General features: G+C 70.4%; 55 protein-coding genes and 1 pseudogene. 33 read left to right on the top strand and 23 right to left on the bottom strand.

Going from position 1 to position 57020, the window contains the following annotated elements; genetic code table 11:
- The first annotated feature begins 258 nt into the window (after positions 1-258).
- Positions 259-1728: a sugar transferase gene (locus FLX07_RS00830; protein WP_189104850.1), complete on the top strand. Its 1470-nt coding sequence runs from the start codon at positions 259-261 to the stop codon at positions 1726-1728.
- A 1-nt stretch (position 1729) separates the two neighbouring features.
- Positions 1730-2794, top strand: a complete 1065-nt coding sequence (locus tag FLX07_RS00825) for a glucose-1-phosphate thymidylyltransferase (RefSeq protein ID WP_142567485.1) — start codon at positions 1730-1732, stop codon at positions 2792-2794.
- Positions 2795-2890: 96 nt separating this feature from the next.
- On the opposite strand, the pseudogene FLX07_RS00820 reads toward FLX07_RS00825, so the two are convergent.
- Positions 2891-4078: pseudogene (locus FLX07_RS00820) on the bottom strand (RNA-guided endonuclease InsQ/TnpB family protein); the annotation flags it as partial.
- Between the two features lie 154 nt (positions 4079-4232).
- On the opposite strand from FLX07_RS00820, the gene rfbB reads away from it, so the two are divergent.
- The 4 genes from rfbB to FLX07_RS00800 all read left to right on the top strand — a co-directional run bounded on the left by rfbB (position 4233) and on the right by FLX07_RS00800 (position 8162).
- Entirely contained in the window at positions 4233-5204 is a 972-nt protein-coding gene (gene rfbB, locus FLX07_RS00815) for a dTDP-glucose 4,6-dehydratase (RefSeq protein ID WP_142567483.1), read from the top strand.
- Between the two features lie 10 nt (positions 5205-5214).
- A complete protein-coding gene (gene rfbD / locus FLX07_RS00810; RefSeq protein ID WP_142567482.1) occupies positions 5215-6072 on the top strand; it encodes a dTDP-4-dehydrorhamnose reductase in 858 nt (285 codons plus the stop codon).
- A gap of 127 nt (positions 6073-6199) precedes the next feature.
- Positions 6200-6988, top strand: coding sequence for a WecB/TagA/CpsF family glycosyltransferase (locus FLX07_RS00805; RefSeq protein ID WP_142567481.1), 789 nt, complete (start codon positions 6200-6202; stop codon positions 6986-6988).
- 4 nt (positions 6989-6992) lie between these two features.
- Positions 6993-8162 (top strand): hypothetical protein, encoded by a 1170-nt coding sequence (locus FLX07_RS00800; RefSeq protein WP_142567480.1) that lies wholly within the window; start codon positions 6993-6995, stop codon positions 8160-8162.
- On the opposite strand, the gene FLX07_RS00795 is transcribed toward FLX07_RS00800, so the two are convergent.
- Positions 8157-9002, bottom strand: a complete 846-nt coding sequence (locus FLX07_RS00795; protein WP_142567479.1) for a glycosyltransferase family 2 protein — start codon at positions 9000-9002, stop codon at positions 8157-8159. The genes FLX07_RS00800 and FLX07_RS00795 overlap by 6 nt on opposite strands.
- 25 nt (positions 9003-9027) lie before the next feature.
- Positions 9028-9594: a dTDP-4-dehydrorhamnose 3,5-epimerase gene (gene rfbC / locus FLX07_RS00790; protein WP_142567478.1), complete on the bottom strand. Its 567-nt coding sequence runs from the start codon at positions 9592-9594 to the stop codon at positions 9028-9030.
- Between the two features lie 177 nt (positions 9595-9771).
- Between rfbC and FLX07_RS00785 the strand changes: the two genes are divergently transcribed.
- The 9 genes from FLX07_RS00785 (at position 9772) to FLX07_RS00745 (ending at position 19088) form a co-directional block, all read left to right on the top strand.
- A complete protein-coding gene (locus FLX07_RS00785) occupies positions 9772-10986 on the top strand; it encodes a class I SAM-dependent methyltransferase (RefSeq protein ID WP_142567477.1) in 1215 nt (404 codons plus the stop codon).
- The gene (locus FLX07_RS00780; RefSeq protein ID WP_142567476.1) at positions 10983-11762 is read left to right on the top strand and encodes a glycosyltransferase family protein; all 780 of its coding nucleotides are present in this window, start codon (positions 10983-10985) and stop codon (positions 11760-11762) included. Before FLX07_RS00785 ends, FLX07_RS00780 begins: the two co-directional genes overlap by 4 nt.
- On the top strand, positions 11759-12406 hold the full coding sequence (locus FLX07_RS00775; RefSeq protein ID WP_142567475.1) for a PIG-L deacetylase family protein: 648 nt from the start codon (positions 11759-11761) through the stop codon (positions 12404-12406). The genes FLX07_RS00780 and FLX07_RS00775 overlap by 4 nt, the downstream gene beginning before the upstream one ends.
- Entirely contained in the window at positions 12406-13425 is a 1020-nt protein-coding gene (locus tag FLX07_RS00770; RefSeq protein ID WP_142567474.1) for an NAD-dependent epimerase/dehydratase family protein, read from the top strand. The genes FLX07_RS00775 and FLX07_RS00770 overlap by 1 nt, the downstream gene beginning before the upstream one ends.
- The gene (locus FLX07_RS00765; protein WP_208762019.1) at positions 13422-14678 is read left to right on the top strand and encodes a DUF4910 domain-containing protein; all 1257 of its coding nucleotides are present in this window, start codon (positions 13422-13424) and stop codon (positions 14676-14678) included. The genes FLX07_RS00770 and FLX07_RS00765 overlap by 4 nt, the downstream gene beginning before the upstream one ends.
- 4 nt (positions 14679-14682) lie before the next feature.
- Complete coding sequence (locus FLX07_RS00760) at positions 14683-15690, top strand: hypothetical protein (RefSeq protein WP_142567473.1); 1008 nt, start codon at positions 14683-14685, stop codon at positions 15688-15690.
- Positions 15691-15706: 16 nt separating this feature from the next.
- Positions 15707-17269, top strand: coding sequence for an oligosaccharide flippase family protein (locus FLX07_RS00755; RefSeq protein WP_142567472.1), 1563 nt, complete (start codon positions 15707-15709; stop codon positions 17267-17269).
- A 1-nt stretch (position 17270) separates the two neighbouring features.
- A complete protein-coding gene (locus FLX07_RS00750; RefSeq protein WP_208762018.1) occupies positions 17271-18176 on the top strand; it encodes a glycosyltransferase family 2 protein in 906 nt (301 codons plus the stop codon).
- A 93-nt stretch (positions 18177-18269) separates the two neighbouring features.
- Positions 18270-19088: a hypothetical protein gene (locus FLX07_RS00745; RefSeq protein ID WP_142567471.1), complete on the top strand. Its 819-nt coding sequence runs from the start codon at positions 18270-18272 to the stop codon at positions 19086-19088.
- A 26-nt stretch (positions 19089-19114) separates the two neighbouring features.
- On the opposite strand, the gene FLX07_RS00740 is transcribed toward FLX07_RS00745, so the two are convergent.
- Positions 19115-20299, bottom strand: coding sequence for an acyltransferase family protein (locus tag FLX07_RS00740; RefSeq protein ID WP_142567470.1), 1185 nt, complete (start codon positions 20297-20299; stop codon positions 19115-19117).
- Between the two features lie 186 nt (positions 20300-20485).
- Between FLX07_RS00740 and FLX07_RS36835 the strand changes: the two genes are divergently transcribed.
- Genes FLX07_RS36835 through FLX07_RS00725 form a run of 3 tightly spaced genes read left to right on the top strand, consistent with a single transcriptional unit; the run spans position 20486 to position 23562 of the window.
- Positions 20486-21403 (top strand): hypothetical protein, encoded by a 918-nt coding sequence (locus FLX07_RS36835; protein ID WP_189104849.1) that lies wholly within the window; start codon positions 20486-20488, stop codon positions 21401-21403.
- A gap of 3 nt (positions 21404-21406) precedes the next feature.
- The gene (locus tag FLX07_RS00730; RefSeq protein WP_142567469.1) at positions 21407-22147 is read left to right on the top strand and encodes a GumC domain-containing protein; all 741 of its coding nucleotides are present in this window, start codon (positions 21407-21409) and stop codon (positions 22145-22147) included.
- A 23-nt stretch (positions 22148-22170) separates the two neighbouring features.
- Positions 22171-23562, top strand: a complete 1392-nt coding sequence (locus tag FLX07_RS00725) for an O-antigen ligase family protein (protein WP_142567468.1) — start codon at positions 22171-22173, stop codon at positions 23560-23562.
- Here FLX07_RS00725 and FLX07_RS00720 read toward each other — a convergent pair.
- Positions 23518-24057, bottom strand: a complete 540-nt coding sequence (locus FLX07_RS00720) for a dTDP-4-dehydrorhamnose 3,5-epimerase family protein (RefSeq protein ID WP_229689436.1) — start codon at positions 24055-24057, stop codon at positions 23518-23520. The two genes, FLX07_RS00725 and FLX07_RS00720, sit on opposite strands and share 45 nt — an antisense overlap.
- A 69-nt stretch (positions 24058-24126) precedes the next feature.
- On the bottom strand, positions 24127-25050 hold the full coding sequence (locus FLX07_RS00715) for a glycosyltransferase family 2 protein (protein ID WP_142567466.1): 924 nt from the start codon (positions 25048-25050) through the stop codon (positions 24127-24129).
- Positions 25051-25340: 290 nt separating this feature from the next.
- Here FLX07_RS00715 and FLX07_RS00710 point away from each other — a divergent pair, with 290 nt between their 5' ends.
- Complete coding sequence (locus FLX07_RS00710; protein ID WP_142567465.1) at positions 25341-26150, top strand: 2OG-Fe(II) oxygenase; 810 nt, start codon at positions 25341-25343, stop codon at positions 26148-26150.
- 146 nt (positions 26151-26296) lie between these two features.
- On the opposite strand, the gene FLX07_RS00705 is transcribed toward FLX07_RS00710, so the two are convergent.
- Positions 26297-26608, bottom strand: a complete 312-nt coding sequence (locus tag FLX07_RS00705) for a hypothetical protein (protein WP_142567464.1) — start codon at positions 26606-26608, stop codon at positions 26297-26299.
- Positions 26609-26621: 13 nt separating this feature from the next.
- Between FLX07_RS00705 and FLX07_RS00700 the strand changes: the two genes are divergently transcribed.
- The 3 genes from FLX07_RS00700 to FLX07_RS00690 all read left to right on the top strand — a co-directional run bounded on the left by FLX07_RS00700 (position 26622) and on the right by FLX07_RS00690 (position 29030).
- Positions 26622-27278 carry a right-handed parallel beta-helix repeat-containing protein gene (locus tag FLX07_RS00700; RefSeq protein ID WP_142567463.1) on the top strand — a complete coding sequence of 219 codons (657 nt, stop codon included), beginning with the start codon at positions 26622-26624 and terminating at the stop codon, positions 27276-27278.
- A 473-nt stretch (positions 27279-27751) separates the two neighbouring features.
- On the top strand, positions 27752-28060 hold the full coding sequence (locus FLX07_RS00695) for a hypothetical protein (RefSeq protein WP_142567462.1): 309 nt from the start codon (positions 27752-27754) through the stop codon (positions 28058-28060).
- Positions 28061-28265: 205 nt separating this feature from the next.
- Positions 28266-29030 carry a right-handed parallel beta-helix repeat-containing protein gene (locus FLX07_RS00690; protein WP_142567461.1) on the top strand — a complete coding sequence of 255 codons (765 nt, stop codon included), beginning with the start codon at positions 28266-28268 and terminating at the stop codon, positions 29028-29030.
- Between the two features lie 48 nt (positions 29031-29078).
- Here FLX07_RS00690 and FLX07_RS00685 read toward each other — a convergent pair whose 3' ends face one another.
- The 5 genes from FLX07_RS00685 to FLX07_RS00665 all read right to left on the bottom strand — a co-directional run bounded on the left by FLX07_RS00685 (position 29079) and on the right by FLX07_RS00665 (position 34727).
- Positions 29079-29738: a class I SAM-dependent methyltransferase gene (locus tag FLX07_RS00685; RefSeq protein ID WP_142567460.1), complete on the bottom strand. Its 660-nt coding sequence runs from the start codon at positions 29736-29738 to the stop codon at positions 29079-29081.
- 67 nt (positions 29739-29805) lie between these two features.
- Positions 29806-30687 carry a phytanoyl-CoA dioxygenase family protein gene (locus tag FLX07_RS00680; protein ID WP_208762017.1) on the bottom strand — a complete coding sequence of 294 codons (882 nt, stop codon included), beginning with the start codon at positions 30685-30687 and terminating at the stop codon, positions 29806-29808.
- 31 nt (positions 30688-30718) lie between these two features.
- Complete coding sequence (locus FLX07_RS00675; RefSeq protein WP_167748060.1) at positions 30719-31612, bottom strand: NAD-dependent epimerase/dehydratase family protein; 894 nt, start codon at positions 31610-31612, stop codon at positions 30719-30721.
- A gap of 219 nt (positions 31613-31831) precedes the next feature.
- The gene (locus tag FLX07_RS00670) at positions 31832-32890 is read right to left on the bottom strand and encodes a 2-oxoacid:ferredoxin oxidoreductase subunit beta (protein WP_142567457.1); all 1059 of its coding nucleotides are present in this window, start codon (positions 32888-32890) and stop codon (positions 31832-31834) included.
- A complete protein-coding gene (locus FLX07_RS00665) occupies positions 32883-34727 on the bottom strand; it encodes a 2-oxoacid:acceptor oxidoreductase subunit alpha (protein ID WP_142567456.1) in 1845 nt (614 codons plus the stop codon). Before FLX07_RS00665 ends, FLX07_RS00670 begins: the two co-directional genes overlap by 8 nt.
- A 366-nt stretch (positions 34728-35093) precedes the next feature.
- Here FLX07_RS00665 and FLX07_RS00660 point away from each other — a divergent pair, with 366 nt between their 5' ends.
- Genes FLX07_RS00660 through nuoH form a run of 4 tightly spaced genes read left to right on the top strand, consistent with a single transcriptional unit; the run spans position 35094 to position 37524 of the window.
- Complete coding sequence (locus FLX07_RS00660; RefSeq protein WP_142567455.1) at positions 35094-35465, top strand: NADH-quinone oxidoreductase subunit A; 372 nt, start codon at positions 35094-35096, stop codon at positions 35463-35465.
- 46 nt (positions 35466-35511) lie between these two features.
- Complete coding sequence (locus FLX07_RS00655; protein WP_142567454.1) at positions 35512-36030, top strand: NADH-quinone oxidoreductase subunit B; 519 nt, start codon at positions 35512-35514, stop codon at positions 36028-36030.
- Positions 36027-36560, top strand: a complete 534-nt coding sequence (locus tag FLX07_RS00650; RefSeq protein WP_142567453.1) for an NADH-quinone oxidoreductase subunit C — start codon at positions 36027-36029, stop codon at positions 36558-36560. Before FLX07_RS00655 ends, FLX07_RS00650 begins: the two co-directional genes overlap by 4 nt.
- Positions 36561-36570: 10 nt before the next feature.
- Positions 36571-37524 (top strand): NADH-quinone oxidoreductase subunit NuoH, encoded by a 954-nt coding sequence (nuoH, locus tag FLX07_RS00645; RefSeq protein ID WP_142567452.1) that lies wholly within the window; start codon positions 36571-36573, stop codon positions 37522-37524.
- 6 nt (positions 37525-37530) lie between these two features.
- Here the strand turns inward: nuoH and FLX07_RS00640 are convergent, their stop codons facing one another.
- From FLX07_RS00640 to FLX07_RS00625, 4 genes are all read right to left on the bottom strand, one after another.
- Positions 37531-37710 carry a hypothetical protein gene (locus FLX07_RS00640; protein ID WP_142567451.1) on the bottom strand — a complete coding sequence of 60 codons (180 nt, stop codon included), beginning with the start codon at positions 37708-37710 and terminating at the stop codon, positions 37531-37533.
- A 158-nt stretch (positions 37711-37868) separates the two neighbouring features.
- A complete protein-coding gene (locus FLX07_RS00635; protein ID WP_142567450.1) occupies positions 37869-39872 on the bottom strand; it encodes a hypothetical protein in 2004 nt (667 codons plus the stop codon).
- A gap of 23 nt (positions 39873-39895) precedes the next feature.
- Positions 39896-40156, bottom strand: coding sequence for a hypothetical protein (locus tag FLX07_RS00630; RefSeq protein ID WP_142567449.1), 261 nt, complete (start codon positions 40154-40156; stop codon positions 39896-39898).
- Between the two features lie 100 nt (positions 40157-40256).
- The gene (locus FLX07_RS00625; RefSeq protein WP_208762016.1) at positions 40257-40910 is read right to left on the bottom strand and encodes a ComEA family DNA-binding protein; all 654 of its coding nucleotides are present in this window, start codon (positions 40908-40910) and stop codon (positions 40257-40259) included.
- Between the two features lie 531 nt (positions 40911-41441).
- On the opposite strand from FLX07_RS00625, the gene FLX07_RS37340 reads away from it, so the two are divergent.
- The 7 genes from FLX07_RS37340 to FLX07_RS00585 all read left to right on the top strand — a co-directional run bounded on the left by FLX07_RS37340 (position 41442) and on the right by FLX07_RS00585 (position 49580).
- Positions 41442-42311, top strand: a complete 870-nt coding sequence (locus FLX07_RS37340; RefSeq protein WP_223852881.1) for a NuoI/complex I 23 kDa subunit family protein — start codon at positions 41442-41444, stop codon at positions 42309-42311.
- Entirely contained in the window at positions 42308-42847 is a 540-nt protein-coding gene (locus FLX07_RS00610) for an NADH-quinone oxidoreductase subunit J family protein (RefSeq protein ID WP_142567448.1), read from the top strand. The genes FLX07_RS37340 and FLX07_RS00610 overlap by 4 nt, the downstream gene beginning before the upstream one ends.
- Positions 42848-42917: 70 nt before the next feature.
- The gene (nuoK, locus tag FLX07_RS00605; protein WP_142568057.1) at positions 42918-43271 is read left to right on the top strand and encodes an NADH-quinone oxidoreductase subunit NuoK; all 354 of its coding nucleotides are present in this window, start codon (positions 42918-42920) and stop codon (positions 43269-43271) included.
- The gene (locus tag FLX07_RS00600) at positions 43268-45229 is read left to right on the top strand and encodes an NADH-quinone oxidoreductase subunit 5 family protein (RefSeq protein WP_142567447.1); all 1962 of its coding nucleotides are present in this window, start codon (positions 43268-43270) and stop codon (positions 45227-45229) included. Before nuoK ends, FLX07_RS00600 begins: the two co-directional genes overlap by 4 nt.
- Before the next feature lie 49 nt (positions 45230-45278).
- The gene (locus FLX07_RS00595) at positions 45279-46964 is read left to right on the top strand and encodes a complex I subunit 4 family protein (RefSeq protein WP_142567446.1); all 1686 of its coding nucleotides are present in this window, start codon (positions 45279-45281) and stop codon (positions 46962-46964) included.
- Positions 46961-48580, top strand: a complete 1620-nt coding sequence (locus tag FLX07_RS00590; protein WP_229689435.1) for an NADH-quinone oxidoreductase subunit N — start codon at positions 46961-46963, stop codon at positions 48578-48580. Before FLX07_RS00595 ends, FLX07_RS00590 begins: the two co-directional genes overlap by 4 nt.
- A 151-nt stretch (positions 48581-48731) precedes the next feature.
- Positions 48732-49580: a M48 family metalloprotease gene (locus FLX07_RS00585; RefSeq protein WP_142567445.1), complete on the top strand. Its 849-nt coding sequence runs from the start codon at positions 48732-48734 to the stop codon at positions 49578-49580.
- A 145-nt stretch (positions 49581-49725) separates the two neighbouring features.
- Here FLX07_RS00585 and FLX07_RS00580 read toward each other — a convergent pair whose 3' ends face one another.
- The 7 genes from FLX07_RS00580 to FLX07_RS00550 all read right to left on the bottom strand — a co-directional run bounded on the left by FLX07_RS00580 (position 49726) and on the right by FLX07_RS00550 (position 56899).
- Positions 49726-50466, bottom strand: coding sequence for an amino acid ABC transporter ATP-binding protein (locus FLX07_RS00580; RefSeq protein ID WP_142567444.1), 741 nt, complete (start codon positions 50464-50466; stop codon positions 49726-49728).
- Positions 50463-51302 (bottom strand): amino acid ABC transporter permease, encoded by an 840-nt coding sequence (locus FLX07_RS00575; protein ID WP_142567443.1) that lies wholly within the window; start codon positions 51300-51302, stop codon positions 50463-50465. The genes FLX07_RS00580 and FLX07_RS00575 overlap by 4 nt, the downstream gene beginning before the upstream one ends.
- On the bottom strand, positions 51299-52192 hold the full coding sequence (locus tag FLX07_RS00570; protein ID WP_142567442.1) for an ABC transporter substrate-binding protein: 894 nt from the start codon (positions 52190-52192) through the stop codon (positions 51299-51301). Before FLX07_RS00570 ends, FLX07_RS00575 begins: the two co-directional genes overlap by 4 nt.
- A gap of 109 nt (positions 52193-52301) precedes the next feature.
- On the bottom strand, positions 52302-52784 hold the full coding sequence (locus FLX07_RS00565; RefSeq protein WP_142567441.1) for a MarR family winged helix-turn-helix transcriptional regulator: 483 nt from the start codon (positions 52782-52784) through the stop codon (positions 52302-52304).
- A gap of 35 nt (positions 52785-52819) precedes the next feature.
- Positions 52820-53641, bottom strand: coding sequence for a YceI family protein (locus FLX07_RS00560; RefSeq protein WP_142567440.1), 822 nt, complete (start codon positions 53639-53641; stop codon positions 52820-52822).
- Positions 53638-56244, bottom strand: a complete 2607-nt coding sequence (locus tag FLX07_RS00555; RefSeq protein WP_223852880.1) for an MFS transporter — start codon at positions 56242-56244, stop codon at positions 53638-53640. Before FLX07_RS00555 ends, FLX07_RS00560 begins: the two co-directional genes overlap by 4 nt.
- Before the next feature lie 163 nt (positions 56245-56407).
- The gene (locus tag FLX07_RS00550; protein WP_142567439.1) at positions 56408-56899 is read right to left on the bottom strand and encodes a YajQ family cyclic di-GMP-binding protein; all 492 of its coding nucleotides are present in this window, start codon (positions 56897-56899) and stop codon (positions 56408-56410) included.
- Between the last annotated feature and the right edge of the window lie 121 nt (positions 56900-57020).

Here is a 57020-nt window from a genome sequence, read left to right as displayed (position 1 = left end):
GCACGGTACGCATCGTCTGTAGTGGCGGTATATGCCGTGCTGGGGGCCGGTGGTGCCATATTGGACCGTTCCCGTCAAGCCCTCCAGGCGGGGTCATTGCGACCAATTGTGGACAGGCGGCTTACGTTCCCTACCGGGCGGTCGCTGTCTAGCATCATCCTCGTGCGGGCACGCCTCAAATGGGTGAGTCGTGGGTCAACCTTTGAGACGCCAGAGGCGTCAATCACCTGGACGGTCCGACTACCTAGGCGCGGTGAGATGGAATCGCAAACGGAGTTGGCGGAATCGGAGGGGTTTCCCCGCAAAGTCCATGTGCGGCTGCCGGTGAGCGCGTTGTCGGGTTCCTATTCGAAGATCCTTATGGCGGGAGACCTGCTCTGCGCTGTCGCCGCCCTCGCCGCCGTCGAGTTCACGCGCCTGTGGTTCGGCGCCTTCATCCCGGTGTACGACCTCGCGTTCGGCGCGACCCTGACGATCTTCTGGCCGCTGGTCGTGGGTGTCGCCGGCGGCTACCGCGGACGCGCCCACGGCGAGGGGACCGAGGAGTTCCGCGCGGTCGCGCAGGCGGGCCTGGGCCTTATCGCGGCCGTCGCGATCGGGGCGTACCTCACGCAGACGAACGTCGCCCGCAGCTACGTCATGGCGATGTTGCCGCTCGCCACGGTGCTGACACTGCTGATCCGGCACCGCATGCGCAAGCGGCTGCACCGGCTGCGCATGAAGGGCCGGTACATGCGGCCGGTCGTGGCGGTGGGGCACCGGCAGTCCGTCCACGAGCTGGTGTTGCAGCTCAGGCGGCAGCCGTACCACGGCATGCAGGTGGTGGCCGCCTGCCTGCCGAACGGGCAGTACCGCAGGCAGCGCTCCGACGTCGACGGCGTACCCGTGCTCGGAGACTTCCGGGACGTGCCCGCCGTGGTCGACAAGGTCGAAGCCGACGCGGTGGCGGTCCTCTCGTGTCCCGAACTCCACGGCGCCGCGCTGCGCCGCCTCGCCTGGGGGATCGAGTCGCGGGGGACCGACCTGTTCGTCGCCCCCGCGCTGATGGATGTCGCGGGGCCGCGCATCAGCGTCCGCCCGGTCGCGGGGATGCCGCTGCTGCACGTCGAGCACCCCGACCTCCAGGGCTCCCGGCGGCTCGTCAAGAACGGCTTCGACCGGATCGTGGCGGCCGCGTTCCTCCTCGTCCTGCTCTTCCCGATGCTGGTCATCGCGGCGGTCGTGCGCGCCACCAGCCCGGGCTCCGCCCTGTTCCGGCAGACCCGGATCGGCCGGTACGGCCGTGAGTTCCACATGCTGAAGTTCCGGACCATGGTCGTGGACGCCGAACGGCTCAAGCCGGTGCTGGCCACATCCAACGAATCGGACGGCGTGTTGTTCAAAATTCGGAACGATCCACGCATCACCCGCGTGGGCCTGCTGCTGCGCCGCTACTCGCTGGACGAGTTGCCCCAGCTCCTCAACGTGCTGCGCGGTGAGATGTCGCTCGTCGGGCCGCGCCCGCCGCTGCCCGCGGAGGTCGATCGGTACGGCACGGACGTGCACCGGCGCCTCGTCGTACGGCCGGGCATGACCGGGCTGTGGCAGGTGAGCGGCAGGTCGGATCTGTCCTGGGAGGAGTCGGTCCGGCTGGACCTGCGGTACGTGGAGAACTGGTCGCTCCTGCTCGACCTGCAGATCCTGTGGAAGACGTGGTCCGCGGTCACCGGCGGCAGGGGGGCCTACTGACATGAAGGCCCTCGTGCTCGCGGGCGGGTCCGGCACCCGGCTGCGGCCCATCACCCACACCCGCGCGAAGCAACTGGTCCCGGTGGCCAACAAGCCCGTCCTGTTCTACGGTCTCGAGTCGATCGCGGCGGCCGGCGTCAGCGAGGTCGGCATCGTCGTGGGCGACACCCAGGACGAGATCGAGGCGGCGGTGGGCGACGGGTCCCGGTTCGGCCTGCAGGCGAGCTACCTCAGGCAGGAGGCGCCGCTCGGGCTGGCGCATGCCGTCCTGATCGCCCGCGACTACCTCGGCGACGACGACTTCGTCATGTATCTGGGCGACAACTTCATCGTGGGCGGCATCGAGAGCCTGGTCGGCCGCTTCCGGGAACGGCGGCCGAGCGCGCAGATCATGCTGACCCGGGTGTCCGATCCCCGTCAGTTCGGCGTCGCGGAACTGGCCGGCGACGGCCGGGTCGTCGGCCTTGAGGAGAAGCCGCGCGAGCCGAAGAGCGACCTCGCCCTGGTCGGCGTCTACCTGTTCACCCCCGCGATCCACGAGGCCGTGGCGGAGCTCAAGCCGTCCTGGCGGGGAGAGCTGGAGATCACCGACGCCATCCAGTGGCTCATCGACGCCGGCCACGAGGTCGAGCCCGCGGTCATCTCGGGATACTGGAAGGACACAGGGAACGTCGCCGACATGCTCGAGGTGAACCGGCTGGTGCTGGAATCCCTGGAGGGCCGTGTCGACGGCGACGTCGAGGACTCCGAGCTCATCGGCCGGGTCGTGGTGGAGGCCGGCGCCTCGGTGCGCCGCTCCCGCATCGTCGGCCCGGTGGTCGTCGGTGCGGGGGCCGTCGTCGACCGTTCGTACGTCGGCCCGTTCACGTCGATCGGCGCCGACTGCGTGGTCAGCGGCAGCGAGATCGAGTACTCGATCGTGCTCGCCCGCTCGTCCATCGAGGGGGTCCGGCGGATCGAGGCCTCGCTGATCGGCCACGACGTCGAGATCACACCGGCGCCGGACACGCCGAAGGCGCACCGGCTGGTGCTGGGGGACCACAGCAGAGTCCAGATCAGTTCCTGAGCCCTGCCGCCCGTCCGGCACAATCCGTTCCAGTCCCGAGCTCGAAGACAGGTGTAGACCTTCTTTGACTTCCTCCCGGCCCTGAAGGACCGGGATTCCCGCCCTCACGGGCCGGGCTTCCTGCTTCACCGCCGACCGCCGAAGGGAGGACCCTTGCGGACTCACGTCAGCTCCTCAGGCAGACACCGCTCGACCAGCGGCCAGGATGTTCTTCGCGGCGTTGAGGTCCCGGTCGTGCCGGGTGCCGCAGTCCGGGCACGTCCAGTGCCGGGTGGAAAGGCTGAGGGTGGCGAGCAGGTGCCCGCACACCGAGCAGATCTTGGACGAGGGGTACCAGCGATCGATCACGATCAGGCGCCGCCCGCACCGCTGGGTTTTGTACTCCAGTTGGCGGCGGAACTCCCCCCACCCGCAATCGGAGATCGCCCGCGCCAGGGACCGGTTGCGGATCATGCCTTTGACGTTGAGGTCTTCGATCACGATGAGGTCGTGGTCGCGGACCAGCCTGGCGGAGGTGCGGTGCAGGAAGTCGGCGCGGGCTTCCCGCACTTTGGTGTGGGCGCGGGCGACCTTCGCCCTGGCCTTGGCCCGGTTGTTACTGCCGCGCTGTTTGCGGGCCATCCTGCGCTGGTAGCGGGCCAGCTTTTTGGCTTTGCGCTCCAGATGGCGGGGATTGGGGATCTTCTCGCCGGTGGACAGGACGGCGAAGTGGGTCACCCCGAGGTCGATCCCGGTGTGGCTGCTGGTGGCGGGCGCCGGCTCGGGTTCGGTCGCGGTCTCCACCGCGAGGGAGGCGTACCAGCGGCCGTCGCTGTCGCGGGAGACGGTCACCGTGGTCGGGTCGATCGTGGTGGGGTCGACCTCCGGCCAGGACCACACGAACGCGATCGGGCCGTCCATCTTCGCCAGCCACAGTTGCCCATTCCGCCAGCGAAACGCCGAGCGGGTGTAGGTCGCCGATTGCCTGCCACGCCGGGACTTGAACCGCGGATACTTGGCGCGTCCGGCGAAGAAGTTCACGAACGCCGTGTGCTGGTGCCGCAACGCCTGCTGCAACGGGACGCTGGACACCTCGTACAGGAAGTCGTGACCGCCGTCGCGTTTCAGCTCGGTCAGGTACCGGTCGGTCTGCGCATAGGGCATTGTCACGCCCTCGGCGCGGTAGCGGGCCTGCCGCCACGCCAGGACCGTGTTCCAGACCAGGCGTACGCAGCCGAACGTGCGGTTCAGCACCGCTACTTGTTCGGCGATGGGGTAGACCCGCACCTTGTAGGCCGTACGCATGTTCGCATTTTACAAGTACTTTGCCTGACCGTCAGTGGAAGGAGCAAATCATGAGCGCTTCGCGCTCTGGGCTGCCCCGGCTTCGCCGGGCCACCCCTCACGGGGTCCGGATTCCTCCCGGCCCTGAAGCACTGGGCCTCCTCCGGAGAATCCGGTGAAGTTACTGGTCACCGGCGGCGCCGGGTTCATCGGCTCCCACTACGTCCGTACGCTTCTCACGGGCGGATACCCGGCCTTCGCCGGGGCGTCCGTCACGGTGCTCGACCGGCTCACGTACGCGGGCAGCCTCGCCAACCTCGCCCCGGTGGAGGGGCGGTACGACTTCGTCCACGGTGACGTGTGCGACGCGGGCCTGCTCGACGAGGTGGTGCCGGGCCACGACGTGGTGATCCACTTCGCGGCGGAGTCCCACGTCGACCGGTCGATCGACGGCGCGGCGGACTTCGTGAGGACCAACGTGCTGGGCACGCAGACGCTCATGGACGCGTGCCTGGCCGCCGGGGTGAGGCGCATCGTCCATGTCTCCACCGACGAGGTGTACGGATCGATCGAGACGGGGTCGTGGGACGAGGACGCGCCGCTCGCGCCGCGCTCGCCCTACGCCGCCTCGAAGGCGGGCGGCGACCTGATCGCCCGCGCGTACGCGGTCACCCACGAGTTGCCGGTCTGCGTCACGCGGTGCGGGAACAACTACGGGCCGTACCAGTACCCCGAGAAGGTCGTCCCGCTGTTCATCACCAACCTGATCGAGGGCAGGCCCGTCCCCCTGTACGGCGACGGCGGCAACGTCCGCGACTGGATCCACGTGTCCGACCACTGCCGGGCCATTCAACTCGTCGCCGAGGTGGGCGAGCCGGGGGAGATCTACCATGTGGCCGGCACGGCCGAGCTGACCAACCTGGAGCTCACGCGGCGCCTGCTCGACCTGCTCGGCGCCTCGCCCGACCTCGTCAGACGGGTGGAGGACCGCAAGGGGCACGACCGCCGCTACTCCCTCGACGACCGGAAACTGCGTGCCCTCGGCTACGCGCCCCAGGTGTCCTTCGACGACGGCCTGGAGGCGACCGTGCGGTGGTACGCCGACAACCCGTCGTGGTGGAAGCCGCTGCGGGCCGAGGTCCGGTGACGGCGACGTCATGAGATGGATGGTCACCGGCGCCGCGGGCATGCTCGGCGCCGATCTCACCGCACTGCTGGCCGGCGAGGGAGAGGACGTCGCCGCGCTGTCCCGGCGCGACCTCGACCTGTGCGACCCGTCGGCCGTCCGGGAGGCGGTCCGTACGGCGAAACCGGACGTCGTGGTGAACTGCGCGGCCTGGACGGCCGTGGACGAGGCGGAGACACGCGAGCGGGAGGCGCTGGCGGTCAACGGTGACGCCGTGCGCCCGCTCGCCGCCGCGTGCGCCGGCCACGGCGTGACGCTCGTCCACCTGTCGACCGACTACGTGTTCGACGGCACGGCGCGGACGCCGTACGCCGAGGACGAGCCGGTCAACCCGGTCAACGCGTACGGGCGGACCAAGGCGGCGGGGGAACGGGCCGTCCTGCGGCACGGCGGCTACGTCGTCCGCACGGCCTGGTTGTACGGCGCGCACGGCCCGAACTTCGCCAGGACGATGATCAGGCTCGCCGCCGGGGGCGACCCGGTGCACGTGGTGGACGACCAGCACGGCCAGCCCACCTGGACGGCCGACCTGGCGGCCCAGATCGTGCGGCTGGTGCGTGCGAGCCCGGCCCCCGGCGTCTACCACGGGACGAACGCCGGTCAGACGACGTGGTACGGCTACGCCCGGGAGATCTTCCGCCTGCTCGGCGCCGACCCGGACCGCGTCAGGCCCACGAGCAGCCGGGACTTCCCCCGCCCGGCCCGGCGCCCCGCGTACGGCGTTCTCGGGCACCAGGCATGGGGAAGGGCGGGGCTGACCCCGATGCGGGACTGGCGCGAGGCACTGCGCGACGCCTGGCCCCGGATCGCCGGCTCCGGCGAGTTGTGACGTTCGCGGGCGTGCGTGCGATAACCCATGGACGGCAACCCATGGACGGCATGCCGCGGCGGCGTAAATGGACGGTGGGATTCGTGGACGGATCGGTGGCGCACGCTGTGGAAAGGACTGTCCCCCGATGACGGCGCCGGGACGGGCACACAGGCGGTCGGTGCTGGGCATGACGCTGGACGCGCTGACCATGCGGCAGGTCGTCGCCGCCTGTGTGGAGGCGGTGGACGGCGGCGGACGGCTCGACATCGGCGTGGTGAACGCGGCGAAGATCGTCACCATGCGCCGGGACCCCGAGCTGCGGCGGTCGGTGCTCGACTGCGATCTCGTTCTCGCCGACGGGCAGGCCGTCGTGTGGGCCGCGCGCCTTCTGGGCCACCGGCTGCCGGAACGCGTGGCCGGGATCGACCTGTTCACCGAGCTGCTGGCCGAGGGGGAGCGGCGCGGATACCGGCCGTACTTCCTGGGGGCCACGCCGGAGGTGCTCGCCCTGCTGGTCGAGCGGGTGCGGCGCGACTTCCCCGGCCTGCGGATCGCCGGGTACCGCGACGGCTACTTCCCGGTCGAGGAGTCCGCGCGGGTCGCGGAGGAGATCGCGCTGTCGGGAGCCGACCTGCTGTTCCTCGGCATGACCTCGCCGAAGAAAGAGATCTTCGTCCGAGACTGGGGCGAGGCCACCGGGGCGAAGGTCGTGCACGGGGTGGGCGGCGCCTTCGACGTGCTGTCCGGGCACACCCGCCGGGCGCCGCGTGCCTGGCAGCGCCTCGGGTTCGAGTGGCTGTACCGCCTGCTGCAGGAGCCGGTGCGCCTCGGACCCCGGTATCTGAAGACCAACGGGATGTTCCTCCTCCTCGTGGCCGCGGGACTGATCCGTGGCCGCGGCCGTCTTGCGAGTTCCGCCGATTCTCTGGAGTGACAACGTGACGCAGCACCGCAGAATCGCCCTGCTGGGCCCGGGCGCGCCGGCCGGCCTGCTGCCGGCCATGGTGGACCTGGCGGTGCGCGGACTGCCGCCCGGCTACGTGGACGGGGAGTTCGTGTTCACCCGCAGGGGCGTGCGGCGGCCGGACGGCACGTGGGACGCCGTCGCGGAGGGCCGCAGCCTGCGTTATTCGGCGATCGTCGCGCTCGGCGTGGCCACGCTCCCGGAGGAGCGGCAGCGCGCCGCGCTCGCCGGAGACACCGCCGCCGACCTGGCCGGGCGCCTCGTCGAGCGGCTGCCCGGCGTGCGCGGTCTCGGCGACGCGGCCCTGATCTGCTGGGCGGCGGCGGAAACCGGACATCCGGGGCTGGACGAGGCGCTGCGGCACCTGGCCGGGATCGACCGGCTCGCCTCCTCGGGTCAGGTGTACACGGTCGAGGCCGCCTGGGAGCTCGCCGCGCTCGTCGCCGCCAGGACGACGCTGGGGGCGAGTTCCGGGCTGGACGGCAGGCTGGAACGCGCCCGAGCCCGGCTGCTCGGCGGGCTGGCGTCCGACCGCCTCTACCGGCACGTGCTCGGTCCGTCGTCCGGGCCGCTCGTGCCCTGGTACCGGGCGCACGTCGGCTGCTTCGCCGACCAGGTGTACCCGCTGCAGGCGCTGGCGCGGCTGCACGCCGCGGTCGGAGACGCCGACGCGCTCGCTGCCGCGGAACAGATTGCCGCGGGGATCTGCGCGGCCCAGGGCGCCGAGGGCCAGTGGTGGTGGCACTACGACGCCCGCACCGGCGCCGTGGTCGAGGGGTATCCCGTCTACAGCGTCCATCAGCTCGCGATGGCCCCGATGGCTCTGCTCGACCTCGCCGACGCCGGGGGGACGGCCTACCTGGACGAGATCGGCGAGGGCGTGCGCTGGATGAGCGAGCGGCCCGAGTCCGACGAGTCCCTCATCGACGAGCGGCTGAGCCTCACCTGGCGGAAGGCGGCCAGGGCGGACCCGAAGAAGCTGGTGCGCGGCCTGCGCGCGGTGGCCACCCGCACCCGTCCGGCGGCCCGGCTCGCCACCCTCGACCGGTTCTACCCGCCGGTCGCCGTCGACCGCGAATGCCGGCCCTACGAGCTGGGCTGGCTCCTGTACGCCTGGCTGTTCGAGCTGCCGCGCCGGTCATGATCCCGGCGCCCGGCTGCTCTCGTCGCGCAGCCAGGTCGTGTAGTCGCCCGCCCGTACGGCGCGGCGCGCCCTGCGCCGCGCCAGCACCGTGACGCAGGTGAAGACGGCCGCCGCCGGGAGCAGCCACGGCTCCCGTGCGGCCATAAGGACCAGGTCGCCCAGGCTCGTGCGCGCGGACGGCCCGCCCGGACCGGTCTCGCGTTCCAGCTCGCTCACGCTGGTCGCCGCGCGGACACGCCGGCGCAGCAGGTCGGCGAACGTGCGGGGGGTCTGGATCCCGGCCCGCGCCTCCGCCACGACCACCCGCTCGTCCTCGCCGAACGCCAGGGAGGCGGCCAGGTCGTCGGCCATGACCGGCGGGAGCGCGCGAATCCGGTCGTTGCCCGCCTCGGTGACCGCGATAACTCCGCGGCCGAACAGCCCCGTGCGCACGTGCGGCAGGCGGGTCCAGATCGCGTAGTACGCGCGGACGGTCCACGGCCGGCCGGCGAGCGCCAGATCGCGTTCGGGCGCCGCCGCGAGCAGCGGGCCCGGGTCGCCGAGACGGGCCACGAGCGCGCGTACGCTCGCGGTGCTCACGGTGAGGTCGGCGTCCACGTAGAGCCGGGGAAAGCCGCGGGCCGCCCGGTCGCCGAGACGCAGCGCCTCGCGTTTGGACGCCACCGGCGTGCTCAGCACGCGCACGCCGTGCGCCCGCGCGACAGACTCGGTCTCGTCGGTGCACCCGTTCGCGACGACCACGACGTCGAACTCGCCCGGCCGGGCGTCGCCCAGCAGCCCGGAGAGCAGGCGGCCGAGGACCGGAGCCTCGTTGTGCGCGGGGATCACGACGCTCGTCACACGAGCAGTATGGGCTTCCGCCGGGTCAGGAGGGCCGGTATCTCGGGAGGATTCCGGAATCCAGCGCCTCGCTCAGCGTGGGCGCCGCGGCGTCCTTGTCCGACAGGACCGGCTCACCGTCGAGCCGCCAGTCGACGCCGATCTCCGGATCGAGCGGGTGCACGCCGTGCTCGCGCCCCGGCGTGTACGGCTGGGAGCACAGGTAGAGCACCGTGGCCTGCTCGCTGAGGACGGCGAACGCGTGGCCGAGGCCGTCCGGCACGTACACCGCGCGCCGGGACACGTCATCGAGGACGAGCCCCTCCCACTTGCCGAAGGTCGGTGAGCCCACCCGCAGGTCCACCACGACGTCGAGCACCGCCCCGGAGACGCAGGTCACGTATTTGGCCTGGCCGGGCGGTACTTCCGCGAAATGGACGCCGCGCAGCACGCCGCGCCGGGACACCGAGCAGTTGACCTGGGCCAGCTCCATGCCGTGCCCGATCGCCTCGCGTAACTCCCCCACCCTGAAACATTCGAGGAAGTCGCCCCGGATGTCGCTGTGGATTCGTGGGGTGAAGCTCCACGCTCCCTCGATACTCATCCGCTCCATGGCCGGAATCATGACACAGGCGTCTTGTAACGCTCGCGGTCCATCGCCCGACTTATGACTGTCGGACTCCGGTGCTGGGAGGGAAATGCCAGCTCAGTTTCTGTCGGTTACGCCTGCCCGGAATTCATCCGGAAAACGGCCGGCGCGACGTTGTCCGCGCGGTCGGAGGAGGTTCTGATGACGACGTGCCGGCTGTGCGGGTCCGCGAGCCTCGTCGGCGTGGTCGACCTCGGCGCGACGCCGCCGTGCGAGCGGTTCCTCGGCGCGGAGCAGCTCGACGAGCCGGAGACGACCTATCCGCTGCATCTGCGGGTGTGCACCGACTGCTGGCTCGCCCAGATCCCCGCGCTCATCACGCCGCAGGACACCTTCACCGAGTACGCCTACTACTCGTCGTACTCCACCTCGTGGGTGGAGCACGCGCGGCAGTTCGTGACGGACGCGGCCGAGCGGCTGCGCCCCCGGTTCGTGGTGGAGGTGGCGAGCAATGACGGCTACCTTCTGCGGCACGTTGTGGAACGCGACATTCGGTGCCTCGGCATCGAACCGTCGGTGAACGTCGGCCAGGCGGCCAGGGACAACGGGGTCCCGACGGTCACGGCGTTCCTCGGGCCGGAGACGGGCGCCGCCGTACGGGCCGAGCACGGGCCCGCCGACCTCGTCGTGGCCAACAACGTGTACGCGCACATCCCCGACGTCATCGGCTTCACCCGGGGGCTGCGCGCGCTCCTGGACGACCGGGGCTGGGTCTCCATCGAGGTGCAGCACCTGCTGACCCTCATGGAGCTCAATCAGTACGACACCATCTACCACGAGCACTTCCAGTACTACACGGTCGCCTCGGCCGAGCGGGCGCTCGCGAGCGGCGGGCTCGCCCTGGTCGACGTCGAGCTGCTGCCGACCCACGGCGGATCGATCCGGCTGTGGGCCCGCCCGGCGGAGCTCGGCGCGGAGCCGAGCCCGCGCGTGGCCGAGGTGCTGGCGGCGGAGAAGGCCGCCGGGCTGCACGAGCTGTCCGGCTACGCGCAGTTCGCCGAGCGGGTGGCGCGGGTCCGGCGGGAGCTGCTGACCTTCCTCCTCGACGCCGCCGCGCAGGGCAGAACGGTCGTGGGCTACGGCGCCCCCGGCAAGGGCAACACCCTGCTCAACCACTGCGGAATCCGCCCGGACCTGCTGCGTTACACGGTGGACCGGAATCCCTACAAGCACGGACGGTTCACCCCCGGCGCGCGGATCCCCGTCCTCCCGCCGGAGCAGATCGCCGTCGACCGCCCCGACTACGTGCTGGTGCTTCCGTGGAACCTGAGGGAGGAGTTGACCGCCCAGCTCTCGTACGTACGCGAGTGGGGAGGCCGGCTGGTCTTCCCGATCCCCAGACTGGAGATCGTGTGAAAGTCGTCCTCTTCTGCGGAGGCCGGGGCACCAGGATGCGCAGCGATCTTCCTGGTGGGGACATTCCCAAGCCGATGCAGCTCGTGGGCCCCCGTCCGTTGCTCTGGCATGTGATGCGGTATTACGCGCATTTCGGACATCGGGATTTCATCCTCTGTCTCGGATATGGCGCGCAACACATCAAGAGTTTTTTCCTGAACTACCAGGAAACGGCGTCCAATGATTTCGTCCTGCGCAACGGCCGGGTGGACCTGTTGTCCACCGACATCTCCGACTGGTCGGTCTCTCTCGTGGACACCGGGGTGGACGCGCCCATCGGGGAACGGCTTCGCCGGGTACGCCCCTATCTTGAGGGCGATGAGATCTTTCTGGCGAACTACGCGGATGTGCTCACCGACGCGCCGCTGTCCGACATCGTCGAGCGGTTCCGCGCCGCGGACGCCGGGGCGTCGATGATGGTGGTCCCGCCGTCCAACACCTTCCACTGCGTCGACGTGGGCGAGGACGGCAGGGTCGGCTCGATCACGCCGGTCAGCGACATGCCGTTGTGGGTCAACGGCGGTTTCTTCGTGCTCCGCCAGGAGGTCTTCGACCACATCCCCGTGAACGGCGACCTCGTGGCCGACGGCTGCGCGGAGCTGGCCAAGCGCGGGCGCCTGCTCGCCTATCCCCACCGCGGCTACTGGCGGCCGAGCGACACCGTCAACCAGCGGCTGGAGCTGGACCAGGCGTGGGAGCGCGACGACCGGCCGTGGGCGCTGTGGGAGCAGGTGTGATCGGGCTGCGGCCCGGCCGCGTGCGCAGGATCGCGGCACTCGCGGCGCACTGCGACGACATCGCGATCGGGGCGGGCGGCACGCTGCTGACCCTCTGCGCCGCGCACCCCGGCGTCCGCGTGGACGCCCTGGTGCTGTCCGGCGGCGGCACCGCGCGGGAGGACGAGGAACGGGCCGCGCTCGCCGCCTTCTGCCCCGGCGCCGACCTGCGGCTGACCGTGCTGAAGCTGCCCGACGGGCGGCTGCCCGCCCACTGGGACGAGGCCAAGAACGCCGTCGAGGAACTGCGCGCGGAGGGCGACCCCGACCTGGTCGTCGCCCCCCACCGGGGCGACCTGCACCAGGATCACCGGGGTCTCGCCGAACTGGTGCCGACCGGGTTCCGCGACCACCTGGTTCTGGGCTACGAGATCGTCAAGTGGGACGGCGACCTCGGCCGGCCGTCGGTCTACCAGCCGCTCACCCCCGGCGTGGCGGAGGAGAAGGTCGCCCTGCTGCAGAGCCACTACCCCTCACAACGGCACCGCCCCTGGTACGACCCGGAGGCATTCCTCGGCCTCGCCCGCATCCGCGGGATCGAGTGCCACGCGCGGTACGCCGAGGCCTTCCACGTGGACAAGCTCACCCTCGACCTGGAGAACTGATGCGGCTACTGCTGACCGGACACCAGGGCTATCTCGGCACGGTCATGGCCCCGGTGCTCGCCCAGGCCGGCCACGAGGTGGTCGGCCTCGACTCGGGGCTGTTCGCCGACTGCGTGCTCGGCCCTCCGCCCGCCGACCCCGAGACGTACGCGGTGGATCTGCGGGACGTCCGGCCCGACCACCTGGCGGGGTTCGACGCCGTCGTCCACCTCGCCGCGCTGTCCAACGACCCACTCGGCTCGCTGGCCCCCGAGCTGACCTACGACATCAACCACCACGCCTCCACGCGGCTGGCCCGGCTCGCCAGGGACGCCGGAGTGCGGCGGTTCCTGTACGCGTCCACGTGCTCGGTGTACGGCGCGTCGGGCGGCGACGACCTGCTGGGCGAGGAGGCGCCGCTCCGGCCGGTGACCCCCTACGCGGAGTCGAAGGTCCGGGTCGAGGACGACCTGGCCGCTCTGGCGGACGACGATTTCACCCCCGTCTTCATGCGCAACGCGACGGCCTTCGGCTTCTCGCCGAGGTTGCGGGCCGACATCGTGCTCAACAACCTGGTCGGCCACGCGTGCCTGTCGGGAGAGGTGCGCGTGCTGTCGGACGGCACGCCCTGGCGCCCGCTGGTCCACGCCCGCGACATCGCGGAGGCGTTCTCCACCGCGCTGACCGCGCCCAGGGAGGCGGTGCACGCCAAGGCGTTCAACGTGGGCACCGAGCGCAACAACCTGACCGTGGCGGAGATCGCGGCCGAGGTCGTCGAGGCCGTGCCCGGCGCCACGCTCGTGATCACCGGTGAGGCGGGCGCCGACCCGCGCTCCTACCGGGTGGACTTCTCCCGAATCAGGGCCGCCCTCCCCGGGTACGAGGCCCGCTGGGCGGTCAAGGACGGCGCGGTGGAACTGGCCGACGCCTACCGCGAGTACGGACTGACCAGGGAGGACTTCGAGCGCCGCTTCACCCGGCTCGCCCGCCTGTCCGACCGGCGGGAGACCGGCGCCGTCGACTCCTCGCTGCGCCCATGAGCGAGATGCACGCGCTGGTCAGGCGGCTCTACCCGCTGTGCCGCAGCATCACCGGATCCGGCCTGCGGCGCACCCTGGAGATCATCGGCGAGTCGATCCCGCTGGAGATCAGCGAGGTGCCCACGGGCACCCAGGTCCTCGACTGGACCATTCCCAAGGAATGGAACATCCGCGACGCCTACATCAAGGACTCCTCCGGGACCCGGATCGTCGACTTCGCGGCCTCCAACCTGCACGTGGTCGGCTACAGCGTGCCGGTGTCGGCGACCATGACCCTGGAGGAGCTCCGCCCCCACCTGCACACGCTTCCCGGACAGCCCGGCCTGGTGCCGTACCGCACCAGTTACTACGCCGAGACGTGGGGGTTCTGCCTCAGCGAGAACACGCTGGCGGGGATGGGACCGGGTCCGTACGAGGTGCGGATCGACTCGACGCTCGCGGACGGGCACCTGACGTACGGCGAGCACGTGATCCCGGGCCGCAGCGCGGAGGAGGTCCTGATCTCGTGCCATGTCTGCCACCCATCGCTGGCCAACGACAACCTGGCGGGCGTCGCGGTGGCGACCCGGCTGGCACGGCTGCTGGCGCAGGAGGAGCGGCGCTACACCTACCGCTTCCTGTTCGCGCCGGGCACCGTCGGCTCCATCGCCTGGCTGGCGCGCAACCGGGACCGGGCCGGCCGGATCAGGCACGGGATCGTGCTCGCCTGCGCGGGAGACCGCGGACCGATCACCTACAAGCGCAGCCGGCGGGGGGAGGCCGAGATCGACCGGGTCTTCGCCCACGTCCTGCGGGACCGCCCGCACACGCTGGTGGACTTCTCCCCTTACGGCTACGACGAGCGGCAGTATTGCTCGCCCGGGTTCGACCTGCCGGTCGGCTGCCTGACCAGGACCCCGTACGCCGGCTATCCGGAGTACCACACCTCGGCGGACGATCCGGACTTCGTCACCGAGGAGGCGATGCGGGACACGCTGGACGCCTGCGTGCGGGCCTTCGGGATGCTGGAGCGCAACCGCGCCTACGTGAATCTCAGCCCGTACGGTGAGCCCCAGCTGGGCAGGCGCGGCCTGTACGAGTCCCTCGGCGGGCGCAGCGACACGAAACAGGCGCAGATGGCGATGTTGTGGGTGCTGAACCAGTCCGACGGCGCGCACAGCCTGCTCGACATCTCGGAACGATCTGGATTGCCGTTCGACGTGGTGGCGGACGCGGCCCAGGCTCTGCTGGTCGCGGGACTCGTGAAGGAGTAGCCGGATGACGCAGTTCGAGGCCTCCGCACGACCGGAGGCCCTCGGCCTCACGGTCGGCGAGGAGGTGGAGGTCCGCAGCGTCGAGGAGATCATGTCCACACTCGACGAGAAGGGCGAGCTCGACGGCCTGCCCTTCATGCCGGAGATGCTGTCGTTCTGCGGGCGGCGGATGACGGTGCACAAGGTGGCCCACAAGCTGTGCGACACGGTGACGGGCACGGGCATGCGGCGGATGCGGGACGCCGTGCACCTGACCGGGGCGCGTTGCGACGGCTCGGCCCACGGCGGCTGCCAGACCTCGTGCTCGCTGTACTGGAAGGAGGCCTGGCTCAAACGGGCGGACCCGGGCGCGCCCGCGCCCGATGCCGCACCCGAGCCCGTACGCAGCCTTCCCCTGCTTGAGATCAACGCCCGCAGGGAACCGGCAGTGGACGGCGAGGTGCGGTACCGCTGCCAGGCGACCGAGTTGCTGCGCGCCGCACCCGAGCGCCTGCCCTTCAAGGACCTCGGCCAGTACGCCACGGACGTGCGAGTGGGCAACGCCGGCGTCCTGGCCACCCTCCGCACGGTCTTCTTCGGGCTGTTCAACCGATTACAGGCGGCGAGCCGCAGGCTGCCCCGCCGGCTGCGGTTCAGGGACGGCATGGCGTGGGGCTTCGTGGCGCCAGGCCCGAACACCACGACCCCGACCGAGCTGAGCGACCTGCAACCGGGCGAGCTCGTGCGGGTCAGATCGCGGGAGGCGATCGTCGCCACGCTCGACACGAAGCGGCTCAACCGCGGCATGGGTTTCGAAGAGGAGATGGCCCGATATTGCGGACGCGTGGCCCGGGTCGCCGCGCGCGTGGAACGATGCATCGACGAGAGGACCGGGCGCATGCTGCAGATGAAGAATCCCTGCATCGTCCTCGACGGCGTCGTCTGCGCGGGGGTGTACAAGGCCAACTGCCCACGGGCGTTCGTGCCGTTCTGGCGGGAGATCTGGCTGGAGCGGGTCACCGAGGAGAACTAGGAGCCGGGGAGTGCCGATGAGAGACAGCCAGGACGCGGACTCAGCGGAGCCGCCGGAGCCGGGCGAGCCGGCCGGCGGCGAGGCCGCCCACCTCCGTGACATCGGCCGCAAGGCCGGACGCGGGCTCGGCTGGAGCCTGCTGGGCACCCTGGCGACCCGGGCGGGATCGTTCCTCATGGGCCTCGTCCTGGCCCGTCTGCTGTCCCCGGGGGACTTCGGCATCTACGCGGTCGCGCTGGCCGCGACCCAGTTCGTCATGGTCGTCAAGGACATCGGTGTCATGGCGGCGGTCGTGCAGTGGCGGGGCAAACTGGAGGACGTCGCGCCGACCGCCACCACCCTGTCGATGATCTCCGCCGTCACCCTGTACGGCGTGTTCTACGTAGGCGCGCCGTACTTCTCCAGCCTCGCGGGCAGCGAGGAGGCCACCCCGGTCGTCCGGATCCTCACCGCGGTCATCCTCATCGAGGCCGTGACCGCGGTACGCAGCGCGACACTGCTGCGCAGGTTCCACGTGGGCAAGAGCGCCAAGGCGATCCTGGCGGGGTTCCTGGTGAACGCCCCGGTGGCGATCGCGCTCGCCGCCGGCGGCGCCGGGCCGTACAGCTTCGCCTGGGGACAGGTGGCCGGTGCGGTGGTCACCGGCGTGTTCATGCTCGCCTACGCCCGGCTGCCCTGGCGTCTGGGATTCGACAGGGGCGTCGCCAGGAGGCTGCTGTGGTTCGGCATCCCCTCCGCCGCCGGCATCGCTCTGGAAGTCGTGCTGCTCAACGTCGGCTACATCATCGTCGGCGCCATCATGGGGCCCGACTGGCTCGGCTTCTTCCTGCTGGCCTTCAACGTGTCGAGCTGGGTGCCCGGACTGATCGGCACCGCGATCCGTTCGGTGTCCATCGCCGGCTTCTCGCGTCTCGCCGAGCATGACGAGCAGTCGCTGTCGCTCGGCGTGCAGAAGTCGGTGCCGATGCTGATCACCGCGATCCTGCCACTGGCCGTGGCCATGGCGGTGCTCGCTCACCCGCTCATCTACTTCCTGTACGGCGAGAAGTGGGGACAGGCGGCCGGCGTCCTGCGGTTCCTCGCGGTGCTGATGGTGGTGCGCATGCTGACCTCCTTCGCCCTGGACATCCTCAACGGGCAGGGCGCCACGCGCTCGACCGTCTGGATGAACCTGGGGTACGGCGTGGCCCTGATCCCCGCGGTGATCGTGGGCACGCACCTCGACGGCATCCGGGGCGCGGCCGTCGGCCAGGCGGCGGCCGCGCTGCTGGTGGCCCTTCCGCTCGCGATGCTCGCCGTGCAGCGCACCGGCGTGCGGCTGCGGCCGATCCTGCCCCAGCTGGTACGGCCGTTCGCCGGAGCCGCGGTGTCGTTCGCGGTCACCATGGGCCTTGCCGCGCTGACCGGAGGCAGCCAGTTCCTCCAGCTCGTCGTCGGAGGTGCCGGAGGTCTGCTGGTCTACGTGCTGATCGTGGTGCCGCTGCACCAGATGAGAACGGTGGGCGGCCACATGATGGAGCGGCTGCCCGCCGGTCACCGGCAGCCAGTGCCGGTCGAGGCGACGGCGAAGGAGCACTGAGGTGGCGGATTCACGGAAGTCGGCGGACTCACGGAGACTCGTCTCCATCGGCATACCGGTCCGCAACGGAGCCGACCGGCTGGAGGAGGCCGTGCGGTCCGTCCTCGCCCAGGACCACGAACGGCTTGAGGTCGTCATCTCGGACAACGCGTCCACGGACGGCACGGAGGAGCTGTGCCGGCGGCTCGCCCGGGAGGATCCCCGGGTCGTCTACCACCGCCAGCCCCGCAACATCGGCATCGTCGGCAACTTCACCGAGGCGCTGCGGCTGGCGCGGGGCGAGTTCTTCCGGTGGATGGGCGACGACGACCGTCTCGAGCCCCACTGCGTGTCCCGGTCGCTCGAACCGTTGCTGACAGACGAGCGGCTCATCCTGGTGACCTCTGACACGGCGTACACAAGCCCGGACGGATCAGTCCACCGGCCGGCCTACCAGGGCACGGGGATGCTCTCCGACGACCCCGTCGACCGGCTGGAGGAGCTGTGGGACGCGGTCACCACCGAGCACATGCGCCTCGACCCGTTGTACGGCGTGATGCGGCGCGCGGCGGTGGTGGGCATCCGCAGACCCGTGATGATCCGTGAGGACGAGGTGTACGCCACCGTGCTGGCCCTGACCGGGCCGTGGGGTCACGTCCCCGAGGTGCTGGCCCACCGCAGCCTGCGCTGGAAGCGGCTGCCGCACATCGCCCGGGCCCTCGGCGTGCCGGTGTGGACCGCGCACTTCGCCAACACGCTTCAGTTCCGCGCGATGTACGGGGCGCTGCGCGCCATGGACCTCACCCCGGAGCAGCGCCGCCGGGGCCGGGCCGTGCTGGCCCGCATATACGGGCGCCGCCAGCGCCAGGTGCTGGCCCACCGCGGCCGCAAGCTCACCGGTCTCGCCGTCCGCCTCCTGGGAGGTTGACCCACGGGCACGGCGGCCGCAATCCAACCACGCGATCAGAAGAAAGGCCGACCCACTATGACGTCCTCGCCGCGAAGCGGGTTCGACCGGAACGTGATACGCCTCGTCCGGGTGCTGATGCAGCCCGGACGGTCGGTTCTCGCCGTCATGCGCCGCCTGCCCTTCGGCTCGTACGAGCTGCGCTGCGCTCTCGACCTGTTCCCCCGGCCGCACTACGCCTACGGCGTCCAGCAGGCGGCCGAACTGGCCAGGCGGCTCGGCGTCGACCGCATCAGCGTGGTCGAGTTCGGCGTCGCGGGCGGCGCGGGGCTGGTCGAGATGTGCCGCCAGGCACGGCTGGCCACCGCCGCCACCGGTGTGCGGATCGACGTGTACGGCTTCGACACGGGAGAGGGCCTGCCGAAGCCGACCGACTACCGCGACCTGCCCTACATCTGGCGCGAGGGCGACTTCAGCATGGACGTCGACGCCCTGCACGCGCGCCTGCCCGAGGCACACCTGGTCCTCGGGAACATCACCGACACCGTGGCGGAGTTCCTGGACGACAGGCGGCCCGCGCCGATCGGCTTCGTCTCCGTCGACGTGGACTTCTACTCCTCGACGGCCGCCGCGCTGAGGATCTTCACGGGCGACCACAAGTATTTCCTGCCCCGCGTCTTCTGCTACCTGGACGACACCGTCGGCGATGACGACCAGATCCTGCACAACGACTACGTCGGCGAGTTGCGGGCCATCGGGGAGTTCAACCAGGCGAACGAGACCCTGAAGATCGCCCCGATCAACGGTCTGCGCCACAAGCGGGCCGTGCCCGCGCCGTGGAATGACAACATCGTCGCGCTGCACCGCTTCGACCACCCCGACTACGGCCGGTACGTCGGCCGCCCCGACAGCCAGACGGAGCTGCCGCTCTAGACCGGTCCGGAGGGATCCTGCGGCGGCTACCGCCGCAGGACCGCCGCCCGCAGCGCCCCCCAGCCGCGGTGGCGCTGGAACGGCAGCTCGAAGACCGACGCGAACAGCCACGCCGCGAGCAGCGCGAGCGGCACGGTCAGCACGAGCGTGGCCAGGAACATCGTCACGCCCGGGGCGAGACGGGGGGCCAGGACCATGCGGTTCACCACCACCACGATCGGCGCGTGGATGAGGTAGAGGCTGTAGGAGAACGAGCCGAGCCGGCGCAGCGCCCCCGTGTCGAGCAGGCGCACGAGGGGCCGGGGCCGACCGGCCGCCACGGAGGCGAGCAGCAGCCCGACCGCCGGGCCGACGGCCAGGTCGACCCAGAAGTAGTGGTCGACCGTCCACCCGGGACCACGCACGACGATCAGCAGGACGACGGGTGTCGCGGCGGCCAGGGCCAGCCAGGGCAGACGCGACGGCCACGGCGACGCGTCCTCGTGGGCCTCCTCGTGCGCCGTGATGCCCCGCGCCATGGCCGCCGCCACTCCCGCGGCGACCGCGCCGATCGCGAAGAGTACCGCGAACTGCGGGGTCAGCCGCATGAACAGGTCCACCGCGGGGACGCTCGGCGCGAGCAGCCCGATGAGGGCCACGACGACGGTCAGGACGGTGAGCAGGACGGCCGCGCCGGCCCGTCGCAGCACGAGGAGCATCAGCGGGAACACGATGTAGAGCTGCGCCTCCACCGCGATGGACCAGAAGGCGCCGTTGGGGCTCGGCGAGCCGAACAGGTCCTGGACCAGCAGGCCGTAGACGACGACGGACTTCACGGTCGGGTCGCTCTGCCCGGGCTGCGGGATCAGCGTCCACGCGACCACGAGGCTGAACAGCAGGGCTGCCCAGTAGGGCGGGAGGATGCGCCAGGCCCGCCGGTAGGCGAACCGGCGGAGGCTGTTCAGCCGCCAGCCCGAGTTGGCCGGCGAGACCGCCAGCGAGAACCCCGACAGGACGATGAACATCACCACCGCGAGGTGCCCGTAGACGAGCCAGCCGGCCCACGCGGGGCCCGTGTCGGCGGGAAAGCCCGGGAAGGACAGCAGCCAGCAGTGGTGCAGGACCACGAACAGGGCCGCGATCCCGCGGATCCCGTCGAGGCCCGGCAGGCGTGTGGGCGCGCGTGCCGCCCGGGTGGACGGGGACGTCGCCTGACCCGCAGTGGACTCCATCCGCCGCACTCCCGTCGTCGCCCGGACCGGTCGCCGCACCGTATATCGGTGGGATGCCGCCGAATGTAACCACCCGGCGCAGGACGTCGGAACGTTGTAACGTGACAGCCGCGCGTCACGATGTATCCAAGCAGGGTCCGGACGCCTGCTGGCAGGCCGACGGCACTGGACAGGCCGGGGGGATACGTGGAGTTCTGGACGACGACCGCCGGTCTCTTACGAAAATGGTCGATCGGGCTCCCCCTGCTGGCGATCTCCATCCTGGCCGGCACGGTCACCTTCGTCCTCGCCCCGACGCGTTACGAGGCGGACACCTCGCTGGTGCTGGCCACGCCCGTCAACGGCGGCGTCTATTCCCGGGACCCGAACCGCCCCCTGCCCCGGGGCAACCCGCTCCTGCAGTTCAACGATGCGCTGAAGACGGCCGCGAGCATCGTCATCCAGTCCATGAACACGCAGGACGTGTGGACGCAGCTCGGCGCGCCCAAGGACGGGCCCACCACGATCACGATCGACGACGGGCGAAGCAACCCCCGGGTTCTGGACATCAGCGGGCCGTACATCTACATCCGCGTCGTGGCGCCGTCCCCGGCGGTCGCCTCCAGCGTTCTGACGAAGGCGCAGCGGCGCGTCCGCGACGAGCTGACCGGGTGGCAGCAGACGCTCGGCGCCCCGCCCTCGACCTATCTCACGGTCGCCAACATCGTGCCGGCCTCCAAGCCGGAGGCCATGACGTCCACGCGGTGGCAGCTGGCGGCCGGCGTCGGCCTTCTGGTCGCCTGCGCGGGTCTCGGCCTGGCCTACGCTCTGACGCGCAGAGGCCGGGTCCCGCTGCTCCGCAACGCCCCGCCACCCCCGCGCGAGCCCGCGCCGCCGCCGGCCGCCGCCGCGCGCCCGGCGGTCCCCATGGCTCCCGTCGCTCCCGTGGCTCCCGTCGTCTCGGCGTACGAGGACGATGACGTGGTCCTGTGGGACACCCAGGAGATCGTCGTCGTGACGGAGCCGGTGAAGGGGCAGGACGCGGCCGAGGCGCTGCGCGCCGACGACGACCGTCGCTTCGCGAGTGTGACCAGAGACGCGCGCACGGACGACGACAAGGACTGACGCATGGACTTCTGGGCGACGGTCCTCGTCCTGTTCCGGCGGTGGTACGTCACCTTCCCCGTCTTCGTACTCGTGCTCGCGGGGGCGGCCGGCGTCTACGTCATGTTCCCGAAGACCTTCGTGTGCTCCTCGAGCCTCGTGCTGACCGTCCCCCGCGGCGGGGGAAGCCTGCCCGCGGATCCCAAGTTCCCCAACCCGGTGACGAACCCGCTGGTCAACGTCGACAGCGGGCTGGGCCTTTCCGCCTCGATCCTCATCCAGGGCCTCAGCACGGGCGAGGTCGCGCAGCGGGTGGGGGTGACGCCCGGTGGACGCACCACCTACAAGATCAGCAACGGCACGACCAATCCGGAGCTGATGATCACGCTGCCGTTCGTCGTCATCTCCGCGGAGGCCCCGACGGCGCGGGAGGCCCATGACGTGGTGGCGCGGCTCGGCCGGATCGCCCAGGACAAGCTGGTCGAGCAGCAGCGGGCGCTGGGCGCGCCACGGGCCACCTATCTCAGGGCGTTCGAGGTCGTGCCGCCGACCACACCCGAGGAGAAGACGGGGAGCAGGCTGCGGGCGGCGTGCGTCGCGCTGGCGATGGGCCTGTTCCTGAGCATGGCCGCCGCCTTCGCCGTCGAAAGCGGGGCGCGGTCGCGCCGCGCCCGCTCCGGCGCCGCGAAGCCCCAGCCGTCCCTCAACGGATCCGCCTATCCAGCCGGCGCGCGGACGGAGTCGGCGCCGTTGCTCCGGCGCTGACAGCCGTGACCATCGGGAGTCCCGTGAGGATCGACAGCTCGCTGCCCGGATCGCGTCGGCACGCCGACGGCGCGACGCTCGTCTGCCTGTTCGCGCTCGCCCTGCTGCTCATCCCGGCCCGGCTCGTCCTGCGCGGGCTGCCGATGTCGCTGACGCTCGCCGACGTCGTCGCCCTCCTGCTCCTCCTCGTCTGGCTCCTGGCGCAGTTCACCACCACCCTCGGCGCCGCCAAGGGTGCCAACCCCGTTCGCACCGCGATCTTCGCGTACGGCATGGCGTTCCTGACCTGCTACGGCTTCGCCAGCCTCGGATACCTGCCCTCGGACGAGCTCAACCTGGCGGACCACTCCCTGGTGCTGTTCGCCGGGTACGTCGGGCTCGTGCTCATGATGTGCGACGGCGTCAGGGGACGGGACCGGCTCGACTTCGTGCTCAAGACGGTCGTGGTGGCCGGCGCGATCGTGTCGGTCGTCGCCGTCTGCCAGTACCTGCTGGAGTTCGACCCCACGACCTACATGTCCCTGCCCGGGTTCCGGCACACCTCCGTCGAGGGCACCGAGACCGTGATGTCGCGTGCGGACCTGCGCCGGGTGGCCGCGACGCTGGGCCACCCGATCGAGTTCGGAGTGTTCTGCTCGATGGTCCTGCCGTTCGCGGCGCACTTCGCCCTGCAGGCGCGGGATCGGGGCGAGCCATGGCGGCGCTGGTGGCTGTGCGCGGCCCTGATCGCGGCCGGGCTGATGTTCTCGGTCTCCAGGTCGGCCGTGCTCGGGACGGTCGTGGTCGGCGCGGTGCTGTTCACCGGCTGGCCGCTCAGGCGCTGCTTGGTGAGCCTGGGGGCGCTCGCCGTGTTCCTCGGAGCGATGAAGGTGGCGGCCCCCGGGCTGCTCGGCACCTTCTACAACCTGTTCGCGAACGCCGGGTCCGACGACAGCATCCTCTACCGCACGCACGACTACCCGTTCGCGCTGACGGAGGTCACCAAGCATCCGCTCTTCGGCCGGGGCATCGGCACCTGGTACCCCTACAAGCACCAGGTGTTCGACAACCAGTACCTGCTGTCGCTGGTGGAGACCGGTGTAGTCGGCGTGGTGGCCTTCGTCGGCGTCATCGTCTGCGGCGTGATCGTGGCGCTGCGCGCACGGCGGCTCAGCCGCGATCCCAACGTCCGCAACCTGGCCCTGACCATCGCCGCCTGCCTGCTGGTTCCGCTCGTCGGCGCGGCCACCTTCGACCTGCTGTCCTATCCCGGGGTCACCAGCCTGATGTTCCTGCTGATCGGTGCCGCCGGCTCGCTGCTGCGCGCGCTGAAGGCCGAGAACGCGGCCGCGGCCCCCGCCCCGACCGCGGCGGTGGCGGCACGTGCCGGGCTACGCCCCGAGGCGGTCGCGCAGCTCGGCCCAGGACCCGGCTGACAGGTCCCGGCCGCTGATCGGGCCGACCGGCAGCGGCCACGGAAGCGCGAGATCCGGGTCGTCGTACCGCACGGCGAGATCCTCCGACGGGTCGTGCTCCCGGTCGATGCGGTAGCACACGTCGGCCTCGGTCAGCGCCTGGTAACCGTGCAAGAGGCCCGGAGGCACGTACAGATGGGCGAACGTCTCGTCGTCGAGCAGCACCGACAGGTGCCGGCCGAAGGTCGGCGAGCCGGGCCTGGCATCCACCAGCACATCGAGGACGGCGCCGCGGGCGCATCGGACGAGCTTGGCCTCGCCACGCCCCGAACGGCCGTGCATGCCGCGGACGGTGCCCTTGCGGGAGCGTGACTGGCTGTCCTGGATGAAGGCGGCGGGGTCGAGCCCGTGCTCGGCGGCGACGGCGGTGTCGAAGGTCCGGGTGAAGAAGCCGCGCTCGTCGTGGTGGGGCGTGGGGACGAACAGCAGCACGCCCTCCAGGGCGAGTCGCGTCACTTTCACATGTCTGTAGTCGCGGCGGACGGGCCCGCCGTTACGCCGCCTCCGCCGAGCCGCCCCGCCCGCTCATCGCGGCAGCACCCGCATGCGCCGGGAGGGCCGCAGCAGGGCCACCAGCGAGGCCCTCGCCGTACGCCGTCCGGCGAGCGCGCGCAGCGCCTCGCCGAGAACCACGGCCAGATAGAAGGCGACGGAGGAGACCGGCCCGCGCCGCCGCCGGAACAGCCGCACCCGGTTCGTCGTGAGCAGCGCGGCCAGCACGGGGTTGACGTTCGCCTCGCCGCCGATGTGCTCGACCACGGCCTCGGGTTCGTACCAGAGCGTCCAGCCCCGGTCGGCCGCCCGCAGCGCGAACTCGGTCTCCTCGCTGTAGAGCAGGAAGGACTCGTCCCACGGCCCGAGGTCGCGTACGGCCGCCACGGAGACGAGCAGGGCGGCCCCGGTGGCCCACGTGGCGGTGCCCGGCGTCCGGTACCGGCGGGGATCGGTGATCACCTCGCCGAGCCGCCCGACACGGTCCGCGAGCCGTCCGCCGATCACCGCCTCGGCCAGCGCGCCGCGTACGGTGGGGGCACGGCGCAGGGAGGGATGCGTATGGCCGTCCGGGCTGATCAGCCGGGGTACGGCGATGCCGCGGCCGGGGGCGTGCAGTGCGGCGGCGAGACGGGTGAGCGCCCCTTCCCGGGTGCGGCAGTCGGGGTTGAGGATGGCGACCGCGTCGACGCGGTCGAGGTGTCCCTCGCGGTCGAGGGCGGCGACGCCCGCGTTGATGGCCGCCGCGTACCCCGCGTTGCGGCCCAGCGGCACCACCGTCGCCCCGGCTCGCTCGGCGAGCGGTACGGACTCGTCCCGTGACGCGTTGTCGGCGACGATCACCTGCACGAGGTCGGCGCCCCGCGCGCCCGCGGCGAGCGACTGCAGGCAGTCTGCCAGCACGCGCGCGCTGTTGTAGGTGACGACGACGACCGCGATTCGCGGGGTCTCGGACATGCGGCCCTCCGGGGGTCGGGAACTGCCCGCCAGGCGCATGCTAAATGCGGTGCATCCGGCAGGCAATGCATTCCGCGATCTTCGCCCTGGTGTTGCGCGTCCAACGCGGCAAGGTGAGAGCTCCGGCCCGGGCGCGGCGCTGTAACGCGGGCGGATTCGCCGCACGATATTCAAGTCGGAGCCTCGCCGTTCCGAGCCGCCCGGGAAGCGTCCGGCGGATCGTGCGGTGGCGAGCACGGGGGCGACGGATCGAGACAGACACCTTTCAGCCGGCGGCGAGGGAGAATTCGATGCAGGAGACCCAAAGGTTCACCTTCCGTCGGGAGGACCTGTTCCCGCTGGCCGACCGCAGGCGCGAGGACTTCCTCGGCGCCGCGCCGTTCCGGCACGTGGTGATCGACGACTTCCTGCCGCCCGGTGCGCTGGAGCCGATCCTGGAGGAGTTCCCGGAGCCGCGGGACGCGAGCTGGCAGCAGTTCGACAGCTCGCGCGAGATCAAGCTCGCGCTGTCGGACACCGAGCGGATGGGCCCCGCCACCCGCCACCTGCTCGCCGAGTTCAACGGCCAGGTGTTCGTCGAGTTCCTCGAACGGCTGACGGGGATCACGCAGCTCGTCTCCGATCCGCACCTGGAGGGCGGCGGCCTGCACCAGATCAAGCCCGGAGGCTTCCTGAAGGTGCACGCCGACTTCAACCGGCACCGCAGGCTCAACCTCGACCGCCGGCTCAACGGGCTGCTCTACCTCAACAAGGACTGGAAAGAGGACTACGGCGGTCACCTGCAGCTCTGGGACAAGGACATGACCGGCTGCGAGCACAAGATCCTGCCGGTCTTCAACCGCTTCGTCGTCTTCGCCACGACCGACGACGCGAACCACGGGCATCCCGACCCGCTCACGTGCCCGGACGACCGTGCCCGCCGTTCGATGGCGCTGTACTACTACACGAACGGCCGGCCGGGGGAGGAGACGGGCGCCGACCACACGACCCTCTTCAAACAGCGGCCCGGAGAGGAGTGGAAGAGCAGCTTCCGCCAGACGGTGAAGCGCTGGACGCCTCCGGCGCTGGTGGACCTGCTCAGCCGCGGCGACAAGGCGTAGCCGGACCAGGCGCGCAGGCTCGCCGCCGGTATTCCCGGCGTGACGCGGACCCGCCCGGTACGGTGATGGCGGCCGGAGATCCGCTCAAATGCCGGCGCCGACATGCCCGCACGACGGGCGCAGGGGGGAGAACGCGGTGAGCCGCATCACGTCATGCCGGTGCGTTCGCATCGCCCGCGGAATCGGCCCGGCGTGCGCCGGGCGGTGACGAGGCGTACGGCGGTCCTGCTCGCGGGAGCCGTACTGGTGACCTCGCAGACCGCGTGCCAGGCGACCACGGACGGCGGCCCGGGACGCCCCACCCCGCCGACGACGCCGACGGCGCGCACCACGCCGAGCCCCGCGCCCTCACCGTCGCGGCCGGCGGCCTGGCCGGGACCGGACAACACCGGAGTGCCCAAGGGGCTGAAGCTGCGCCCGTCCGAATCGATCACCGTGACCAGGGACGGCACGGTCATCGACGGTCTGGAGGTGAACGGCGCCATCACGGTCGAGGCCGACGACGTCACCATCCGCAACACCAGGGTTCGCGGCACGCCGGGCTGGTGGGGGATCCTCCAGCGGCAGGGGCACTCCGGGCTGACGGTCGAGGACGTCGAGATCTTCGGCAACGGCAGGGAACGCACGCAGTTCGGCGTTCTCAACCAGGGTGTGATGATCACCGTGCGGCGGACGAATATTCACACGATCTCCAACGGCATCAGCACCGAGCAGGGCCTCATCGAGGACAACTACGTCCATGATCCGAAACTCTACAAAGACGATCACGTCGATATGATCATGTCGTCCGGACCGCCCGCCAAGGGAACCGAATTGATCATTCGCCACAATGTGGCGGTCAATACGCTCGACCAGACCAGCGCCATCGCGCTGTTCCAGGATTTCGGCGTGGTCCGGGATGTGACGGTCGAGGGCAACCTGCTGGCGGGCGGCGGCTGGGCGTTGTACGCGGGGGCGGGCGCCAAGGGCACCTCGTCGAACATCAAGGTCATCGGCAACGTCTTCAGCCGCAAGGTGTGGCCCAAGGGAGGATCCGCGGGTCCGGTGGCGTACTGGGACGCCCATGGCCGCGGGAACGTCTGGCGGGACAACGCCTGGGAGGGCGGCGGGAAGGTAACGCCCGAATAACGCCCTTTGTCGCCTGAATGCGGTTTATACGCAGATTGGGACGCATGTAGATTACGCTGAAAATGGTTCCTTTTGCGAAAACGGCCCACATTGTGTGTCGGGTGTGGCTACCCTCCCGGTGAGCCTCCCCTATAGAGGCGGACAGTCGGCATAACCGTTATCCGGAAGGAGTCGACTGTGCGGATATATAAGGACACCCGGAAAAGCGGGCTGCTGGTCGTGGCGGGTCTGTCCGCCCTGGTCGTCCTCACCGGCGGAGGATGTGGCGCCGTCGGCCAGGACGCGTCCGACGGGACGGTCGAGCTCGCGGGCGCCGGGACGCGAGACGGAGAGAAGCAGGACGCACGGGCGAAACCGCAGGCGGCCGGCGCCGAGGCGGTCAGGGCCTCGCCCTCCTCGCGCCGCGGCCGCAAAGGGGCGACGCCGGCGCCCACGGGCCGGCGGAGCCGGAAGCCGTATCCGGCGGTCACCTGGTGGACCACCCTGCCGCCGCGGCGAGGACACCGGCCCACCGCGCGGCCCGCTCCGAAAGCGTCCTGGACGGCGAGACCGTCGGCCTCCCCACGTCCGGGCATCCCGGCCGGCCCCCCGCCGGACGCGTCGCCGACCCTTCGTCCGACCCTCCGCCCGACGACTCGCCCGACCTTCTGGCCGACCCTCCGGCCGACCCTCCGGCCAACAGCGCGTCCCACGCGCAGTCCCTCTCCCGGCGCCGTCCCTTCGCACAGTGCGACTCCTTCGCGCAGCGGGAGTCCCTCGCCCGGCATGACGCCCTCGCGTAGCGCGGGCCACAGCCCGTCGCCCAGTCCGGCACACAGTCCGTCGCGCACCCCGTCGCGCACACCGTCCCCCGACCGGCCCTCGCCGACGCCGTCGAGGTCCGCGTCCGCCCGTCCTTCCCCGACACCCTCGGACCCGACACCCTCGGACCCGACACCCTCGGACCCGACACCCTCGAACGCGACGACGCCGCCGCGTACGGGCGACATGCCGGGCCCGGGCAACACGGGCGTCCCCGCGGGTGTCACGCTCAAGAGATCCGACTCGCTCGTCATCACGAAGGACGGCACCGTCATCGACGGTCTGGATGTCTACGGCGACATAACGGTGGACGCGGACAACGTGACCATCCGCAACACGCGGGTCCGCGGGCAGCGGGACTACTGGGGGATCCTCCAGCGTGAGGGCCACTCGGGGCTGACGGTCGAGGACGTCGAGGTCTTCGGCAACGGCAAGGCGCGCACCCAGTTCGGCATCCTCAACCAGGGCAGGATGATCACAATCCGGCGCGTGGACATCCACACGATCTCGAACGGCATCTGCACCGAGCAGGGGGTGGTGGAGGACTCCTACCTCCACGACCCCAAGTACTACTCGGGCGACCACACGGACATGATCATGAGCACAAGTGCGCCGGCCAAGGGCACACAGCTGATCATCCGCCACAACACGGTCATCAACACGCTCGACCAGACCGGCGCCATCGCGTTGTTCCAGGACTTCGGGGTGATCCGCGACGTGACGGTGGAGGGCAACCTGCTGGCGGGCGGCGGATGGGCGTTGTACGCAGGGGCGGGCACCAAGGGCACCTCGTCGAACGTCAAGGTCATCGACAACGTCTTCAGCCGCCAGGTCTGGCCCAAGGGAGGGTACGCCGGCCCGGTGGCCTACTGGGACCACGAGGGCTCCGGCAACGTCTGGCGGGGCAACACCTGGGAGGACGGCGGGGCCGTGGACCCCGGCAAGTCGTGACGACGACGAGCGGCCGGGCCCTCGCGGGGGCCGGCCGCTCGTCCGGCGTCAGGCGCGCTTGTAGGCGATCACCGACTTCACCAGGCCGGCCAGCCGTTCGAACCGGATCCGCGAGCCGGGGAAGTAATGCCGCATCTCCGTCACGCTGAGCAGTTCGACGTCCATCACGATGCGCCGCGCGGCCTCCCGGTCGGAGGTCGGCGTGTGGATGAGCGGCCAGCGGCGGAGGATCTCCGTACGGGCCGTCAACGGGAGGAACTGGAAGCCGGGGAACAGGAAATGCGGCTCGACCGGGAAGTAGCGGTAGGGCGTCTGCACCCAGTGCCGGTCGGCCAGGGAGTTCACGGTGTCGGCGAAGATCTGCCGGCGCTGGTGACCGCCCACATGCTCGATCACCGCGTTGGAGAAGACCAGGTCGTAGGTGCTGCTCCGGATCGCGGCCGGCAGGTCGCAGGCGTCCGCGACGTCGGCGCGCACCCAGGACGGCAGGTCCGGCGGCGGCTTCTCCAGGTTGACGATGTGCACGTGGGCGGGTCTGACCGGGGCCCGGAGCCAGGCCCCGGCCGTCCCCCCGAGGTCGATCACGTTCATCCGGTCGAGGTCCGGAAAGCACTCGGCGAACCAGCTCCACCGCCGCGCCCGGGCCTTCGCGCCCAGTGAGTCGGGAGCGTCGACGAAGCGGTTGCGCAGGGCGTTCAGACGGCTCATGGGCGGGGCCTCTCTGATGCGGGGGCTCCTCGGGGCGTGCGGAAACGGTCCGATGCCGGAACGGTCATCAGCCCTTGCCCTCGTACGCCAGCGCGACGTCCTCCGGCATCCGCTCCTGATCGGAGACGCGCAGGAAGTCGCGGAGTGTGGTGCCGGTGCACGCGCAGTCGACGTTGGGCGCCTCGCGTCGCGCGATGACGTCGTCCACGTTGACCGTACGGAAGTCGATGCTGAAGCGGGTCTTGCCCGAGGTGTTCGGCACCGACGAGTGGAGCTGGTTGCCGGAGAAGATCATCACACCGCCCGGCTCGGGCACGACGGTCACCCGGGGGTCCAGCTCGACCGGCTCCTCGGGCTTGGGCTGCTCCCGGGTGTCGGTGCCGATGTGCTGTGCGGCGTTGAAGCGGCTGGTCCGGTTCCACTCGTAGTAGTCGTAGCCGGCGGAGCCGTTCTTGACCGGAGCGCTCCAATACCGCGGATGGAACGTCATCACGTTCTCCGGCACGACCTCATAGATCGGGATCCACCAGTTGATCTGGCTCAGAGGCGCCGAATACCAGGTGTCCCGGTGGGGGTGGAACGCGTAGGCGATGCCTGTGGTGAGGTAGTAGTCGGACGTGGACGATCGCATCCTCGGGACATCGAAATACGTCCGGTCGGCGTCGCAGCCGAAGGAGAGCAGCAGCGCCCGCAGCAGTTCCTTCGAGCGCGGGTGATGGATGAACTTCGGCTTGAGCTCGGCGAGGATCGCGGCGAACTTCTCCACGGGCAGCTCGTACTGCGCTGTCTCCGGGTCCAGGCCGCGGAATGCGGCACCGATCAGCTCCCGCGCGAACTCGATCAGTGCCAGGGATTCGGGACGGGCCGGATACAGGAAGACCTGCCCCCCGTAAAGGCGTGTACGGCGCTCTTCGTCCGTCAGAAGGGGACCTGAGAAGATAACGGTCACGGTACGGCTATCGCCTTTCTGGAGTCTTCTGTTACCTGCGCTCGGCATACCAGGCCAGCGTCCGTCGCAGCCCTTCTTCCAGGCCGACGACGGCCCGCCAGCCGAGGACTTCGGCAGCGGGTCCGACGTCGGCGGTCTGGGCCATGTCCAGGGGGCGGTCGGCGACCACGCCGAACCGCGGCCGGAGTGAGGTGCCGGAGATGCGGAAGAGCAACTCCACGGTCTCCCTGACGGAGGTGAGAACCCCCGTGCCGACGTCCAGCACCTGCCCGGCGGCCCTGTCGGTCCCCCCGGCCAGGACGAGCGCGTCGACCACGTCGTCCACGTAGACCCAGTCGGCCCGCTTGCTCCCACTGGTGAGACGCGGCTCCTCGCCGCGCAGCAGAGACAGCGCCAGGTACGGCACCAGCTTCCGGGCGTCCCGCTGGCCCGGACCGTAGACCATGGTCGGCCGCAGCACGGTGACGGGGACGCCCCACAATCGGCTGAACATCTGCGCGTAGCCGGTGGCCGCCCACTTGGCCATGGCGTACGGCGACGGAGGCGGCGACTGCTCGTTCGCAGGCCGAGGTTCCTCGCTGGAGCCACAGAGGATCACCCGGACCCCGGGGAGGGCCGCGGCGTGGTTCAGCAGGTTCACCGTGCTCAGGAGATTGCTCTCCAGCGTGGGCAGTACGAGGCCGGCCTCCCTCGCTCCGTCGACCTCGCCGGCCAGATGGAAGACGACGTCCGGGTTGATCTTCTGGAGCAACGCCTCGGCCGTCTCCCGGTCGCGAAGGTCGGCCGCGTGCCAGATCGCCCGTTCGGACAGGCCTGATGCCTGCCGGTGAACAGGGTTTCTGCTGACGGCGTGCACCTCGGCGCCCATGCCGTCCAGCCGAAGGGAGAGACGGCTCCCGATGAATCCCGACGCTCCTGTGACCACGACCTTCCTTCCCACCCACGGTGGTTGTTCCGGCCGTGCCGGTGACGGCGGTCCGGAGGAAGGGGGCTGGGCCATGGGCTCTCCTCACGTGCTGGATCATGCTGCGTTCCGGCAAGGGAGACGGGCCGGCCGCGACCATGGTTGACGGTGAGAACAATGTTCGGGGCCGCTAATACGAAAGGGACCCGTCCGAAGACGGGTCCCTTTCAGGTGGTGTGCTCAGCCGATGGACCAGGTGTCCCCGCCGTGGAGCAGGTCGGCGAGGCTGCCCATGCCCGTGCCGGCCGTGGCCGCCTGAACCTGCTCGTTGAGGAGCTGGTCGTAGGAGGGCCGGTCGATCGAGCGGAAGACGCCGATCGGCACGTGCTCGAACGCCGGCTCGTCCAGCCGCGACAGCGCGAACGCCAGCGACGGGTCGGGGTTGTGGGCGTCGTGCACGAGGATCTCCGCGTCGGAGACCTCGGCACGGCGCACGACCTCGACGCCGCCCGTGGGCGACAGCCGTACGGCGCGCTCGTTGTCGCCGGTGCCGAAGACGATCGGCCGCCCGTGTTCGAGCCGCATGGTGATCTCGTCGCGGACGCCCGGGTCCTTCAGCGTGTCGAAGGCGCCGTCGTTGAAGATGTTGCAGTTCTGGTAGATCTCCACCAGCGAGGTGCCCCGGTGCTCCGCGGCCTGGCGCAGCACGCCCTGCAGGTGCTTGCGGTCGCTGTCGATGGTCCGGGCGACGAACCCGGCCTCCGCGCCGAGCGCCAGCGAGATCGGGTTGAACGGCTTGTCCAGCGAGCCCATCGGCGTCGACTTGGTGATCTTGCCGATCTCGCTCGTGGGGGAGTACTGCCCCTTGGTCAGGCCGTAGATCCTGTTGTTGAACAGCAGGATGTTCAGGTTGACGTTGCGGCGCAGCGCGTGGATCAGGTGGTTGCCGCCGATCGACAGGGCGTCGCCGTCGCCGGTGATGACCCACACCGACAGGTCCGGCCGGGAGGCGGCCAGGCCCGTCGCGATGGCCGGCGCCCGCCCGTGGATCGAGTGGAAGCCGTAGGTGTTGAGGTAGTACGGGAACCGCGAGGAGCAGCCGATGCCGGAGACGAACACGATGTTCTCGCGCTTGAGCCCCAGCTCCGGCAGGAAGCTCTGCACCGCCGCCAGGATCGCGTAGTCACCGCAGCCCGGGCACCAGCGCACCTCCTGGTCGGACTTGAAGTCCTTCAGCGTCTGCTTGGCGTCCGTGCGGGGGATCAGGGCCAAGCCCTTGCCATTGAGGGTGTCAGTCACTTTCGATCACATCCTGAATGACGGCGGCGAGTTCGGCGGCCTTGAACGGGAGCCCGCGCACCCGGTTGTAGCTGATCACGTCGACGAGGAAGCGGGCCCGCAGCAGCATGGCGAGCTGGCCGAGGTTGATCTCGGGCAGCAGCACCTTGTCGTAGGAACGCAGCACCTCGCCGGTGTTGGCGGGCAGCGGGTTGAGGTGCCGCAGGTGCGCCTGGGCCACCTTGTGCCCGGCCGCGCGCACGCGGCGGGCCGCCGCCGCGATCGGCCCGAACGTCGAGCCCCAGCCGAGCACGAGCACCCGGGCGTCGCCGTCCGGGTCCTCGACCGTCAGATCGGGCACGTCGATGCCGTCGATCTTGGCCTGGCGCAGCCGCACCATCTTGTCGTGGTTGTCGGGGTCGTAGGAGATGTTGCCGGTGCCGTCGGCCTTCTCGATGCCGCCGATCCGGTGCTCCAGGCCCGCCGTGCCCGGCACCGCCCACGGGCGGGCCAGCGTCTCCGGGTCACGGAGATAAGGCAGGTACGTGCCGTCGTCGCCGTTGGGCTCGGTGGTGTACAGCACCGAGATGTCCGGCAGCTCGTCGATCTCCGGGATGCGCCACGGCTCCGAGCCGTTGGCCAGGTAGCCGTCCGACAGCAGCATGACCGGCGTGCGGTACTTGAGCGCGATCCGTGCCGCCTCGATCGCCATGGTGAAGCAGTCCGACGGCGTGGCCGCCGCCAGCACCGGCACCGGCGACTCGCCGTTGCGGCCGTACATGGCCATCAGCAGGTCGGTCTGCTCGGTCTTGGTCGGCATGCCGGTCGAGGGCCCGGCCCGCTGCACGTCCACGACGATCAGCGGAAGCTCCGTGGTCACCGCGAGGCCCACGGTCTCGGCCTTGAGCGCGACGCCCGGGCCGGAGGTCGTGGTCACGCCGAGCGACCCGCCGAAGGCGGCGCCCAGCGCGGCGCCGACGCCGGCGATCTCGTCCTCGGCCTGGAACGTCCGGATCCCGAACCGCTTGTGCTTGGACAGCTCGTGCAGGATGTCGGAGGCCGGGGTGATCGGGTAGGACCCGAGGAACAGCGGCAGCTTCGACTGCACCGACGCCGCGATCAGCCCGTACGCCAGGGCCTGGTTGCCGGAGATGTTCCGGTAGGTGCCCGGACGGAGCGTGGCCGGCTTGATCTCGTAGGAGACCGAGAAGGACTCGGTCGTCTCGCCGTAGTTCCAGCCCGCCTGGAAGGCCGCGATGTTCGCCTTGGCGATCTCCGGCTTCTTGGCGAACTTGGCCTCCAGGAACTGGACCGTCCCCTCGGTCGGCCGGTGGTACAGCCAGGACAGCAGCCCGAGCGCGAACATGTTCTTCGCCCGCTCGGCGTCCTTCTTGGAGATGTCGTAGCCCTCGAGCGCCTTGACCGTCAGCGAGGTCAGCGGCACCGCGTGCAGACGCCACTCGGCCAGCGAGTCGTCCTCCAGCGGGTTGCCGTCGTAGCCCACCTTGGAGAGGTTGCGCTTCGTGAACTCGTCGATGTTCGCGATGATGTCGGCGCCCCTGGGAAGGTCCCCGAGGTTCGCCTTCAACGCGGCGGGATTCATGGCGACGAGCACGTTGGGCGCGTCGCCGGGGGTCAGGATGTCGTGGTCGGCGAAGTGCAACTGGAAGCTCGACACCCCGGGGAGGGTGCCGGCCGGAGCGCGGATCTCCGCCGGGAAGTTGGGGAGCGTCGACAGGTCGTTGCCGAACTGGGCCGTCTCCGCAGTGAACCGATCACCGGTGAGCTGCATTCCGTCGCCGGAGTCACCCGCGAACCGGATGATCACGCGGTCGAGTTGCTGAACCTGCTTGGTCACAGCTCCTCAGTCCTCCTTGACGCACCCAGGCCTGCCTGCTGGTGGCACGTTGTCATGTCCATGCTAGATCCATCGGGGTCCGCTGGTTTTTCGCAGATGCGCACTTGGGGTGCGCTCTGCCGGGACTTTCCGCGCCTCTGGCGCGTTCCCGCTGGTGCCTCGGCCGCGCGAGCGGCGCACCGTCAGCTTCGAGAACCGTCCGGGCGACACAGGCCTGACGCGAGCCGGCACAGGTCCAGGTGCAAGCGGGCGACGAGCTTGATTCGGGTCACGATCCTCAACTATATGCGGGGGACTCGGATGTGACCGTCAGGTGTTCAGCCCTTGAGATCGCGCCGGGTTTATTCTCGAGATCTGGGAGGCGGTATGAGTGGATACTTCGGCTCATATGCCGTGGTCGTCGTCCTTTTCCTCGTCGGCGTAGCGATCTTCGCGGGCGGATTGTTCGTGAACCGCATGTTACGTCCCAGCCGGCCGACGCCCGAGAAGCTCACGACGTACGAGTGCGGGGTCGACCCCGTCGGCGAGGGCTGGGCGCAGTCGCAGATCCGCTACTACGTCTTCACGTACCTCTACGTGGTCTTCGCCGTCGACGCCGTGTTCCTCTTCCCCTGGGCCACCGTCTTCGCCACCCCCGGGTACGGCATGACGACGCTGGTGGAGATGTTCGTCTTCCTCGCGTTCATCGCGCTCGGCATCCTGTACGCCTGGCGCAAGAGGGTGCTGGGCTGGACGTGACCCGACCGGCTCGGGGGAGGACAATGGACGGCATGGCGGTGACCGCATGCCCGTGAACGATCTCCCGATGCCCACGGTGGGGCCGGTGTCCCGGCTGGCGCCCAAGCCGATGAAGTTCGTGTTGAACTGGGGCCGGCGCTACTCGCTGTGGGTCTTCAACTTCGGCCTGGCCTGCTGCGCCATCGAGTTCATCGCCACGTCGATGAGCAGGCACGACTTCATCCGCTTCGGGGTGATCCCGTTCGCCAACGGCCCCCGGCAGGCCGACCTGATGATCGTGTCGGGCACGGTGACCGACAAGATGGCTCCCGCCGTACGGCGGCTGTACGAGCAGATGCCCGACCCCAAGTACGTCATCTCGTTCGGCGCCTGCTCCAACTCGGGCGGGCCCTACTGGGACTCGTACTGCGTCACCAAGGGCGTGGACCAGATCATCCCGGTGGACGTGTACGTCCCCGGATGCCCGCCCCGCCCCGAGGCGCTGCTCCACGGGATCATGAAGCTCCAGGAGAAGATCGCGGGCGAGACGCTGGAGGACCGCTACCGGCCGGAGGCGCACGCATGAGCGCCGTCGAGGCCCTGCGCGAGCGGTACGGCTCCCGCGTCACCGGCTCCTTCGGCCAGGACGTGCTCGACGTGGACCCCGGCGAATGGACCGACGCGCTGGCGTTCGCACGCTCGGCCGGATTCGCGTTCTTCGACTGGCTGACCGCCGTGGACGAGCCGCCCGACGCGTTCGCCGTCGTGGCCCACGTGTTCGACCCGGTCGCGTTCGCGCACCTGCTCGTGCGCACCCGGGTGCCGCGCGCCGACCCCCGCCTGCCGACCGTCACCGGCGTCTTCCGCGGGGCGAACTGGCACGAGCGGGAGACGTACGAGATGTTCGGCGTGGTCTTCGACGGCCATCCGGACCTGCGCCCGCTGCTGCTGCCGGACGGCTTCGAGGGCCACCCGCTGCGCAAGGACTTCGTGCTGGCCGGCCGGGTCGCCAAGGCCTGGCCCGGGGCCAAGGAACCGGGAGAGTCCGGCCACGGCTCGCCGAGCCGCCGCAGGATGCTGCCTCCGGGCGTGCCACCCGACTGGGCCTCCGGGTGAGAGGGACTCCATGGCCGAGGTGCTCGACATAGCGGTCCGGCTGGTCGTCGTGGTGGCGGCGTTCCTGCTGCTGCCACTGATCGTCGGGCAGATGGAGCACAAGGTCATGGCCCACATGCAGTCCCGCCTCGGGCCGATGTACGCCGGCGGTTTCCACGGATGGGCGCAACTCCTCGCGGACGGCGTCAAGTTCGTCCAGAAGGAGGACGTCATCCCGGCCGCGGCCGACCGGCGGATCTTCGCGATCGCCCCGGCGGTGGCGCTCGTGCCGTACCTCGTGGTGATGGTCGTGATCCCGATCGGCCCCGGACTGGCGGCCGTGGACCTCGACGCCGGGCTGTTCTTCGTGCTGGCGGTGATGGGCGTCGGCGTGCTCGGCGCGATCATGGCGGGGTGGGCGTCGGCCAACAAGTACAGCGTGCTCGGCGGCATCCGGGCCGCCGCCCAGCTCATGTCGTACGAGCTGCCGCTGGTGCTCGCCGCCTCCAGCGTGGCGATGGCCGCGGGCACGCTGTCCCTGCAGGGCATCGCCGAGCAGTGGCGCTGGTGGTGGCTGCCCTGGCAGGCGATCGCGGCCTTCGTGTTCTTCGTCGCCGGCCTGGCCGAGCTGCGCCGGCCGCCGTTCGACATGCCGACCGCGGAATCCGAGCTCATCATGGGCCCGATGACCGAGTACGCCGGGTTCCGCTTCGCCCTGTTCATGCTGGCCGAGTACGCCGGGATCGTGGTGCTGTCCGCCCTCACGACCGTGCTGTTCCTCGGCGGCTGGCAGGGGCCGCTCCTGCCCGGCCCGGTGTGGACGCTTCTCAAGGTCTTCGCCCTGGCCTTCGTCGTCATCTGGGTGCGCGTCAGCTATCCCCGGCTGCGCGAGGACCAGTTGCAGAAGCTCGCCTGGACGGTCCTGGTGCCCCTCGCCCTCCTCCAGCTCGCCCTCACCGGAGTCGTCAGGGTCCTCATGGCCTGAACGCGATCACAACGGGCACCTCCACCCCGGCCACCCCGCCGTCGCCTCGTCCTCCCACACCTGCAGCGTCTTCCCGCTGAAGTTGGTCTCCGCGTGGCTGCTCGCCCAGTCCACGAGAGCCGCAGTCTGCTGCACCTTGCCGTTCTTGAACCATGAATGGCTCTCCGCCTCGCTCCGCGCCAGCACATTGTGGTCAACGAAGCATTGGACGACGGCGACGAGAGCCTGGCCGCGCCGTTCTGCTTGACCTGCCTCAGGCGAAGTGGGCGGTTCTGTCCGCGTACAACTTGCCAGCATCTGAGTGCAGACGGCGACGGCCAGGAGGCTGGCCAGATGACGCCTGATCATTGTTGTGACCTCATGGCGTCCTGCGCCTCTTTAACCCAATCCGTGAAAGTTTTTCCCGAGTACCTTGTGTCGGCGTGCTGGCTCACCCAGTCGGCCATAGCCGCGTTGGGAGTGACAACGCCGTTCCTCGCCCAGCTTGCATCGTCAGGCGGGTTGATCGCGCCGGCCAGTATCAATCCCTGTAGTACTGGTGGCTCGACATGCAGGACTTGAGCACGAAAGTCGTCCGCGTTGCTCTTGTACGCCTGAAGGGCGAAGTCGGTGTCGAACTTGGTGCTGAGCGTCGGGGCGGCCAGGGCGACGAGGATCTGCGTGATCGTTCCCGGGCCGAGTGGGTTGCTGAAGCTCAATGCGCCGAAGCCTCCGCTGATTATCGAGATCGCCGTCTGCGAGCGGGTGGCTTGCTCGTCCTTCAGTTGTTCCTCGGCGAAGTGGTGATCGCCCTGAATCCTCTGGATCATTCCGTAGAGGCCGCCCATTTCCCGTAGGTAATTCTGATCTGAGGGGTCCTTGATTGTGGCGGCGACGGCAACGCTTATACGGCCGTCCATCTTTCCCTTGTAAGCGCCGAACTCTTTTGGTTCCAGCAGTGCCTGCCCAAACAGAGCCTCCAGTTCAGCCGGCCGTACGACAGGAGCCCAGGGATTTGCGACATCCTCGCCTCTCTGCATCGCCATGGATGCGGTGAACTCATGACTTGCCGAGGCGGCGAAATCGGGGAGGTAGCGGTCGGCGGTGTAGATAAGCGCCTGCCGAATCTCTCTGGGAAGCACCGTCTGCGGGTGGAGCTTGGAGAAGTCGGCGGTGGCTTGGACGATGTGGACGACGGACCAGGCCGACTCCTTGGCGTCCGCTGAGGTGCCCCGCTCCGCCGAGACGGCGGCCTTGAGGAAGGCGGCTGTGGAGGAAGAAGTGTCGATCTTCCCCGGTGGTTCCAGGTAGCCCGGGGCGGCATCTCTGCTGATCGGGTCGAGATAGGCGCTGGCGTACAGGCTTGCGTCGTAGCCGGGGGTGTGCCAGGAGTCGCTGACGAGCATGCGGGCGTACTTGAGGCCGGTGTCCGGGTCGCCCAGCACGTGCCGGGCGGCCATCCCGTTCTCGGCGGCCCGCTGGAGGACGGCTCCGACGGCGTCGTACTCCGCCATGAGCCGCTGGTGGCGTGAGGCGTCGGCGTCGGTCTCCAGCTTGCCGCGGGCGGGCGGCCAGATCGTCTTGCCGGCGGCGCGGGCGTCGAGCATGGCGCGGGTCAGGTCGGCGAGCATGCGGGAGTCCCACGACCTGCCGTCGGGGCCGTACTTCACGAGCATTCCGACCGACCAGGGGTCGGAGTTTCCGGTGAGGCCGGCGCGGATAGCGGCGGGCAGCAGCGGGCGGCGGTCCTTGCCCGTGCCGACGCGCATCTGACTGGCGGCGGCCAGGGACGCCCCGAGCGCCCGCAGTACGCTCACGCTCTCCGCGCTGAACAGGGCGCCACCCGCTCGTTCGTAGAGCGCGCGGGCGGCCCGTAGCGCGAGCGGGCCCGCCCCCGCCCAGAAGGCCGCCTGGTAGTCATTGTCGGCGAGGTGCCGCTGCAGGCGATCCGACAGCCCTGACAGGGCGATGCGGGTGCTTTCGGGGTTCTTGTCGGCGAGGGCGGCGGTCAGTGTCTCGGCGTCGCGCTTGCCCTGATAGCCGCTCTGCCCGGTCGCCTCCCAGTCCAGCCGTACGTTGGGTGGCCGGTTGAAAGTGAGGCCGGGGAGGCCGGGCGCGGGGCCCAGCGCGCTCCAGCCCTGCTGCCTCGCCAGTTCGTGCGCCCTGGTCGTGCGGGCGTCCATGTCGCGGACGTCGTCGAGCGCGGCGGCGATAAGACCGGGCAAGGACACGGTTCCGACTTCGCTCCCCCATTTCTCCATTTTCTGCCGTATCAGCGGGCTGTGCCGGGCCAGCAGATCGTGGAGCTGTTCGAGCCGTTTGGTCAGCTCGTTGAGATTCGCGGGATCGACTCCGACGAATTCGCCCACGGCATTCCTTCCGTTGAGGGGGACTACGAGGCGGTTTTTCGGCGCTCCGCCTCCTCCACACGGGCGATCAGATGCGGCTGCTCGGCGAGTACGGCGTCGAGCAGCCTGGTGAGCTGAGTCCTGCGGGCGTTCCAACCAGCGGCCCAACGGTCGGCCGCCGGGCCCTGCCAGGTGTGGTCCCCGAACATCGTGGGGACGGCGGTGAGCGCCTGGAGAACCTCCCGTACGGCGGTGGCGGCCGCGGCCATGTCCGCCCGGCATTCGGCGATCTCGGGTGACGTCACTGGCCCTCCCGTTTCTCGCGGCTGACGCACCATAAAGCCTAAGGAAACGCCGATCGCTCGGCCAGGGATATGTGCGACGACAATCGGGATTATCGACTGACTATGGGAGGTAAATGCCGTATTCGGCGAGATCGGCGGTGAGGTTCGGAGGCAGCGAGGCGGCGGCCGAGACGTCCTCGGCCGAGACGAAGCCGCCGACCTGGTCGCGTACGCGCACGATCTGCTCGGCGAGCGCGGACGTCAGGCCGGGCAGGTTCGCGATCACCGTAGCCGGGGCGTGGTTGAGGTCGACCAGGCCGCCGTCATCGTACTGGCGGGGCAGGTCGGGCCGCCCGATCCGCAGCTCGCGCGCCATCACCGGATCGTGCTCCGCCAGCTCTCTGGCCTGCTGCCGCAGGGCACGGCGGTGCTGCGCGAGCGCGATCGCCTGCTCGTTCGCGGTCTCGTACGGCGGGGAGTCGCCGAAGACCTGTCTCCTGACCGCGAGCGAGTGCACGGTGCCGATCAGCCAGGGAGCGAGCATGCAGAAGATCATGACGAGGGACACGAGAGTCGGCTCCTGTGTGTCCTCGTACAGCTCGACCAGGTAGATCCAGGCGCCGGTGGCCGTGGCGTATCCGGCGGCGGCGGCCCCGTACCCCCAGCTGCGCTTGCGGATGGCGGCGTACAGCATGCTGAACGGAGTGCCGAAACCACAGGTGTAGAGCGGGGCGAGCGCCCACAGGTAGCTGGGGGCGCTGGAAGGCCGCTGCACAGGCGGCGGTGGGGACGGCGGCATCGGCGGCATCGGCGGTGGAGGGGGCGGCACGGGCGGCCGTGCGGGCGGAGGCACGGGTGGCGGCACGGGTGGCCGTGCTTGCGGCGCCGGATGGGCGCCGTAAGGACCAGGCCACTGCTCCCCGTACGGTCCCGGCCCCCGATGCCGGTACGGATTCCGCGGTCCCTGCCCCTGTGTTCCCTGTCCGTGTGGCCCTGGCGCCCCCTGTGGTCGGTGCGGTGGTCCTTGCGGCCCCTGCGGCCCTTGTCCCTGCGGCCCCTGTGATCCCTGCGGCCCCTGTGGTCCCTGCGGTCCGGGCGGGTAACCTCCCGGCCCCCCATAGCCGTTCATGGTCCAGACGATACGTATTCGTTGGTGTTTGTGCTGCCCCCTTCTCCTCACATCTTGTGGACAACCCTGGGGATTGCGGTGTGGACGATGTGGAAAACAGCTGCGCTGGACTCACACGTTCACTCGCCGCCGATAGTGCGCGATGATGAGCCTGTGGCGCACATTCCAGGAGAAGGGTTGGCCAAGGGCCTGGCCGTGACCATGCGGCACATGCTGCAGAAGTCGGAGACGCAGCAGTACCCGGAGGTCCACCCCGACCTGCCCGCCCGCAGCCGGGGTGTGATCGCCCTGGTGGAGGAGAACTGCACCGTCTGCATGCTCTGCGCCCGCGAGTGCCCCGACTGGTGCATATACATCGACTCCCACAAGGAGACTCTGCCGGCGCCCGAGGGCGGCCGTCCGCGCGCCCGCAACGTGCTCGACCGTTTCGCGATCGACTTCTCGCTGTGCATGTACTGCGGCATCTGCATCGAGGTGTGCCCCTTCGACGCGCTGTTCTGGTCGCCCGAGTTCGAGTACGCCGAGTACGACATCCGCGACCTCCTGCACGAGAAGGACAAGCTGGGCGAGTGGGCGGCGACCGTGCCGCCGCCACCGGCCCACGAGGTCGGCGCCGAGTCGCCGAAGGAACTGTCCGCAGGTTCCCGCCCGGCAGCGGCCCGCCGTACGGCGCCGCCCGCACCGGCGAGAGGGCCGGCCGAGGGCGCGTCCGTGGCACCGGAGGCCGCGCAGGGCACTGCGCACAAGGCGACACGGGACCCCGCGCAGGGAGCCGAGCGGGAAACGACACAGGACACCGCCCAGGACACAGGGCAGGGCCCAGGGCGGGACGCCACGCAGGACGCCGTGCAGGACACGGATCAAGAGACGGCGCGGGAGACGGTGCGGCGACCGGCGGCGGAACCAGCGAAGGGGCCGGACAGCCCCCCGCGTCGTGAGCCGCCGAGAGCCATGCGCGACATCCGCTCCATCCGGCCGCCGGGCTCGCTGCCCAAGAACGCCGGGTCACCGCCGCAGAAGAAGGACGGGCCCGAGGGGGAGCGATGACCTCCCAGGCGCCGGGGTTGTGGCCGCCCTCGGGGCCTGAGGTCGTCTTCCTGCTGCTCGGCGCCGTCGCTGTCGGCTCGGCCCTGCTGGTCGTCACGACCAGGCAACTCGTCCACGCGGCGCTGTGGCTGGTCGTCTGCTTCGGCGCGCTCGCGGGCGGCTACCTGGTGCTGACCGCTGAGTTCGTCGCCTGGGTGCAGGTGCTGATCTACGTGGGCGCGGTCGTGGTGCTGCTGCTGTTCGGCATCATGCTGACCCGCGCGCCCATCGGGCCCTCGGCAGGCCTCGACTCCGGCAACCGGTGGGCCGCCGCGCTGGTCGCCGTCGCGACCGCCGCCGTGCTCGTCACCGTGATCGTCACCGGTTTCCGCACGGCGTACGCGCCGCTCCAACCCGGGCGGGGGGCGGCCGAGCCCCTGGGGGCGAGCGTCTTCCGCACCTGGGTGCTGCCGTTCGAGGCGCTGTCCGTGCTCCTGCTCGCCGCGCTGATCGGCGCGATCGTCCTGTCCCGTACGGACATCAGGGGGCGGGAATGACCTGGTTAGCGGCCTTATTGACCTTAGCGACCTTATCGGCCAGGCCGACGGCCCGGAGGCGGTGAGCGAGGTGCACGTCGTCTACCCGGTGGTGGTCTCCGCCCTGCTGTTCTCCATCGGTGTCTACGGCGTGCTGGCCCGGCGCAACGCGATCCTCGTGCTGATGTCGGTCGAGCTGATGCTCAACGCGGTCAACCTCAACCTGGTGGCCTTCGACGTCTGGCTCGGGGACCGCCTGCACGGCGGCCAGGTGCTGACGCTGTTCGTCATCGTGATCGCCGCGGCCGAGGTGGGCCTGGGGCTGGCGATCGTGCTGGCCGTCTTCCGCACGCGCCGGACCGTCGACGTCGACCGGTTGCGGGCGCTCGCCGAAGTCGTACGCACGCCCGAGCCGGGGCGCCCGGACGGGGAGGGCGCCTCGTGACCGCCGTGGTGGCTCTGATCGTCCTGCTGCCGTTCGCCGCCGCCGTGGCCGGGCTGCTCGCGACCCGCCTGGGCACCCGAGACGTGCGCGCCGAAGATGTGCGCACGCGAGGTGTAGGCGCCCGAGATGCGCGTACCGCAGATGTCGGCGCCCGCGCGGAACGGGCGGCGTACCGGCGGGCGGCGTGGTTCGCGATCGTCCCGGGCACGGTGTCGGCGGCGCTCACGGTGTGGCTGGCCGCCGCCCTCGCGCGGGGCACGCCTGCGACGGACGGGCGCTTCTGGGCGGAACTGCTCCCCGGGCGAACCGAGGGCACCCTGACGGTGGTCGAGACGGGGTCGGTGCCGATCTCCCTGACTCTGCGGGCCGACGGATTGTCAGTGCTCGCGGGCATCCTGGTCGTCGTGGTCGCGCTGGCGGTGCAGGTCTACTCGGTCGGGTACATGCGGGACGAACCCCGCTACCCGTCCTACAGCGCGTTCGTCAGCCTGTTCACCAGCGCCATGCTGCTGGTGGTCTACGCGGGGGACCTGATCGTCCTCTACGCCGGCTGGGAGATCATGGGCCTGTGCTCCTACCTGCTCATCGGGCACTGGTGGGAGGACCGGGCCAACTCCCGGGCGGCGGTCAAGGCGTTCCTGGTCACCCGCCTCGGCGACGTCGGCTTCCTGTTCGGGATCTTCGTCCTGGGACTGTCGGCGGGCAGTTTCCGGATCGACGACGTGCTGCGCGCCGACCTGCCCAGGGGCACTCTGGTCGCCGCGACGCTGCTGTTGCTCGCCGGGGTCGCGGGCAAGAGCGCGCAGGTGCCGCTGCAGACCTGGCTGCCCGACGCGATGGCCGGCCCCACCCCGATCAGCGCGCTCATCCACGCGGCCACGATGGTCGCGGCCGGGATCTTCGTCGTCGCCCGGCTCTATCCCGCCTTCCTCGCGGCGCCGCCCACGCTCGACGTGCTGGGCGTGGTCGCGGCCGTCGGCATGCTGGGCGCCGCGCTCGCGGCGCTCGCTCAGGACGACCTCAAGCGCGTGCTCGCCTACTCGACGATCAGCCAGCTCGCCTACATGGCCGCGGCGCTGGCAGCCGGGTCCGACCGGGCGGCGATGTTCCACCTGGTGTCGCACGGCGCGTTCAAGGCCCTGCTGTTCCTCTGCGCCGGCCTGGTGATCCACCATGTCGGGTCGAATCTGATCAGCCACATGGGCGGGCTGCGTACCGCCCTTCCCGTGACGTTCTGGACGATGACCATCGGTTTCGCCGCGCTCGCTGGGCTGCCGCCCGCGAGCGGCTTCTTCAGCAAGGACGCGGTGCTCTCGGCCGTCGAGCACGGGACGGGACCGGCCCAGCCGCTCGTGTACGCGTCGGCGCTGCTGACGGTGGGGGTGACCGGGGCGTACGCCGCCCGGGCCTGGCTGCGCACGTTCTTCGGGCCCGCCCGGATCGAGCCGCTCCCGGAGCCGCCGCCGGGTGTCGCCCACGTCTTCGACGGCCGGGAGGCGCCCCCGTCGATGCTGTGGCCGGCCGGCGTGCTGGCCGTGCCCGCCCTGCTGCTCGGCCTCGCCGGATGGGCGGCCGGTGTGCAGGTCGAGTGGGGGCCGGCGGCCGCCAGCCTCGCCGTCGCACTGCTCGGCGCCGGGATCGTGTACGCCCTGTGGCGGGCCGCGCCGGAACAGGACCCCGCCCGGCTGCTCGGCCCGTTCCGGGCGCCGTGCGAGCGGGCCTTCTACGTCGACGCCGCGTACGCGGCGCTGGTCACCCGGCCCGTCCTGCGCCTGGCCAGAGGGGTGGTCCGCACGGACGCGCGGGTGGTGGACGGCGCGGTCCGCGGTTCCGGCCGGGCGACGCTCGGTCTTTCCGGCCTGGTGCGGCTCGCCCAGAACGGCAACGCCCAGCTCTACGTCACCGGCCTGCTGGCCGGGCTCGTGCTGATCGCGGTCGCGGCGGTGGTGTTGACATGATGCGGCGGGCTCCCAGCGGCACAGCGCTGCTTCGCGCGGTGGTGACGACGTGAGCTGGCTGCCGATCGCGCTTGTGGGCGTCCCGCTGCTGGGGGCCCTCGTCGCCACCGTCCCGGCCGTCCGGGACAGGGCGGTGGCCTGGGGGATCGCCGTCTCCGCCGGGGTGCTGGTCCTCGCCGTCGCGCTCGCCGCGGCCTTCGAATACGCGCGCCCCGCCGACATGCAACTGCAGAGCGACCGGCCGTGGATCCCCGGCCTCGGCCTGCGGTTCCACCTGGGCGTGGACGGCGTCTCGCTGCCGCTCGTCGTGCTGACCGCGCTGCTGACGTTCCTGTGCTTCGTCCACCTCGCCGGGCACCCGCCCGAGGGCGGCAGACCCGGCGCACTGGTCGTCACGCTGCTCGTGCTCGAAGTCGGCATGATCGGCACGTTCCTCGCCCTCGACCTGCTGCTGTTCTTCGTGTTTTTCGAGGTCGTGCTGGTCCCGATGTATTTCGTGATCGCCCTGTGGGGCGGCGCGGCAAGGCGGGCGGCGGCGGTGAAGTTCATCCTCTACACGCTGCTCGGCTCGGCCGTCCTCCTCATCGGCCTGCTCGTCGTCTGGACCCAGGCCGGCACGCTCGACATGGTCGCGTTGGCCGGGCGCCACGGCTCGGGCATGGCCCGGTCGGCGCAGATCCTCGCGTTCCTCGCCATAGGGCTCGGCCTGGCGGTGAAGACGCCCATGTGGCCGCTGCACACCTGGCTGCCCGACGCGCACACCGAGGCGCCGACCGTCGGCTCGGTCCTGCTCGCGGGCGTGCTGCTGAAGATGGGCTCCTACGGCTTCGCCAGGATCGCGATCCCCGTGCTCCCCGAGGGCGCGGCGGCCCTGGCCCCCTGGCTCGGCGCGTTCGCCGTGGCCGGCATCGCGTACGGATCGCTCGCCTGCCTCGCGCAGCGCGATCTCAAACGGATGATCGCCTACTCATCCGTCGGCCACATGGGGTTCGTGCTGCTCGGGTTCGCCTCGCTCACGCCGGTGGGCCTGAACGGCGCCCTGTTCGCCAACGTCGCCCACGGGCTGATCACCGGCCTGCTGTTCTTCCTCGCCGGAGCCGTCAAGGAGCGGTACGGCACGGCCGACATGGTCCGGCTGGGCGGGGGCATGCTGCGCCGCCTGCCGTACGTCGCCTCGCTGCTGACCTTCGCCTGCGTCGCCTCGCTGGGCCTGCCCGGCCTCGCCGGGTTCTGGGGGGAGATGCTCGCGCTGCTCGGCGCGTTCCGCCCGGTTGCCGGGCTCTCCCGGCCGCTGTTCCTCGTGTTCATGGCCGTCGGCGGGCTCGGCGCGGTGCTCACCGCGGCCTATTTCCTGGCCATGCTCTCGCGGGTGACGCACGGCCGGGCGGTCGAGACCGTCCCGCTCGCCGGGCCCCTCGAACCGCCGGAGCCGGATGAGCCGTCGGGGCTGTATGAACCGCCGGGGCCGCTCGCCACGGCGGAAGGCGTACGCGAGGTGCTGAGCGAGGCGGGGGAGGCCGCGAAACCGGTTGAGCCCGTCGCCGCCGATGCCGGACAGACGGGCGGACAGACGGGCAAGGCGCGGCGGCCTTTCCGGGACGTGACGGCCCACGAGCTTGCGGCGTGGCTCCCGCTGGTGGCGCTGATCGTGCTGTTCGGCCTGTGGCCGAAGGCTCTTCTCGCCGTCACCACGCCCGCCGTGCAGTCGCTCCTCGGATCGGGGGTGGCGCCGTGACGGGTGGGGTGATCCAGTCCATCGACTACGCCGCAGTGGCGGCGCCGCTGGTCCTCGCGCTGGTCGCCGGGCTCGTGCTGCTGCTCGACGCGTTCCTGCCCGCCCGCCCCGGCGGGGCGCGGATGCTCGGTCTCGTCACCCTTGGCGGCCTGGTCGCGGCCCTGGCCGTGGTGGCCGTCCAGGCCGCGGGCGGCGGGACCCGGCGCACGTTCTGCGTCCCCGCCTCGCTCGGCGGCGCACCTGCCGCGGGGCGGGCCGCCCCGGCGTCGTGCTCGTTCGTCGCGGACCGCTTCTCGCTGCTCATCGCGGCGGTCGTGCTGGCCGCCGGGGTGGTCGTCGTGTTGCTGTCGATGACCGAGATCGCCGCGGAACGCGGCGGCGGGCCGGCAGAGCGCGGCGGGCCGGCAGAGCACGGCGGGCCAGGAGAGCGCGGCCGGATTCCGGCGGGGGAGTGGTATTTCCTGCTGCTGGCCACGCTGACCGGGGCCGTCCTCCTGCCCGCCTCCCGTGATCTGATCATGCTGGTCGTGTCCCTGGAACTGGTGTCGCTGCCGGTCTTCGCGCTGACCGCGCTCAAGCGTCACGACGGCCGCGCCGCCGAGGCGGCCCTCAAGCTCTTCCTGGTCTCGGTGGTCTCCACCGCGGTCACGCTGTTCGGCGCCTCGCTGCTCTACGGGGTGACCGGCTCGGTCCACCTCGACCGCATCGACGCAGCCCTGCGGGCGACCGGAGACACGGCCGGGGACATGACCGGGAATCTGGCCGGGAGCACGGCCGGGGACATGGTCCAGGTCACGGCGGTGGCGATCGTGCTGGTGGCGGCGGGCTTCGCGTTCAAGATCGCCGCAGTGCCGTTCCACTTCTGGGCGGCAGACGTCTACCGAGGCGCACCGGTCCCGGTCGCGGCGCTGCTGTCGGTGGTGTCCAAGGCGTCGGGCTTCGCCGGGCTGATCCTGCTGCTGACGTCCGCGCTGCCGGGGAGGGCGGCGCTGTGGGCGCCGGGGGTGGCGGTCGTCGCCGCACTGACGATGACGGCGGGCAACGTCCTCGCGATGCGCCAGCGCGCGGCCGTCCGGCTGCTGGCCTGGTCGTCGGTCGCGCAATCGGGCTACATCCTCGCGCCGCTGGCCGTCTACGCCGTCGCCCCCCGCGCCGCCGTCGGTGCGTCGGTCGCCTACCTCGTCTTCTACGCCGCGATGAACCTGATCGCCTTCGCGGTGGTCCTGTTGGTGGCGCGGCTGCCCGAAGGGCAGGACCTGGAGGCATACCGGGGGCTGGCGCTGCGCAGCCCCGCCGCCGGGCTGTCCCTCGCCTTCGCCCTCGTCTGCCTGGCCGGGCTGCCGCCCGGGCTCGCGGGCCTGTTCGCGAAGATCGTCGTCTTCCGGGCCGTCGTGGACGGCGGGCTCGGCTGGCTGGCCCTGGTCATGGCGGCCAACACGGTGGCCGGGCTCTACTACTACATCGCCTGGACCGCCCGGCTGTTCGCGCCGCCCGCGGCGGGCGAGAGCCGTACGGTCGCGACGAGGACGGCGGCGGGGGTCGCCGTCGCGGTCGCGCTCGCGGTCACCGTGGTCTTCTCCGTCGCCCCGCAGGTGGTGCTGTCCTTCACAGGGTGAGGCGCGTCACGGGGAACGTTCGTCCAGGCCATGCGCGTTGGTACGGCTGGACGCATCGAGCCGCCGAGCTGAACACACCGAGCCGGACACATCGAACCCGACACATGAACCCGACACATGAACCCGACACATCGAACCGGGAGGAGGAGGCGTGCACCACAACCGCCTGCGCACCGCGGTCCTGCTGGGGGCGCTGTCCTCGTTGCTCCTGGTGGCGGGGGCCTGGCTGGGGGGTGGCACGGGGGCCCGGATCGCGGTCGTGGCCGCCCTCGCGGTCAGCGGCGTCTCCTATTTCTGCGCCGACAGGATCGCGCTGTCGGCCATGCGGGCCCGGCCCGTGGCGGAGGTGGAACAGCCGGGCCTCTACCGCGTCGTCCGCGAGCTGTGCACCGAGGCCCGCGCGCCGATGCCCCGCCTGTACGTGTCCCCGACGATGCAGCCCAACGCGTTCGCGACCGGGCGCAACCCGCGTGACGGGGTGGTGTGCGTCACGCACGGTCTCCTCGGGCTGCTGGACGAGCGCGAACTCAAGGGCGTGCTCGGTCACGAGCTGTCGCACATCCACAACCGCGACATCCTGATCTCCTCGGTCGCGGGCGCGCTTGCGACCATGATCACATACTTCGGGTACGCCGGCCTGTTCTTCGGGTCCGACGACGACGAGGGTCCGGGGTTTCTCGGCGCCATCCTCGTGATGATCCTCGGGCCGGTCGCGGCCGCGATGATCCAGATGGCGATCGCGCGCTCGCGGGAGTTCGCGGCAGACGACGCGGGCGTACGACTGACCGGCGACCCGCTGGCCCTCGCCTCCGCGCTTCGCAAGATCGAGATGGAGGTCCGCAGGCTGCCGCTCCCGGAGAACGGCAGGCTCGCCTCCGCCGGCCACATGATGATCGTCAATCCGTTCCGGGGTGCCCGGATCGGCAGGCTGTTCGCGACCCACCCGCCGGTCGCCGCGCGGATCGCCCGTCTGGAGCGGATGGCCGGCTACCGACGGTGACGGTCGGGTGGAGCGCCTCGGCAGGCCCCGCCGGGCTTGGCGCCGGTCTTCCCGGCGAGGCCGGCGATGCGCCCCGCCGGCGCGTCCGCCCCGCCCATCCCCTTGCGAAGAACGCCGTTGTTCCAAGAAGGGGACGCTTCGGGCGTCAGACTCCGGGGTGCAGCACGCGGCTCAGGAACTCGCGGGTCCGCTCGTGCTGCGGGTCGGCGATGACCTGCTCCGGCGGCCCGTCCTCAACGATCACGCCGCCGTCCATGAACACCACACGGTCGGCCACCTCGCGGGCGAAGCCCATCTCATGGGTGACGACCAGCATGGTCATGCCGTCCTCCGCGAGCTTCCGCATGACCGACAGCACGTCGCCGACCAGCTCGGGGTCGAGAGCGGAGGTCGGCTCGTCGAACAGCATCAGCGAGGGGTTCATGGCGAGCGCGCGGGCGATCGCCACGCGCTGCTGCTGGCCGCCGGACAACTGGGGCGGGTAGGCGGCGATCTTGTCGATGAGGCCGACCTTCTCCAGGTTCTCCCGGGCGACGTGGTCGCACTCGCCCTTGCTCCGCTTGAGAACCCGCTCCTGGGCGATCGTGACGTTGCGCCGCACCGTCAGGTGGGGGAACAGGTTGAACTGCTGGAACACCATGCCGATGTGCCGCCGGGCGGCGTCGATGTCGGCGTCGGGGTCGGTCAGATCGATGCCGTCCACGACCACCGTGCCGGAGGTCGGCTGCTCCAGGAGGTTGACGCAGCGCAGGAGCGTGGACTTGCCCGAGCCGGACGGCCCGATCACGCAGACGACCTGGCCGCTCTCGACCGTGAAGTCGATGCCCTTGAGCACCTCGAGCTTCCCGAACGACTTGTGCAGGTTCCTGATCTCGACGGTGCTCATCGGCCCGCTCCCTGACGCGCTTCGAGCCGCCTCGCGACGTACCCGAGGGGGATCGTGATCAGCAGGTAGGTCAACCCGGTCGCGAGGATCGGCGTGGGGTTGGCGAACGTTGAGGACTGGTCGTTGCCGAACTTCGCCAGCTCGACCTGCGAGGCCGTCACGCCGAGCATCAGCACCAGCGACGAGTCCTTCAGCAGCGAGACGAGCTGGTTGGTGAGCGGCGGCAGCACGATCCTGATCGCCTGCGGGATGACGATCGACACCATCGCCCGCATGTGCGGCATGCCGAGCGAGCGCGCCGCCTCCATCTGTCCCTTCGGCACCGCCTGGATGCCCGCCCGGAAGTTCTCCGCCATGTACGCCGCCGAGACGACGCCGAGCCCGAGCGCGGCGCTGCCGTAGACCCCGCCGGGCAGCTCGAAGCCGGGGAACGCCAGCGGGAGGCTGCCGATCATCAGGAAGATGAGCAGGATCGGCAGGCCACGGAAGATCTCGATGTAGATCGCCGAGATCCACCGGTACGGCGCGACCGTGGACAGCCGCATCAGCGCCAGCACCAGACCCACCACGAAGCCCAGGGCGAAGCCCGACAGCGTGTAGATCACGGTGTTGCGGAGCGCCACCGTGAACAGTTCGGGCAGGCCCTTGCCGGCGACGTCGAGGTTGAGGAACGACTCGCGGATCGCTCCCCAGTCGGCCAGGGCGGCCAGGACGACGACGATCACCAACAGCACGGCGTACTGGACGCTTCGGCTGATGCGCTGCTTCTTGCGCGGGCTGAGCCCCTTGCGGGGCTCAGTCGGCGTAGTGGCCTGCTGCTCGCTCACAGCACTCATGATCCGGCGGCGGGCGATTCGGTTCCGGTCTCACCCGTCGAAGAGCCGCCCGAGGCGCCACCGGGTTCGGTGCCGAACCACTTCTTGTAGATCTCGTTGTAGGTGCCGTCGGACTTGGCGGCGGCGAGGACCTCGTCGACGACCTTCTTGAGCGCCGTGTTGTCCTTCTTCATGCCGATGCCGTACTGCTCACCGGTGTCGAGGCTGGCGACATGCTCGAACTTGGCGCTGATCTCGGGCTTCTTCAGCCAGGTCAGCACGACGGGGAGGTCCTGCACGATCACGTCCGCCTGGCCGGTCTGCAGGCCGAGCAGCTCCTTGGGGGAGTCGGCGAACTCGGTCGGCTCGAACCCCTTGCTCTTGACGTAGTCGAGGCCCGTCGTGGACGCCTGCGCGCCCAGCTTGAGGTTCTTGGCCTTGACGTCGTCGAGCGAGGTGATCCCGCTGCCCTTCTTGGCCATCAGCGCCTGGGTGGCGTCGAAGTACGGATCGGAGAACAGCAGGTTCTGCTGCCGCTCCGGCGTGATCGTCATACCGGCGGCGGCCACGTCGCACTTGCGGGAGTTCAGGGCGGCGCCGCTCTTGATCGCCGCGAAGTCGATGTCCACGATGTCCTGGGTCACGCCCAGCTTCTTCGCGACCAGGTCGACGATGTCCACGTCGAACCCGACGACCTTGTCGCCCTGGTTGAACTGGAACGGCTCGTACGGAATATTCGTGCAGGTCGTGATCTTTCCGGCGTTGACCAGGGCGACACCGCCGGGGGCGGCCGAGGCCGTCGCCGTGCCCGAGTCGGCGGAGTCGCTCCCGCAGGCGGTGACGGTCAGCGTCGCCGCCAGAGCCACCGCCCCGATGCTCGCCGCTTTCCGATAAGTGGACCAGGGAGCCACACCGGCCTCCTTGCTGTGGTGCGAAAACGTCTGAGGCGCAGTTTAAACGTCCCTTATGACGGTTTGGCCACCGCATGGAACGGAGCGAGTAACGCCGTGACCTCTGGTGTCAGGGGTGCATGCCCTCGGTGAGCATGTTGAACCGCTCCAGCATCCGCCCGAGCAGCCGTACGTCCTCCTCCGGCCAGGCGGCCAGCAGCGTGCGCAGCTGGCCCTCGCGGGCGGATCGCGCGTCGTCGAGCCGCCTGCGGCCCTCGGCGGTGAGAGCCAGCAGGTGAGCCCGGCCGTCCTCCGGGTCGGGGCTGCGGCTGATCAGCCCCAGCTCCTCCAGCACCTTGAGCTGGCGGCTGATCGTCGCCCGGCCGACCCGCAGGTAGGCGGCCAGGTCACTGGACCGCATCGGGGAGCTCTGGTCGATGCGGACCAGGAGGCCGTACGCGCCGGGGTCCAGCTCGGGGTGCACCTTGCGCCCCATCCCCGCGGAGAACGTCCTGGCGCGCCGAAGCAGGATGGCAAGCTGCCGCTCGACCGCGCAGTACGCCTCGTGTTCGCCGACCGTGGGCGGCCGGAGAGCGATGTCCGCCTCCGTCATGGCCTGCCTCCTCCTGACTGCGTGTGGCAGGGGGTCTACCCGCGCACCGCCTGGATGTCCAGCTCTACTTTCAGTGTCGCGCCGATCAGTGAGATCCCCGCCTGGACGACCTGGTTGTAGGTCATCGCGAAGTCGTCGCGGCGCAACTCCGTGACCGCGCGGAACGCCGCCCGCAGCCCGCCCCACAGGTCCGGTCCTGTGCCGAGGTAGGTCATGTCGAGATCGACCGGGCGGCTGACGCCGCTCAGCGTCAGCACGCCGTGCACCGTCCACCGGTCCGGGCCCGCCGGCGACAGTCCCGTGCTCCGGAACGTGATCACCGGGTGCACCGGGACGTCGAGGAAGTCCGCCGAACGCAGGTGATCATCGCGCATCCGGCTGCCCGTGTCGATGGACTCGGCGACGATCTCGGCGACCACGGACGACTCCTCCGGCGTGGCTCCCATCTCGATCCGCCCGGAGAACTCGGTGAACCGCCCCTGCACGCTGCTGAGGCCGAGGTGCCGGGCCGTGGCCGAGATCTTCGAGTGTTCCGGGTCGATCGTCCACTCGCCGGGCGGCGGGAGCTCGGTGCCGCCCTGCCGGGCCAGCACCAGCGTGCCGGCCTCGGCGGCGCCCGAGGCGGTCGCGATCGCGGTGGACGCGGCGGGCGCGTACCCGATCGCGGTCGCGACCACCGTGTAGACCCCCGGCGGCAGCGGGGCGGTGACGACCTGCCCGTCGGCGTCCGCCTCCGCCCGCGCCACCTGGTGGCCGGTCGTGTCCGTCACCGTGACGACCGCATGCTGCACGGCCCAGCCGTCCTTGCTCCTGACCAGGGCGTGCAATCCCCTGGGGACCGTCTCGGGGACGCTCATCGCTCGTGCCCCAGCCACACGTCGTACGGCTCGTCGCCCTGGCCGTCCAGGTTCAGCGTGCTCGCCACGGGCGGGTAACCGCTCGCGACGATGGTGTACTGCCCGCCGGTCAGGTCGGTGAAGGCGTACTCGCCGTCCTCGCCGGTGGTCACCCCGCCCACCACGTTGCCCGCGGCGTCGAGCAGCGTGACCCTCGCGTCGGCCAGGGGCACGCCGTCCTTGACGCGGACCGTGCCCTGCACCCGCGCGCCGGGCAGCAACACGACGTCGTGCCGGGTCTGGCCGGTGCCCAGCACCTCGATCGGAACGGCGGCCGGACGGTATGCCGAGCCGCTCACCGTGAGCGTGTAGGTGCCGGCCACGACGCCGGAGAAGGAGAAGCCGCCCTCGGCGTCGGTCGAGCTCGTGGCCACGACCTCGCCGCGCACGTCGGTCACGACGGCCACCGCGTCGGCGACCGGCGTCCCGTCGACGCCGCGCACGGTGCCGACGAGCCGGCCCGATGCCGCGAGCACCATGTCGAAGTCGACCGGCTGGTCGCCCACGACCAGCGTCGCGACCTGCGGCTCCCGGTCGCCCGCCGACGCGATCAGCACGTACGTCCCGCCGCCCGGCGCCTGGAGCGCGTAGCCCCCGTCGTCCCGGGTGACCGTACGGCCGAGCTGGTGGCCGCGCACGTCGATCAGCGTGAGCGTGGCGCGGCCCACGGGCACGCCGTCCCGGCCCTTGACCGACCCGCGGATGCCCACGCCGCCCGGCTCGTGCGACTCCACGGCGAGCGCGGCGTACGGCTGGGCCTGGGTGGTGGTGAGGACATGTGCGGTCAGGGGCTGTGCGGTCTGTGCGGCCGTTGGGTGCTGTGCGGCCGGTTCTGCGGCGGCCGGGGGCTGCGTGGCGGAGTGGCCGTTCGGCGAAGCGAACTCGGCCTCGGCCGTGATCGGCCGCTGCCGGTCGTGCTGCTGCCTGTCCCTCTGGGCGTGGCGTCCGGCCACGGCGCCGTTCCGCTGGCGGGCGATCTCGGGGTCGGGGGTGGCGTCGGTCTCCTGCGCGTCGGCGCTGACCGTGATCGCGCTGGTCCGCAGCGCGACCTCCTTGATGAACAGCACGGCGATCAGCGCGAGGAGGGCGAGCGGCGCCGCGTAGAGGAACAGGTCGCCGATGCTGTGGCCGTACGCGCTCTTCACCGCCGTGCGGATCGGGGCCGGCAGCGCCGAGAGCTTGGGGATCGCGCCGCTCTCCTGGCCGGTGCCGTGGACGCCCAGCGCGGCCAGGGCGTCCGCCAGGTAGCGCTGGACGCGGTCGCCCAGCAGGGCGCCGAGGGCCGAGACACCGATCGCGCCGCCGAGGGAGCGGAAGAACGAGACCAGCGAGCTGCCCGCGCCTAGGTCCTGCGCACGGACCTGGTTCTGCACCGCGAGAACGAGGTTCTGCTGGCTCATGCCGATGCCGACGCCGACGAAGAACATGAATATCGCGACGAGCCAGTAGTCGGTGTCGTACCGCAGCGTGCCCATCAGGGCGAACCCGGCGGTGAGGAAGAAGGTTCCGGAGACCAGGAAGACCTTCCAGTGGCCGGTGCGGGTGATGATCTGCCCGGAGACCGTGGAGGAGATCGCCAGGCCGAGGATCATCGGCAGCGTCATCAGGCCGGCCACCGTGGGCGTCTCGCCCCGGGCGAGCTGGAAGTACTGGCTGAGGAAGGTCGTGCCGCCGAACATCGCGACGCCGACCAGCACGCTGGCGACCACGCTGAGGCTGACGGTCCGCATCCTGAACAGGCGCAGCGGGACGATGGGCTCGCTCACCTTGGACTCGACCAGGAGGAAGAGCATCGCGAGGACGACAGCGCCGCCGACCATCGCGCCGGTCTGCCACGACAGCCAGTCGTACTTGTTACCGGCGAAGGAGACCCAGATCAGCAGCAGCGAGACCGCGGCGGTGATCAGCGTCGCGCCGCCCCAGTCGATGCGCACGTCACGCTTGACGGTCGGCAGGTGCAGGGTCTTCTGCAGCACGATCAGCGAGAGGACCGCGAACGGCACGCCGACGTAGAAGCACCAGCGCCAGCCGAGCCACGAGGTGTCGACGATGAGGCCGCCGACGAGCGGGCCGCCGATCGTGGCGACGGCGAACACCGCGCCCAGGTAGCCGGAGTAGCGGCCGCGTTCCCGCGGCGAGATCATCGCCGCCATGATGACCTGGGTGAGCGCGGTGAGGCCGCCGGCGCCGAGGCCCTGGATCACTCGTGCCGCGATCAGCATGGTGGGGTTCTGCGACAGACCGGCGATCGCCGAGCCGATGACGTAGACGGTCAGTCCGAGCTGGATGAGGATCTTCTTGCTCATCAGGTCGGCGAGCTTGCCCCAGATCGGGGTGGACACCGTCGTGGCGAGCAGGGTCGCGGTGATCACCCACGTGTAGGTGGTCTCGTTCGCGTGCAGGTCTGCCGTGATCGTGGGGAGCGCGTTCGACACGACGGTCGACGACAGGATCGCGACGAACAACCCCAACATCAGCCCCGAGAGCGCCTCCAGGATCTCCCGGTGCGTCATCGCGGGGGCCGCCGTGCCCGGCGGCGTCTCCCTGGCCATCGCAGTCGCCATCGAAGTCCTTCCCCATGTGATCAAACTTAGTTTCCCTAAGCAATCATAATCTGATCGTTGCTTCGGGCAACCAAATGGTCATGGCGCGGGGGCGGCCGAAAACGACGAAGGCCCTGAACCCGCAGGTCAGGGCCTTTCCGTCAGTGTCGCGCTGTGACGCGTCTCACCGGTAGTTGACGAACTGGAGGGCGATGTCGAGGTCCTTGCCCTTGAGCAGGGAGATCACCTCCTGAAGGTCGTCCTTCTTCTTCGAGCTGACCCGGAGCTCCTCGCCCTGGATCTGAGCCTTCACGCCCTTGGGGCCCTCGTCCCGGATCAGCTTCGAGATCTTCTTGGCGTTCTCCTGGTCGATGCCCTCCTTGAGGGACACCATCAGGCGATACTCCTTGCCGGACAGCTTCGGCTCGCCCGCGTCCAGGATCTTCAGAGACAGGCTGCGCTTGACGATCTTCTCCTTGAAGACGTCGAGAACCGCGTTGGCCCGCTCCTCGCTGTTCGCCTTGATCTCGATGTCCTTCTGCCCCGACCAGGAGATGCTCGCGCCGGTGCCCTTGAAGTCGAAACGGTGCCCGACCTCCTTGACCGTCTGGTTCAGGGCGTTGTCGACCTCCTGCTGGTCGATCTTGCTCACCACGTCGAAACTGCTGTCGGCCATCGGTGTCCGTGTCCTCTCTCCGTTGCCCTTCGAGATTAGTGGGCCCCGATGTGATCAGAGGTCTTTCCTCATGACGACGTGGGCGCCACCTCCACTGCCGAGGTGGGCCAGGCCGTCGACC

The organism is Microbispora bryophytorum (genome assembly GCF_006874465.1).
Classification (GTDB): domain Bacteria; phylum Actinomycetota; class Actinomycetes; order Streptosporangiales; family Streptosporangiaceae; genus Microbispora; species Microbispora bryophytorum.
The sequence above is the reverse complement of the archived record's forward strand: the minus strand, read 5'-3'. Positions and strand labels throughout refer to the sequence as shown.

Bases quoted from the DNA above. Each gene is read 5' to 3' on its own strand.
- FLX07_RS00825 (WP_142567485.1), top strand. From the start codon at position 1,730: ATGAAGGCCCTCGTGCTCGCGGGCGGGTCCGGCACCCGGCTGCGGCCC.
- FLX07_RS00765 (WP_208762019.1), top strand. From the start codon at position 13,422: ATGAGCGAGATGCACGCGCTGGTCAGGCGGCTCTACCCGCTGTGCCGC.
- FLX07_RS00580 (WP_142567444.1), bottom strand. From the start codon at position 50,466: ATGAGCACCGTCGAGATCAGGAACCTGCACAAGTCGTTCGGGAAGCTC.
- FLX07_RS00730 (WP_142567469.1), top strand. From the start codon at position 21,407: ATGGACTTCTGGGCGACGGTCCTCGTCCTGTTCCGGCGGTGGTACGTC.
- FLX07_RS00555 (WP_223852880.1), bottom strand. From the start codon at position 56,244: ATGGCGACTGCGATGGCCAGGGAGACGCCGCCGGGCACGGCGGCCCCC.
- FLX07_RS00755 (WP_142567472.1), top strand. From the start codon at position 15,707: ATGAGAGACAGCCAGGACGCGGACTCAGCGGAGCCGCCGGAGCCGGGC.
- FLX07_RS00830 (WP_189104850.1), top strand. From the start codon at position 259: ATGGAATCGCAAACGGAGTTGGCGGAATCGGAGGGGTTTCCCCGCAAA.
- rfbC (WP_142567478.1), bottom strand. From the start codon at position 9,594: ATGGAGCGGATGAGTATCGAGGGAGCGTGGAGCTTCACCCCACGAATC.
- FLX07_RS00565 (WP_142567441.1), bottom strand. From the start codon at position 52,784: ATGACGGAGGCGGACATCGCTCTCCGGCCGCCCACGGTCGGCGAACAC.
- FLX07_RS00560 (WP_142567440.1), bottom strand. From the start codon at position 53,641: ATGAGCGTCCCCGAGACGGTCCCCAGGGGATTGCACGCCCTGGTCAGG.
- FLX07_RS00805 (WP_142567481.1), top strand. From the start codon at position 6,200: ATGACGGCGCCGGGACGGGCACACAGGCGGTCGGTGCTGGGCATGACG.
- FLX07_RS00705 (WP_142567464.1), bottom strand. From the start codon at position 26,608: ATGACCGTGCCGTCCCTGGTCACGGTGATCGATTCGGACGGGCGCAGC.
- FLX07_RS00685 (WP_142567460.1), bottom strand. From the start codon at position 29,738: ATGAGCCGTCTGAACGCCCTGCGCAACCGCTTCGTCGACGCTCCCGAC.
- nuoH (WP_142567452.1), top strand. From the start codon at position 36,571: ATGGCCGAGGTGCTCGACATAGCGGTCCGGCTGGTCGTCGTGGTGGCG.
- FLX07_RS00655 (WP_142567454.1), top strand. From the start codon at position 35,512: ATGCCCGTGAACGATCTCCCGATGCCCACGGTGGGGCCGGTGTCCCGG.
- FLX07_RS00760 (WP_142567473.1), top strand. From the start codon at position 14,683: ATGACGCAGTTCGAGGCCTCCGCACGACCGGAGGCCCTCGGCCTCACG.
- rfbD (WP_142567482.1), top strand. From the start codon at position 5,215: ATGAGATGGATGGTCACCGGCGCCGCGGGCATGCTCGGCGCCGATCTC.
- FLX07_RS00690 (WP_142567461.1), top strand. From the start codon at position 28,266: ATGCCGGGCCCGGGCAACACGGGCGTCCCCGCGGGTGTCACGCTCAAG.
- FLX07_RS00740 (WP_142567470.1), bottom strand. From the start codon at position 20,299: ATGGAGTCCACTGCGGGTCAGGCGACGTCCCCGTCCACCCGGGCGGCA.
- FLX07_RS00715 (WP_142567466.1), bottom strand. From the start codon at position 25,050: ATGTCCGAGACCCCGCGAATCGCGGTCGTCGTCGTCACCTACAACAGC.
- FLX07_RS00550 (WP_142567439.1), bottom strand. From the start codon at position 56,899: ATGGCCGACAGCAGTTTCGACGTGGTGAGCAAGATCGACCAGCAGGAG.
- FLX07_RS00575 (WP_142567443.1), bottom strand. From the start codon at position 51,302: ATGAGTGCTGTGAGCGAGCAGCAGGCCACTACGCCGACTGAGCCCCGC.
- FLX07_RS00770 (WP_142567474.1), top strand. From the start codon at position 12,406: ATGCGGCTACTGCTGACCGGACACCAGGGCTATCTCGGCACGGTCATG.
- FLX07_RS00785 (WP_142567477.1), top strand. From the start codon at position 9,772: ATGACGACGTGCCGGCTGTGCGGGTCCGCGAGCCTCGTCGGCGTGGTC.
- FLX07_RS00710 (WP_142567465.1), top strand. From the start codon at position 25,341: ATGCAGGAGACCCAAAGGTTCACCTTCCGTCGGGAGGACCTGTTCCCG.
- FLX07_RS00650 (WP_142567453.1), top strand. From the start codon at position 36,027: ATGAGCGCCGTCGAGGCCCTGCGCGAGCGGTACGGCTCCCGCGTCACC.
- FLX07_RS00660 (WP_142567455.1), top strand. From the start codon at position 35,094: ATGAGTGGATACTTCGGCTCATATGCCGTGGTCGTCGTCCTTTTCCTC.
- FLX07_RS00610 (WP_142567448.1), top strand. From the start codon at position 42,308: ATGACCTCCCAGGCGCCGGGGTTGTGGCCGCCCTCGGGGCCTGAGGTC.